Source organism: Ensifer canadensis (assembly GCF_017488845.2).
Classification (GTDB): domain Bacteria; phylum Pseudomonadota; class Alphaproteobacteria; order Rhizobiales; family Rhizobiaceae; genus Ensifer; species Ensifer canadensis.
In genome coordinates this window covers 452,088-508,946 of record NZ_CP083370.1, presented here as the reverse complement: position 1 = coordinate 508,946, position 56,859 = coordinate 452,088, and the positions used below count along the sequence as shown (strand labels likewise).

Annotated in this window: 52 protein-coding genes (2 of these 52 running past the window's edge); 19 read left to right on the top strand and 33 right to left on the bottom strand. The window is 62.4% G+C overall.

The annotated features are described in order from the left end of the window. The 3 genes in view from J3R84_RS02440 to moaB are tightly spaced (at most 7 nt apart) and all read left to right on the top strand, a layout consistent with a single transcriptional unit that may run on beyond the window. Positions 1 to 39 carry the 3' end of a tetratricopeptide repeat protein gene (locus J3R84_RS02440; protein WP_203527635.1) on the top strand. Its footprint begins 1,794 nt before the window's first position, so the window shows 39 of its 1,833 coding nt (coding positions 1,795-1,833); the start codon falls outside the window, past its left edge; the stop codon is at positions 37 to 39. 7 nt (positions 40 to 46) lie between these two features. Beyond that, positions 47 to 958 carry a 4-(cytidine 5'-diphospho)-2-C-methyl-D-erythritol kinase gene (locus J3R84_RS02435; protein WP_025426107.1) on the top strand — a complete coding sequence of 304 codons (912 nt, stop codon included), beginning with the start codon at positions 47 to 49 and terminating at the stop codon, positions 956 to 958. A 1-nt stretch (position 959) separates the two neighbouring features. Beyond that, positions 960 to 1,502, top strand: coding sequence for a molybdenum cofactor biosynthesis protein B (gene moaB, locus J3R84_RS02430; protein WP_025426106.1), 543 nt, complete (start codon positions 960 to 962; stop codon positions 1,500 to 1,502). Between the two features lie 308 nt (positions 1,503 to 1,810). Here the strand turns inward: moaB and J3R84_RS02425 are convergent, their stop codons facing one another. Beyond that, positions 1,811 to 2,338, bottom strand: coding sequence for a glycosyltransferase family protein (locus tag J3R84_RS02425; protein WP_203527637.1), 528 nt, complete (start codon positions 2,336 to 2,338; stop codon positions 1,811 to 1,813). A 199-nt stretch (positions 2,339 to 2,537) separates the two neighbouring features. Here J3R84_RS02425 and J3R84_RS02420 point away from each other — a divergent pair, with 199 nt between their 5' ends. After that, positions 2,538 to 3,695: a PA0069 family radical SAM protein gene (locus J3R84_RS02420; RefSeq protein ID WP_025426104.1), complete on the top strand. Its 1,158-nt coding sequence runs from the start codon at positions 2,538 to 2,540 to the stop codon at positions 3,693 to 3,695. 450 nt (positions 3,696 to 4,145) lie between these two features. Next, entirely contained in the window at positions 4,146 to 4,796 is a 651-nt protein-coding gene (gene rnhB / locus J3R84_RS02415) for a ribonuclease HII (protein WP_025426103.1), read from the top strand. 375 nt (positions 4,797 to 5,171) lie between these two features. Here rnhB and J3R84_RS02410 read toward each other — a convergent pair whose 3' ends face one another. From J3R84_RS02410 to J3R84_RS02355, 12 genes are all read right to left on the bottom strand, one after another. Further along, positions 5,172 to 5,657, bottom strand: coding sequence for a F0F1 ATP synthase subunit B (locus J3R84_RS02410; protein ID WP_025426102.1), 486 nt, complete (start codon positions 5,655 to 5,657; stop codon positions 5,172 to 5,174). A 13-nt stretch (positions 5,658 to 5,670) separates the two neighbouring features. Further along, positions 5,671 to 6,288, bottom strand: coding sequence for a F0F1 ATP synthase subunit B (locus tag J3R84_RS02405; RefSeq protein ID WP_025426101.1), 618 nt, complete (start codon positions 6,286 to 6,288; stop codon positions 5,671 to 5,673). 76 nt (positions 6,289 to 6,364) lie between these two features. Next, positions 6,365 to 6,592 (bottom strand): F0F1 ATP synthase subunit C, encoded by a 228-nt coding sequence (locus J3R84_RS02400; RefSeq protein WP_025426100.1) that lies wholly within the window; start codon positions 6,590 to 6,592, stop codon positions 6,365 to 6,367. Between the two features lie 81 nt (positions 6,593 to 6,673). Further along, positions 6,674 to 7,426 (bottom strand): F0F1 ATP synthase subunit A, encoded by a 753-nt coding sequence (locus tag J3R84_RS02395; RefSeq protein ID WP_025426099.1) that lies wholly within the window; start codon positions 7,424 to 7,426, stop codon positions 6,674 to 6,676. Positions 7,427 to 7,486: 60 nt separating this feature from the next. Then, the gene (locus J3R84_RS02390; RefSeq protein WP_203527639.1) at positions 7,487 to 7,846 is read right to left on the bottom strand and encodes an AtpZ/AtpI family protein; all 360 of its coding nucleotides are present in this window, start codon (positions 7,844 to 7,846) and stop codon (positions 7,487 to 7,489) included. A gap of 297 nt (positions 7,847 to 8,143) precedes the next feature. Continuing rightward, positions 8,144 to 9,319, bottom strand: coding sequence for a cell wall hydrolase (locus J3R84_RS02385; RefSeq protein WP_203527641.1), 1,176 nt, complete (start codon positions 9,317 to 9,319; stop codon positions 8,144 to 8,146). A gap of 237 nt (positions 9,320 to 9,556) precedes the next feature. After that, a complete protein-coding gene (locus J3R84_RS02380; RefSeq protein WP_203527643.1) occupies positions 9,557 to 11,458 on the bottom strand; it encodes a potassium transporter Kup in 1,902 nt (633 codons plus the stop codon). 17 nt (positions 11,459 to 11,475) lie between these two features. Continuing rightward, a complete protein-coding gene (locus tag J3R84_RS02375) occupies positions 11,476 to 12,453 on the bottom strand; it encodes a magnesium transporter CorA family protein (protein ID WP_025426095.1) in 978 nt (325 codons plus the stop codon). A 423-nt stretch (positions 12,454 to 12,876) separates the two neighbouring features. Continuing rightward, positions 12,877 to 14,037, bottom strand: coding sequence for an iron-sulfur cluster carrier protein ApbC (gene apbC, locus J3R84_RS02370; protein WP_025426093.1), 1,161 nt, complete (start codon positions 14,035 to 14,037; stop codon positions 12,877 to 12,879). Positions 14,038 to 14,486: 449 nt separating this feature from the next. Beyond that, a complete protein-coding gene (locus J3R84_RS02365; RefSeq protein ID WP_025426092.1) occupies positions 14,487 to 15,242 on the bottom strand; it encodes a helix-turn-helix transcriptional regulator in 756 nt (251 codons plus the stop codon). A gap of 169 nt (positions 15,243 to 15,411) precedes the next feature. Beyond that, positions 15,412 to 16,152, bottom strand: a complete 741-nt coding sequence (locus J3R84_RS02360) for a helix-turn-helix transcriptional regulator (protein WP_025426091.1) — start codon at positions 16,150 to 16,152, stop codon at positions 15,412 to 15,414. A 193-nt stretch (positions 16,153 to 16,345) separates the two neighbouring features. After that, positions 16,346 to 17,158 (bottom strand): IclR family transcriptional regulator, encoded by an 813-nt coding sequence (locus J3R84_RS02355; RefSeq protein ID WP_203527644.1) that lies wholly within the window; start codon positions 17,156 to 17,158, stop codon positions 16,346 to 16,348. Positions 17,159 to 17,325: 167 nt separating this feature from the next. Here J3R84_RS02355 and J3R84_RS02350 point away from each other — a divergent pair, with 167 nt between their 5' ends. From J3R84_RS02350 to J3R84_RS02330, 5 genes are all read left to right on the top strand, one after another. Then, positions 17,326 to 18,096 (top strand): SDR family NAD(P)-dependent oxidoreductase, encoded by a 771-nt coding sequence (locus J3R84_RS02350; protein ID WP_057211578.1) that lies wholly within the window; start codon positions 17,326 to 17,328, stop codon positions 18,094 to 18,096. Next, positions 18,093 to 19,013, top strand: a complete 921-nt coding sequence (locus J3R84_RS02345; protein WP_025426088.1) for a 2-dehydro-3-deoxygalactonokinase — start codon at positions 18,093 to 18,095, stop codon at positions 19,011 to 19,013. Before J3R84_RS02350 ends, J3R84_RS02345 begins: the two co-directional genes overlap by 4 nt. A 16-nt stretch (positions 19,014 to 19,029) precedes the next feature. Next, entirely contained in the window at positions 19,030 to 19,665 is a 636-nt protein-coding gene (locus J3R84_RS02340) for a 2-dehydro-3-deoxy-6-phosphogalactonate aldolase (protein WP_025426087.1), read from the top strand. Further along, positions 19,665 to 20,549 (top strand): SMP-30/gluconolactonase/LRE family protein, encoded by an 885-nt coding sequence (locus tag J3R84_RS02335; RefSeq protein ID WP_025426086.1) that lies wholly within the window; start codon positions 19,665 to 19,667, stop codon positions 20,547 to 20,549. The genes J3R84_RS02340 and J3R84_RS02335 overlap by 1 nt, the downstream gene beginning before the upstream one ends. 183 nt (positions 20,550 to 20,732) lie before the next feature. Beyond that, positions 20,733 to 22,457 (top strand): IlvD/Edd family dehydratase, encoded by a 1,725-nt coding sequence (locus tag J3R84_RS02330; protein ID WP_025426085.1) that lies wholly within the window; start codon positions 20,733 to 20,735, stop codon positions 22,455 to 22,457. 61 nt (positions 22,458 to 22,518) lie between these two features. On the opposite strand, the gene J3R84_RS02325 is transcribed toward J3R84_RS02330, so the two are convergent. Next, positions 22,519 to 23,616, bottom strand: a complete 1,098-nt coding sequence (locus J3R84_RS02325) for a hypothetical protein (protein ID WP_057224783.1) — start codon at positions 23,614 to 23,616, stop codon at positions 22,519 to 22,521. A gap of 365 nt (positions 23,617 to 23,981) precedes the next feature. On the opposite strand from J3R84_RS02325, the gene J3R84_RS02320 reads away from it, so the two are divergent. After that, positions 23,982 to 24,623 carry a PRC-barrel domain-containing protein gene (locus J3R84_RS02320; RefSeq protein ID WP_025426083.1) on the top strand — a complete coding sequence of 214 codons (642 nt, stop codon included), beginning with the start codon at positions 23,982 to 23,984 and terminating at the stop codon, positions 24,621 to 24,623. Positions 24,624 to 24,681: 58 nt separating this feature from the next. Here J3R84_RS02320 and J3R84_RS02315 read toward each other — a convergent pair whose 3' ends face one another. Further along, the gene (locus tag J3R84_RS02315) at positions 24,682 to 26,730 is read right to left on the bottom strand and encodes an NADH:flavin oxidoreductase (RefSeq protein ID WP_025426082.1); all 2,049 of its coding nucleotides are present in this window, start codon (positions 26,728 to 26,730) and stop codon (positions 24,682 to 24,684) included. A gap of 95 nt (positions 26,731 to 26,825) precedes the next feature. After that, on the bottom strand, positions 26,826 to 28,376 hold the full coding sequence (locus J3R84_RS02310) for a trimethylamine methyltransferase family protein (protein WP_025426081.1): 1,551 nt from the start codon (positions 28,374 to 28,376) through the stop codon (positions 26,826 to 26,828). A gap of 90 nt (positions 28,377 to 28,466) precedes the next feature. Between J3R84_RS02310 and J3R84_RS02305 the strand changes: the two genes are divergently transcribed. Further along, on the top strand, positions 28,467 to 29,399 hold the full coding sequence (locus tag J3R84_RS02305; protein WP_203527647.1) for a LysR substrate-binding domain-containing protein: 933 nt from the start codon (positions 28,467 to 28,469) through the stop codon (positions 29,397 to 29,399). 21 nt (positions 29,400 to 29,420) lie between these two features. Here the strand turns inward: J3R84_RS02305 and J3R84_RS02300 are convergent, their stop codons facing one another. After that, positions 29,421 to 30,767, bottom strand: coding sequence for a putative bifunctional diguanylate cyclase/phosphodiesterase (locus J3R84_RS02300; protein WP_225906253.1), 1,347 nt, complete (start codon positions 30,765 to 30,767; stop codon positions 29,421 to 29,423). Between the two features lie 265 nt (positions 30,768 to 31,032). Continuing rightward, positions 31,033 to 32,757, bottom strand: a complete 1,725-nt coding sequence (locus tag J3R84_RS02295; RefSeq protein ID WP_025426078.1) for a response regulator — start codon at positions 32,755 to 32,757, stop codon at positions 31,033 to 31,035. 308 nt (positions 32,758 to 33,065) lie between these two features. Between J3R84_RS02295 and mutL the strand changes: the two genes are divergently transcribed. Further along, complete coding sequence (gene mutL, locus J3R84_RS02290; protein ID WP_025426077.1) at positions 33,066 to 34,874, top strand: DNA mismatch repair endonuclease MutL; 1,809 nt, start codon at positions 33,066 to 33,068, stop codon at positions 34,872 to 34,874. 97 nt (positions 34,875 to 34,971) lie between these two features. Further along, positions 34,972 to 35,205 carry a DUF2093 domain-containing protein gene (locus tag J3R84_RS02285; protein WP_025426076.1) on the top strand — a complete coding sequence of 78 codons (234 nt, stop codon included), beginning with the start codon at positions 34,972 to 34,974 and terminating at the stop codon, positions 35,203 to 35,205. 70 nt (positions 35,206 to 35,275) lie between these two features. Here the strand turns inward: J3R84_RS02285 and lpxK are convergent, their stop codons facing one another. After that, positions 35,276 to 36,316, bottom strand: a complete 1,041-nt coding sequence (gene lpxK, locus J3R84_RS02280; protein ID WP_025426075.1) for a tetraacyldisaccharide 4'-kinase — start codon at positions 36,314 to 36,316, stop codon at positions 35,276 to 35,278. Between the two features lie 160 nt (positions 36,317 to 36,476). Then, on the bottom strand, positions 36,477 to 37,142 hold the full coding sequence (locus tag J3R84_RS02275) for an ArsR/SmtB family transcription factor (RefSeq protein ID WP_038575925.1): 666 nt from the start codon (positions 37,140 to 37,142) through the stop codon (positions 36,477 to 36,479). 143 nt (positions 37,143 to 37,285) lie between these two features. On the opposite strand from J3R84_RS02275, the gene J3R84_RS02270 reads away from it, so the two are divergent. Continuing rightward, a complete protein-coding gene (locus J3R84_RS02270; protein ID WP_025426073.1) occupies positions 37,286 to 37,783 on the top strand; it encodes a DUF2938 domain-containing protein in 498 nt (165 codons plus the stop codon). Between the two features lie 55 nt (positions 37,784 to 37,838). On the opposite strand, the gene J3R84_RS02265 is transcribed toward J3R84_RS02270, so the two are convergent. The 5 genes from J3R84_RS02265 to J3R84_RS02245 all read right to left on the bottom strand — a co-directional run bounded on the left by J3R84_RS02265 (position 37,839) and on the right by J3R84_RS02245 (position 42,491). Then, positions 37,839 to 38,543: an HAD family hydrolase gene (locus J3R84_RS02265; protein WP_025426072.1), complete on the bottom strand. Its 705-nt coding sequence runs from the start codon at positions 38,541 to 38,543 to the stop codon at positions 37,839 to 37,841. A 25-nt stretch (positions 38,544 to 38,568) separates the two neighbouring features. Then, on the bottom strand, positions 38,569 to 39,882 hold the full coding sequence (gene waaA / locus J3R84_RS02260) for a lipid IV(A) 3-deoxy-D-manno-octulosonic acid transferase (protein WP_025426071.1): 1,314 nt from the start codon (positions 39,880 to 39,882) through the stop codon (positions 38,569 to 38,571). 91 nt (positions 39,883 to 39,973) lie between these two features. Beyond that, on the bottom strand, positions 39,974 to 40,210 hold the full coding sequence (locus J3R84_RS02255; RefSeq protein WP_025426070.1) for a DUF4170 domain-containing protein: 237 nt from the start codon (positions 40,208 to 40,210) through the stop codon (positions 39,974 to 39,976). A gap of 57 nt (positions 40,211 to 40,267) precedes the next feature. Continuing rightward, entirely contained in the window at positions 40,268 to 41,083 is an 816-nt protein-coding gene (locus J3R84_RS02250; protein ID WP_025426069.1) for a 3'(2'),5'-bisphosphate nucleotidase CysQ, read from the bottom strand. 61 nt (positions 41,084 to 41,144) lie between these two features. Beyond that, entirely contained in the window at positions 41,145 to 42,491 is a 1,347-nt protein-coding gene (locus tag J3R84_RS02245; RefSeq protein ID WP_203527649.1) for a TldD/PmbA family protein, read from the bottom strand. Between the two features lie 161 nt (positions 42,492 to 42,652). Between J3R84_RS02245 and J3R84_RS02240 the strand changes: the two genes are divergently transcribed. After that, positions 42,653 to 44,488, top strand: coding sequence for a monovalent cation:proton antiporter-2 (CPA2) family protein (locus J3R84_RS02240; protein WP_025426067.1), 1,836 nt, complete (start codon positions 42,653 to 42,655; stop codon positions 44,486 to 44,488). A 114-nt stretch (positions 44,489 to 44,602) separates the two neighbouring features. On the opposite strand, the gene J3R84_RS02235 is transcribed toward J3R84_RS02240, so the two are convergent. From J3R84_RS02235 to J3R84_RS02225, 3 genes are read right to left on the bottom strand one after another with little or no spacing between them, the layout of a single operon-like run. Further along, complete coding sequence (locus tag J3R84_RS02235) at positions 44,603 to 45,487, bottom strand: patatin-like phospholipase family protein (RefSeq protein ID WP_025426066.1); 885 nt, start codon at positions 45,485 to 45,487, stop codon at positions 44,603 to 44,605. Between the two features lie 59 nt (positions 45,488 to 45,546). Continuing rightward, positions 45,547 to 46,107 carry a 16S rRNA (guanine(966)-N(2))-methyltransferase RsmD gene (rsmD, locus tag J3R84_RS02230; RefSeq protein WP_025426065.1) on the bottom strand — a complete coding sequence of 187 codons (561 nt, stop codon included), beginning with the start codon at positions 46,105 to 46,107 and terminating at the stop codon, positions 45,547 to 45,549. Positions 46,108 to 46,113: 6 nt separating this feature from the next. After that, positions 46,114 to 48,123, bottom strand: coding sequence for a pseudouridine synthase (locus J3R84_RS02225; RefSeq protein ID WP_203527651.1), 2,010 nt, complete (start codon positions 48,121 to 48,123; stop codon positions 46,114 to 46,116). A gap of 73 nt (positions 48,124 to 48,196) precedes the next feature. On the opposite strand from J3R84_RS02225, the gene J3R84_RS02220 reads away from it, so the two are divergent. After that, positions 48,197 to 48,646 (top strand): nucleoside deaminase, encoded by a 450-nt coding sequence (locus tag J3R84_RS02220; RefSeq protein ID WP_025426063.1) that lies wholly within the window; start codon positions 48,197 to 48,199, stop codon positions 48,644 to 48,646. Positions 48,647 to 48,658: 12 nt separating this feature from the next. Here J3R84_RS02220 and J3R84_RS02215 read toward each other — a convergent pair whose 3' ends face one another. From J3R84_RS02215 to J3R84_RS02195, 5 genes are all read right to left on the bottom strand, one after another. Further along, positions 48,659 to 49,138, bottom strand: coding sequence for a GNAT family N-acetyltransferase (locus J3R84_RS02215; RefSeq protein ID WP_025426062.1), 480 nt, complete (start codon positions 49,136 to 49,138; stop codon positions 48,659 to 48,661). Between the two features lie 3 nt (positions 49,139 to 49,141). Continuing rightward, a complete protein-coding gene (locus tag J3R84_RS02210) occupies positions 49,142 to 49,762 on the bottom strand; it encodes a hypothetical protein (protein WP_025426061.1) in 621 nt (206 codons plus the stop codon). A 128-nt stretch (positions 49,763 to 49,890) separates the two neighbouring features. Next, entirely contained in the window at positions 49,891 to 52,800 is a 2,910-nt protein-coding gene (gene ileS, locus J3R84_RS02205; protein ID WP_025426060.1) for an isoleucine--tRNA ligase, read from the bottom strand. Between the two features lie 345 nt (positions 52,801 to 53,145). Then, positions 53,146 to 54,129, bottom strand: a complete 984-nt coding sequence (locus J3R84_RS02200; protein WP_025426059.1) for a bifunctional riboflavin kinase/FAD synthetase — start codon at positions 54,127 to 54,129, stop codon at positions 53,146 to 53,148. A 13-nt stretch (positions 54,130 to 54,142) separates the two neighbouring features. Then, positions 54,143 to 54,991, bottom strand: a complete 849-nt coding sequence (locus J3R84_RS02195) for a TIGR01459 family HAD-type hydrolase (RefSeq protein ID WP_025426058.1) — start codon at positions 54,989 to 54,991, stop codon at positions 54,143 to 54,145. 468 nt (positions 54,992 to 55,459) lie between these two features. On the opposite strand from J3R84_RS02195, the gene groES reads away from it, so the two are divergent. Together groES and groL are read left to right on the top strand one after the other, a co-directional pair. Then, a complete protein-coding gene (groES, locus tag J3R84_RS02190; RefSeq protein WP_004675403.1) occupies positions 55,460 to 55,756 on the top strand; it encodes a co-chaperone GroES in 297 nt (98 codons plus the stop codon). Positions 55,757 to 55,818: 62 nt separating this feature from the next. Beyond that, positions 55,819 to 56,859, top strand: the 5' portion of a protein-coding gene (groL, locus tag J3R84_RS02185; RefSeq protein WP_203527653.1) for a chaperonin GroEL. 588 nt of this gene lie beyond the right edge of the window; only the first 1,041 of its 1,629 coding nucleotides appear in the window; its start codon is at positions 55,819 to 55,821; its stop codon lies beyond the right edge, outside the window.

The following is a 56,859-nucleotide window of genomic DNA, read 5'->3' as shown; positions in this document are numbered from 1 at the left end:
GTCACCCCGGAGGCGCCTGCGCCGGACAAGAAGTCCTGATCACAGCATGCTTCAAGGCGAGATTGCGGGCTTCGCGCTGACACGGGCGGCGCCCGCCAAGATCAACCTGGCACTGCATGTCGTCGGCCAACGGGCCGACGGCCACCATCTTCTCGAAAGTCTCGTCACCTTTGCCGATCGCGGCGACCGGATCGGCCTGACTCCGTCGGAGCAGGACCGTTTCACTCTGTCCGGGCCATTCGCCGCCGAATTGTCGACGACGGGTGACGACCAGGATGGCAATCTCGTGCTCAAGGCGCGGGACCTGCTGCGCCAGGCTCTGGCATCGCAGGGCGTCGACACCGGCCCGGTCCACATTCATCTCGAAAAGAACCTGCCCATCGCCTCGGGCATCGGCGGCGGGTCCGCCGATGCGGCCGCAACGCTTCGCGGCCTTCTCGACCTCTGGAAGACCGGCATCGAACCGGCGTTGCTCGCCGCCTTGGCGCTGAAACTCGGCGCCGACGTGCCAATGTGCCTAGACGGCAGGTCGCTTATTGCCAGTGGCATCGGCGAAGAGATCACCCCTGCCATTGAGCTTCCCTCCTTCCCGATCGTGCTGGTCAATCCTCTGGTCGCGGTCTCGACGCCGGTGATCTTCCGGACGCTGGAAAAGAAGAACAACCCACCGCTTGTGATCCCGGATGGCCTCGGCTCCCCTGCGGCCTGGCTTTCGGCCATGGCGGCGATGCGCAACGACCTGGAGCCGCCGGCGCGCCGGCTGCAGCCGGTAATCGCCGACGTCTCCGGCGCGCTGGCAACAACCGGAGCCGCGCTGGTGCGGATGTCCGGTTCAGGCGCCACCTGCTTCGGCCTGTTCGACAGCGACGAAAGCGCGCAGCGCGCCGCCTACACTCTTTCTGCCGCCCATCCTGAATGGTACGTTCTCGCCGGCAGAACCGTGGGCAGAGGGAAATAGAATGGCCGGGATCAATGACAATCGCCCTTTCGTCCCCGTCGGCATCGCCATACTGACAGTGTCCGACACGCGCACGCTGGCCGACGACAAATCCGGCGACACGCTTGAGGCGCGGGTGCGCGACGCCGGTCATCGTCTGGAGGCACGCGCAATCGTGCCGGACGATCGGCAAAGGATCCGCGATCAGGTGGAGGCCTGGACGCTCGACGAGACAATCGACGTGGTGATCACCACCGGCGGAACAGGCTTCACCGGCCGCGACGTCACGCCGGAGGCGCTCGAACCGCTGTTCGAGAAACGCATGGATGGCTTCTCCGAAGTTTTTCACCGGATTTCCTACGAGAAGATCGGCACCTCGACGATTCAGTCGCGCGCGACAGGCGGTGTCGCCAACGCCACCTTCATCTTCGTCCTGCCGGGGTCCCCCGGGGCCTGCAAGGATGCCTGGGACGGCATTCTCAAGCAACAACTCGACTACCGGCACATGCCGTGCAACTTCGTCGAGATCATGCCGCGGCTCGACGAGCATCTGAAACGGGGCTGACGCCTCAATCGGCGACCCAATTGTGCCGCGAGACAAGCCTGTTCCCTGGGGAACTGCGAAACCCGCAACCGCCTGCTACAGCTTCCAACGTCAGCTCGCATTGAGGGATCGCAACGAGATCCGAGCAAATCCTTCGACCGGAGCAAAGACGGCCCATCGCCGATGTCCCCCCAAGCGATGGGAACAAAAACATACGACGCGCGGCTCGCCCGGTCGCTCGGACAAGACTTTGCTAGCAAGGAAATTTGGTAGCCGCTTGGAGGTGCCGTCCGCAGGACAGGCACCTTTTTTGTTGGAGCGAATTTACTCTAGGCGCTCTGCCTGCTGTCAACGGCGACCCAGGCGGGGACAAGCTCCGTCGCAAGCTTTCGAACGGCGCGGATATTCGTCATTTCGCCCAGCGGCATCTTCCCGCGCGCGATCGCCAAGGCGTCGCGCTTGTGCACGAGGAAGCCCGCCTCCAGCGGCTTTACGCGCCGCGCGAGACGATGCAGCAACGGCTTGCGGTGCATTCGCGATGGCGAGAAACGGGCCGGCCCCTTGTGAAGCGACACATACTCGACGAGCTCATCCACCCAGCGCCCTATCGGCCGAGCACCGGGCTCAAGCAGCATCAGCCACTCGCCGCGCGCGGAGCACACGATTTCGCCCAGATCCCAATCGACGCAGAAACGGCAGCCGGCGGCATCTGCCACGCGCACCGACCCGTCCTTCGAGCCATGATCGAGGATGATGACATCGCTGACCAAACCTTCGACGGCGCCTGCCACGAGCACGGACAGCGTCTGTGCCAGTTCCGCCTCGTTGTCACGTGTTTCCATGATGATCGTCAGCATAGCTGTTCCTACCGCATTGCAGCGTAAAATGCTACATCCGCGTGGCATGACCGCGCCCGCGATTTGTCCGATCGCCAAGTCATGCCGGTCGCTCTCGTTTCAGCACGCGCGATTTTTGTTCTTGAATTGTTCTTGTTTTCGCGATAGGAAAATAATCAGAACAAAACGGGATCAAACGGGTGATCCCTCGGAGATTCCGATGAAAGAGCTGTCTCAGATCAGGCAGGGTGCGCTTGCACCCGCCAACACGGCAGAGGTTGCCGAAGCATTGATGAGCGGGACCGGTCTCAGGATCGAGAATGACCGTCGCCGCGGGCGGGGTGCCGGACTGAACATGTCGGGCCGCTTTGAGCCGCAGGCGCGCGAGGTCTTCGACGACGGTTGGGAGAGCCTTGAGGACCTGCCTCCCTTCAAGACCGAGGTGCAGGTGGAAAAGCCGCGCTCGGTGATCAGCCGCAACGATTCTCCCGACATTTCCTTCGATCGCTCGATCAACCCTTATCGCGGCTGCGAGCATGGATGCATTTATTGTTTTGCCCGTCCGACACATGCCTATATGGGGCTTTCGGCCGGCCTCGATTTCGAGGCGAAGCTCTTTGCCAAGCCCGACGCCCCACGCCTGCTGGAGCGCGAGCTCGCCCGCACGGACTACAAGGTGAGGCCGATTGCGATCGGCACCAACACCGATCCCTACCAGCCGATTGAGAAGGAATGGCGGATCATGCGCCAGATCCTCGAAGTGCTGCAGGCCGCCAACCATCCTGTCATGATCGTGACGAAGTCGGCGATGGTGACGCGCGACATCGATCTGCTTGCACCGATGGCAGAAAAGGGACTTGCACGGGTCGGCATTTCGGTGACGACGCTCGACCGAAAGCTGGCGCGTACGATGGAGCCACGTGCTTCGACCCCTTCCAAACGACTGGAAGCGATGCGCGCCCTCACCGAAGCCGGCATTCCGACCGGCGTGCTGGTGTCGCCGATCATCCCGGCCCTCAACGATCATGAGATCGAACGGGTTTTGGAAGCCTCCCGATCGGCAGGAGCGCTGGAAGCGACCTATGTGCTGCTGCGCCTGCCGCTGGAGGTCAGCCCGCTCTTTCGCGACTGGCTGCTGCGGAACTATCCGGACCGCTATCGGCACGTCATGTCGCTTATCCGCTCGATGCGTGGCGGCAAGGATTATGACGCCGAGTTCGGCAAGCGCATGAAGGGCGCCGGTCCCTATGCCTGGCAGATCGGCCGCCGGTTTGAACTTGCGGCCAAACGCCTCGGTCTCAACCTCAATCGTCGACAGTTGCGCGACGACATTTTCGTGCCGCCACTCGGAACCGGCGTCCAGCTATCGCTGCTCTAGAGCATTTCCAGGAAAAGTGCGAAGCGGTTTTCCGTCAGGAAATGCGTAAAAACAAGGAGATAGAGCGTTCCGCGATTCCGTCTAAATCGGAACGCCCTAGCGGCAATCGGTATTGCGTATGTCGCTGGAGAAGTGGAGTTTTCGACCGCTCAGGTCAGGAATGCGAGGTGTGGCCTGAAGGCAAAATAACCTCAATGGTTGGCCGGAATGGGCAGGCATCGGTCTTGAGACGCCCGGTTCCCTGGATCGGCTGCGATTTGGGAAGCAGGTCACGGCGCAAGTTCATGCGAGCAGCGTCCCTCGCGCGTCATATCTGGCGCGCGGCGACAGAATTGAATTCCGGCGTCTCCTCCGTGCCTCATCAGGATGACGCTGGCATACCCCCCGGCTGCCGCCGCACTCAGATCGGGGGACTTGAAGAGAATCGGTCGATCATGCGAGTTTCGCCGCATGTCACATCGCAGATCGACCGATTCTCCCCTTTTCCCGGATATTATCCTTGCGCCCGATTTCAGCTTTGAACTGGCTGCCAGAAGGGACGGCGCCTGGCCGGTCGCTGGCGCCGACGAGGCCGGCCGAGGGCCGCTTGCCGGACCCGTCGTTGCCGCCGCGGTCATCCTCGACCCGGATGCCATCCCCGAAGGCCTGAACGACAGCAAAAAATTGAGCGCCGCTGAGCGCGAACGGCTGTTCGATGAGATCCTGGCAACCGCCACCGTTTCCATCGCCTCTTCCTCGGCCACCACGATCGATACCATCGATATCCGCAAGGCAAGCCTCGAGGCGATGCGACGGGCCGTCGACGGCCTGTCCCTGACCGCGCGTTTCGTGCTGGTCGATGGCCGCGATGTTCCGCCCGGTCTTGGCTGTCACGCCAAGGCGGTGGTCAAGGGCGACGCCCGCTCGCTCTCGATCGCCGCGGCATCGATCGTTGCCAAGGTGACGCGCGACCGGATGATGGAACGGGCCGATGTCGCTCACCCCGGCTACGGCTTTGCGGCTCATGCCGGCTACGCGACAGTGGTGCATCGCAAGGCAATCGATGCCAAGGGCCCCTGCCCGCTGCATCGCATGAGCTTCCGTCCGCTGCGCAAGGATTGACGTTCGGCATCGTTGAAACCTCGCCGTCTGGATCGACACAAACCGATGCCGATGGCGGCCCCCCCGGAAGGTGCGCTTGACGGCGCAGCGCGTCATAGACGGAGACAGACGAGCGGTGACGCGGCAGGCTTTGCTGTAGCCATGTCTCCGCCCCCTGCCGAGCCGCTCCGGTCACCGCATCTGCGGTAATCCGCCGCCCGCCCCTGACCATCGGCCGGCGTTCCGCGGGGTTTCCCCCCTTATCGAGCCCAAACAGGTTCCGGACGTCACGGAAGACATCCCGAACTGGCGCTCGCACGCATCACCCAAGGCTATCCCAAAAACAAAAAGCCCCGCACGTGGCGGGGCCTTTAAATCGTATCTTGCAGCCGAGGCTTAGTTCAGGCGCGACTTGACTTCGCCAAGTGCCTTCTTGAACAGCTCGCTCTGGGCGCCGGCGTCAGCCTTGGCAGCAACAATCTTTTCGGCAGCGCTGATGGCCAGATCGACGGCAGCCGAACGAACGGCGTTGATCGCGTCGCTTTCGGCCTGCTTGATCTTCTGTTCCGACAGCGCGGTCCGGCGGGTGACGAATTCTTCCGTCTTCTGCTTGGCTTCGGCGGTCAGCATTTCTGCTTCGCGCTGGGCAGCGGCAACGATACCGGCAGCTTCCGCTTCGGCATCCTTGCGCTTGCGCTGGTATTCGGCAACGAGGGCCTGGGCTTCTTCGCGCAGGCGCTTGGCTTCCGCCAGTTCGTTGCCGATCTTGTCGGCGCGTCCGTCGAGCGCCTTGCCGATCATGCCCGGAACCTTGAGGTAGGCAATCAGGACGAAGAACAGGATCAAGCCGACGAGGGCATAGAAGGTCGCATCAAGATGCATGGTTCAGTGCTCCTCAGTTAACGGCCGATGCCTTGACGGCAGCGACGATCTCAGCCTTGGTGACGGTGCCACCAATGAGCTGCTTGACGACGGCCGTTGCAGTTTCCTCGGCGATAGCGCCGACGTCTGCGAGTGCCTTGGCCTTGATGTCGGCGATGCGGTCTTCCGCAGCGGCGATCTTCTTGGAAAGATCGGCTTCGACAGCGTTGCGGTCGGCGACAGCCTTGGACTTGGCAGCTTCGCGCGCGCCGTCTGCAATCTGATGACCCTTGGCCTTGGCAGTTGCCAAATCCTGCTCATAGGATGCGATGGCAGCGTCAGCTTCGCCCTTCAGGCGCGACGCTTCGTCGAGATCCTGAGCGATGCGGTCGTGACGGGTTTCAAGAATTCCGCCGATGCGCGGAATGATGACCTTCGACATCAAGAGATAGAAGAGGCCAAACGTGATCGCGAGCCAGAGCAGCTGCGATGCGAAATGGGTCGAATCAAAGGGCGGGAACACGCCGGAGCCAGCCTCGCCTTCGTGGGCCACACCCGTTTCGGTGTGCACCTCACCGGCCGCAGCGGCATCGTGTGCTTCGGCGCCTTCAGTGGTGGTTGACTGCTGGGCATAGGCCGCGGTCACAAACATGCTCACCTCCAGGTGCACTCAAGAATATGCGCGGCCGCGACCCTTTGACAGGTCGCGGCCGAAACTCCAGCCGTTATTAGACGGCGAAGAGGAGGAGCAGGGCTACGAGCAGCGAGAAGATGCCCAGAGCTTCCGTAACGGCGAAGCCGAATACGAGGCGGCCGAACTGGCCGTCAGCAGCCGACGGGTTGCGCAGCGCGCCAGAGAGGTAGCTGCCGAAGATGTTGCCGAGGCCGAGAGCCGTGCCGGCCATACCGAGGCAAGCCAGACCTGCGCCGATGTACTTTGCTGCTTCCGCTTCCATGATTGAACTCCTTCGAATGGTGTTGCGGCTTAGGATTGCGCTTCCGACGGAGGACCGGCCGGAAGCAAGCGACTGTATTCCTTAGTGGCTTCCGGGATGGACAGCGTCGTTGAGGTACATGCAGGTCAGTACCGCGAAGACATAGGCCTGGAGGAAGCAGACGAGGAATTCAAGACCGGTGATAGCGACGGTCATGATGAGCGGCAGGATCGCACCACCGATGCCGAGCGCGCCAAGGGCGCTCAGGGAGGTGACGAAGCCAGCGAAAACCTTCAGCGTGATGTGGCCGGCCAACATGTTGGCGAAGAGACGGACCGAAAGGCTGATGGGACGGGAAAGGAACGAGATGATTTCGATCGACACGACCAGCGGCAACAGGATGCCCGGCACGCCGTGAGGCACGAAGAGCTTCAGGAAGCCGAAGCCATGCTTGTAGAAACCATAAAACAGCACCGTGCCGATGACGAACAGCGCCAAGGCGAAGGTGACGATGATCTGGCTGGTGATGGTGAAGAAGTAAGGGAACATGCCGAGCAGGTTCGCCGTCAGGATGAACATGAACAGCGAGAAAACCATCGGGAAGAACTTCATGCCGCCGCTGCCAGCGCCTTCGCGCAGCATCGAAGCGATGAATTCATAGGACATTTCCGAAACCGACTGCATGCGCGTCGGGATCAGCCCGCGCTGCGATGTGGTCAGATAAAGGAAACCGGCAGCGGCACCCACGGTCGCAACCATGAACAGCGACGCATTGGTGAAGGAAAAGTCAATTCCGCCAATTTCGATCGGGACAATCTTGTTGACCAGGAACTGGTGGGTCGGATCGTTTGACACCGCGCTTCTCTTTCGTTCTGCCCGCCTTTAGAGCGGATACCGTGTTTTCCGGGCGACGCCTCAGGCGTCATCTCCGTCCGTCTTGTCATTCCCAGAACTGCGCTTGACCGAGTCGAGTGTCGCCACCATCCCCGCCGAACGCAGTACATTCAACACACCGGCGCAAAAGCCAAGGAGCAGGAAAATGATCATGCCCCACGGCCCTGTACCCGCAAAGTGGTCCAAAAGATAGCCCAGAAACGCCCCAACCACGTTGCCAGCGATGAACTCGCTGGAGAGCTTCATTGCCGCCGCATAGCCTTTGCGGCTTTCAGCGGCTCGGGCTTCAGCACCATCCGGCTCACTGGGTCGCTTGGACTCAATCTTTTCGCCGAGCTGCTTCAGCCTTGCTTCCAGACTTTCTTCGGGTTTCTCCGTCACGTGGCTCTCCCCTTGTTGTCCCACACGGTCACGACCATGATTTCGGCCACACAAAAGGCTGCTGTTCAAGCCACGTTTCAGCCCCATTTGAAGTCGCGCGCAACATAGTTTTAGGCTTCCGCATAGTCAAGGCGTGCAAAGCGCTTCGGCGTGGACAATATTTTTCAATGATTTCATCCACTTGATAGCATTCGACGCCATCATACTGACAGACAAGGCCGGGAATCGGCAGATCGCGAGCCAGAATCTCCGGCCCGCGATCGGTGCTTGTGCGCAAGGGGTCGGCAGCTGAACTGGTCAGCTCCAGCCGCCGCCGTAGGTCCGGTAGAAGACGTGCAGGCCGATCTTGCCGACACGCTTCATCGTCTTTGCCCAGGCCGGGTTTACATAGGTTGCGTGATAATGTGTTGCTGAGCCGACTTCGGGCAGCCAGATCTTGCCGGCGGTGACCGCCATGGCAACTTCCTTTGCTTCCTTCCAGTGCGAGCGGGAATAGATCAAATCGCGGATCATGTCGCAGGCGAATGAGAACTGGCAGCGATTGCGCCATGCCTTGTTCTGATAGACGACGCCGCAGATCGTCTTCGGATAGGTCGGATTGCGCACCCGGTTGAGAATCACCTGTGCGACGGCCGCCTGGCCTTTCAGCGGTTCGCTGCGCGCTTCGAAGTAGATGCCTTCGGCGAGGCATGTCTGCTCTTCCTTGCTGAAGACGCCCGCCGGTAGCGGGGTCGCGGCCCAGGCGTGGTCCTCGGGAGAGATATCGGGAATGAAACGTCCGGCATTCTTGTCCTCGCGCAGGATCGAATCGAAGGGCGATTCACGCGCATAGTCCGGCTCGGGCCGGACATAGGCAGTCGCAAGAATGTCGGGCTTGTCGTTGGTGACAAGCTTGGCCAGCATCGGCGAGACGCCGGGATCCGTCTTCGGCGGCTTCTTCTTGTAGAAGGCCGTGGCGATCTCGATCTCCTTGCCTTTGATCTTCGGATTGGCGAAGACCATTTTTTCGGCGCCCTCGAAGCCGGGCTCCGTCAGCGAACTCGTGCGCTGCAGGATCGAACCGGCGGTAAAATCCTTGGGTGGGGTGACAGGGGTGACGGCGACGATACGGCCCTTCTTGCCCTTGCGGTTGACGCGGTCTTCATCCGGCGTGCCGGCGTGCTTGCTTTCTGCGGTCAGAGCGACGCGGCTGCCATCGGGAAGATCGATACCGGCGCCGCCATCGAGCGCGCCCGTCGTGATCGGATCGGCAAAGACCATCTCGACTTCGTGGATCGATCCCGCTGGCGACGGCGTCATGTACATCCGCCAGCGCTCACCGCCACGATTGATACCGGACAGGAAGGTCGCAAGGTCGGAATAGGCTGCGACCGTGGGGAAACCGATATACACCGCAAGGCCAATGAGTGCCGGAGCCAGCCAGGCGGAGAAGTTAACACGAGATTCGCGACGCAGTTTGCTACTCTTACGCACCAACCGACTCCACGCAACGCTGATCGAAGGCACGGCTCTGCCCTCGCCGGCGATGAGCCAGCGGACAGGTTCCGCGCAGGACGCTAGGACAATGAAGCCGCCGGACGCTGTGCCGACGATGCTTCGTTCGAGCCTTGAAAATGAAGCATTAACCTTGATGTTTGGTTAATGCGTCTTCACTGAAAGGCCGGAAGAGCGGGCCTTGCGGCCCGCCGGCCGTCTTTGCAGCCGGTATCGTCAGATGATGACGTGCGAGCCGAGTTCGACGACGCGGTTGGTCGGCAGGCGGAAGTAGTCGGAAGGGTCGATCGCGGCATTGGCGAGCGCGATGAACAGGCGGTCCTGCCAATGCGGCATGCCGGACTGGGCGTCCGGTACCAGCTTGCGCCGTCCGAGATAGAACGACGTCGACATGATGTCGAACTTCAGCCCCGACTTGCGGAAGAGCCCCAGCGCCTGCGAGACGTTTTGCGTCTCCATGAAACCGAAGCGCATTTCGAGCAGGGTGAAGCGTTCGGAAAGCGGCTGCACGCTGACGCGTTCGGCCTTTGGCACTTTCGGCGTATTGGCGGTGCGGATCGTCAGGATGAAATTCTGCTGATGCAGCACGTGATTGTGCTTGATGTTGTGCAGCAGGGCCGCGGGCGTCGATTCCGGGTCGCTCGTCAGGAACACCGCTGTGCCGGGCACCGAAACCGGCGCATGTTCGCTCTTGCGCTCGATCGACTTGACGAAGCTTGCCAGCGGAATGTCGATATGGCGGGTCTTGGCATGGAGAATTTCCGTGCCGCGTTTCCAGGTCCACATGATCACGATGAAGGTCGCGGCGATCAGCACCGGCACGTAGCCGCCGTCATGGATCTTCAGCATGTTGGCGCCGAGGAAGACGAATTCCAGCGCGAACAGCGGCAGCAGCACGGCGCCGGCCCAGAGCGCCGACCAGTTCCAGCGCGCACGCAGGAACTCGAAGGAGAGAACTGTCGTGACCACTATCGCGCCGGTGACCGAGATGCCATAGGCGGTGGCGAGCGATTCCGACGAGCCGAAGACGAAGACCAGCGCCATGACGCCGAACATCAGCAGCGTGTTGACGTTGGGCAGATAGATCTGCCCCGTGTGTGTCTCCGACGTGTGGAAGATCGCCATGCGCGGCAGGAAGCCGAGGTGGATCGCCTGCCGCGTCAATGAGAATGCGCCCGTTATCACCGCCTGGCTGGCAATGATCGTCGCGAACGTCGCCAGGATGACCACCGGCAGCAGCGCCCATTTCGGGAACATCAGGAAGAACGGGTCCGACATCGCCTCGGGGTTCTTCAGGATGAACGCGCCCTGGCCGAGATAGTTGAGCGTCAGCGCCGGAAAGACGACCAGGAACCATGCCCACTGGATGGGCCGGCGGCCGAAATGGCCAAGGTCCGCATAGAGCGCCTCTGCGCCGGTCACCGTCAGGAACACGGCGCCGAGCACGATGATGCCGACATAGCCCTCATTGAACATGAAGCTGACGGCATAATAAGGATTGAAAGCCTTGAAGATCGACAGGTCGTCGGAAATGTGGACAAGGCCGATGCCACCCATGACCAGGAACCAGACGAGCGTGATCGGGCCGAAGAAGTTGGAGACCGCGGCCGTGCCCTTGGACTGCACGGCAAACATCAAGAGCAGGATGACCACGGCAATGGGAACGACATAGTCCGACAGCGCCGGGGTCACGAGTTTCAAGCCCTCGACGGCCGAAAGCACTGACAGAGCCGGCGTGATCATCGCATCGCCGATGAACAGCGCGGCACCGGCAATGCCCATGAAGAACAGGATGGCCGTGTGGCCATTCCCCGTTTTCATCAGCAGCGCCAGCAGCGAGAGCGTGCCGCCCTCCCCCTGGTTGTCGGCGCGCAGCAGAAACAGCACATATTTGATCGTGACGATGATCGTCAGCGTCCAGATCATCAGCGAGATCAGGCCGATGATTTCGACATCGGTGACGCCGTCGTGGGACACCGGGCGCAGCGCTTCGCGAAACGCGTAGAGCGGGCTGGTGCCGATATCGCCATAGACGACGCCGATGGAGCCGAGGCCGAGGACGAGCAGCCGGCGCAGGTCTTTCGACCCTTGTGTGGAAGGGGCATGCGATTGGGTCATGCGTGTCCTACAGGCTGTTACAGCCAGCCTTTCCAGCGAAAGAAGAAAAACGGTATCACGGCGGATATCACCATGGCAGCCAGCGCCCAGGGATAGCCGAGCGGCCATTCGAGTTCCGGCATGACGCGAAAGTTCATGCCGTAGACGGAAGCGACCAGCGTCGGCGGCAACAATACCACCGAAGCGATCGAGAAAATCTTGATGATGGCATTCTGCTCGACATTGATGAGGCCGAGAGAGGCGTCGAGCAGGAAGGTGATGTTGCCGGAGATGAACGACGCATGTTCCGACAATGTCTGGATGTCGCGCGAGATCGAGCGGCAAAGTTCGCGGCTGTCCTTGTCCGCCTGGACCTCGGGAACGGTGTAGACGAAGGTCAACAGGCGCGAGAGCGACGCGAGGCTATCGCGGGTCTTGGCGACCAGCCGGTGATGGCCGGCGACATCGCGCAGGCGCGCTTCCAGAAAATGCGGCGGACGACGTTTGACGACTGCCTTGTCGCCAAAGACCTGCAGCGACAGATCGTCGATCTTGCCCACGGCCTGCTCGAGAATTTCGGCAGTGCGGTCGGCAATCGTTTCGAGCAACCGGGTCAGCATCACCACACCGTTCGGACAGCCGCCCGGAATCCGATGCATTGCCGCCTTGAAGAGGGCGAAGGCACGCGGTTCGGCGTAGCGAATGGTCACAAGACGCCCGCCATGCAGGATGAAGGCAACGTCGGTGAGATCGGGAATATCGGTTTCCGAACGATAGACCAGCGACGCCGTCATGAACACGGCATCGGCCTCGGTATAGAGCCGGCTCGACGGCTCGATGTCCTTCAGGTCGTCGCGTGTCGGGATCGAGATGCCCAGAAGCTTCTCCATCATCAGATCCTCGGCCTTGCTCGGCTCGACGAGGTCGACCCAAACGATATCTGGCCGCAGGGCAACGAGCTCATCCGCCACCGACAGGGTGACAGTCTCACCGTTGGAGCAATAGCCCGTGATCATTCAGGCGCCCTTCCCGCAGCTGCGGCCCTGGGCAGAGGTGCGAACCCGAGCGAAAGTGAGCAACCGCATCGGCGCCACAGTATTCCCACAATCGAATTCCATCGGATGAAGCGTTCCGCCAGTCAGGACAAAATCCTCAACTCGGTCGTCGCGGGAGGACAAGATCTCCAGCGAGAGGGCGCTAAGTTGGGCACCTTCGCAAGTGCGGCACGGCATATGGCGCAATACAGACGCAAAATCAATGCCCCCTCGATACATGACACAGGCGCCGTCTACTGTTCCGGCGTCACCCTACTGCATGTTTCGCCGAATCGAAATCGGGGCGCGGACAAAATTGTGCCGCTATTCCAGGGGGCTGCAGCAGGCGACCGCCAAGTCGGGCTGCCACCGCAACGATGGCGTCCGACGAAGCTGGATGAAGGCCTATTCGAAGACGATGCTCGGCATTGCACGGCTCTTGTCGTCGCGGGCAGCCAAAACCTCAGCCCAGACCTTGGTCGCGATGTCGCGATAGATGCGGGCGATCTCGCCGTCTGCATCGGAAACGACCAGAGGCGTGCCCGCATCGGATGTTTCGCGGATGCCCATGGTCAACGGCACTTCGCCGAGGAAGGGTACGCCGATGCGCTCGGCCTCCTTGCGCGCGCCGCCATGGCCGAAAATGTCGTAGCGCTTGCCGGTGTCCGGCGCGACGAAATAGCTCATGTTCTCGATGATGCCGAGCACCGGCACTTCAACCTTGCGGAACATCGCCAGCCCTTTTCGGGCATCGATGAGCGCCAGGTCCTGCGGCGTCGAGACGATCACCGCGCCGGCGAGTGGAACTTGCTGTGCCATGGTCAATTGCGCGTCGCCGGTGCCTGGCGGCATATCGACAACCAGCACATCGAGATCACCCCAGGCGACTTCGCGCAGCATCTGCAACAGCGCCGACTGGATCATCGGGCCGCGCCAGATCATCGCCACTTCCTCGTCAACGAGGAAGCCCATGGACATGACCTTGAGGCCGTAGTTTTCCATCGGGCGGATCATCCGGCCCTCGATCTGCTGCGGCCGGCCGGAAATCTTCAGGAGGCGCGGCATCGACGGGCCATAGATGTCGGCGTCGAGCAGGCCGACTTTCAGGCCGTTGGCCTTCAGCGCCAGCGCCAGATTGACCGATGTGGTGGATTTGCCGACGCCGCCCTTGCCGGAGGCGACGGCGATGATTGCGCCAACGCCGGGAATGCCTGCCTTGGCGGGCGCGCCGCCGGCCGGACGCTGGCCATGGGCATGACCGGCATGGGCGCCGGCCGGTTGCGGACGCTGTACCGGGGCTGCCGCTGGTGCTGCCTTGCGGTCGGCCGTCAGAGCGACCATCGCCGCGCTGATTCCCGGGATTTCCCGCACCACGCGCTCTGCGGCTGCGCGCATCGGCTCCAGTTCCTTGGCCCGATCGGCCGGAACGGTGATCGAGAAATAGGCCTTGCCATCCGAAATGAAGACATCCGACACGAGCCCAAGCTCGACGATGTTGCCTTCCATGTCCGGTCCGCGGACCGTTCGCAGCTTATCAAGAACCACGTCTCTGGTGACTTCCGGCATCGCGCCCTCTCATTCTCTGCTATCTCTTGGATAACGTTTGTTATCCCTTAGATAATCGAGGCAGGGCGCTTCGCCAATGCGACATAACGGAAAAAGCAGGGCCGCCACTCACCCTGGTGTCCGTACATCCGGAATCACAAGCGTGATCCAGGGATCACACGGGGTTGGGTGGCGGCCCTTTTTGTCGCGACCTTCTTGGGCGCTGTCTTGTTTTTAGTCCCCTCTGGACATGCATCTAGCAATGCAGGATGCGTGCCAGATTCGAGGAAGAACAAAAAAGCGAATATTTTCAGTGGATTAGATGCGGCGTTGGTTGCCCGAGACCCCGAGAGCATCTGCCCAGTTTATGGGCAATGGTCTCAAATCCGCACAGGATCGGTGCATCTTTCAGCTGTGACCCACGCGGAAGACGGGGCGAAAGGCTTCGGGCCCGTCGCGCCGAACGACGGCTAGCTGATGTAGCCCTTCTTCATCGCCTTGACGACGGCCTGCGTCCGGTTCACCGCGTCGAGCTTCTTGGTGACGTGGTTGAGGTAGTGGTTCACCGTGTGCTCGGAGAGGCCGAGAATGCCGGCAATCTCGGCGCTGGTCTTTCCCGCCGCCGTCCAGCTCAGGCACTGGATCTCGCGCTCGGACAGCGACGCACTGCTGTTCTTCCACACGGAACCGATCTCGGCCAACCGGTTGTAGACATGGATCGCGATCATCTGCAGTTCCATGATCACCGTCATCGGCAGTTCGGCTTCCGGCCCCATCAGGATGACGGCGCCACGGCCGCCTTCGGCGTCATGCACCGGGAAGTAGCTGGCCTGGAAGATGGCGTTCTCGCGCAGCATCGCAATGTATTCCCGGGCTGAATCGGGCTTGCCGCCCTCGCCTTCCCAGGCATCGAGCGTCACCTGGAACGGCGTCGTCGTTTCCCGCAGCCGCTTGACGCCGGTGCTGAAGCGCAGCATCGACAGGCTGTCATATTTGTTGAGCAGCTCTGCCGGCATATTGGAAATGACCGTGGTTGCCGCCAGGCGCTCGACATCAATGGAAGGGATCGAACAGATGAGAAAGGTTTTGAAGCCGAACATCTGCGTGATCCGCCGCATATAGCGGATGATGTCGAACTGGGTCTCCAGTTTTGCGATCTCGGACGCGAAATCACCGCCCCGGGGCAGATCTGCGTCAGTCGTCCCGGTGGTCATCGTATCCTGCATTCGCGCGTTCCATGGCATTCATCAACTATCAAATAGACCGACCTGCAGGCCAATGCCAACAGATGATCGAGATTCCCTGCCCTACGCGCCCAAAAGCCTGTGTATTTCCCTACAAGCGACCTGCGCCATGCCGCAGCATCCAGCTTTGATGTGCAGGATGTGCCAATTCTCAGTTGATCAAACCGGCACGCATGGCCTTGACGACCGTTTGCACGCGATTGACCGAATCCAGCTTTCGCGTCGCCCGGTTGAGATAGTGGTTCACCGTATACTCCGATAGCGCCAGGATGCGCGCCATCTCGCTCGTGGTCTTGCCGGCGGCGGCCCAGCGCAGGCATTCGACCTCGCGGCGCGACAGGCTTCCCGAGCCGCGTCGCCCGCGCTCACGCACCTCGGCCAGCTTGCTGAACAGAATACCGGCCCACAGATTGAGTTCCTGCATCTCGTCGTTCGACACCACAGGGCGGTCGCCGCCAAAGGCAATCGCAGCCCGGTGGCCGCCAGCGTCGTGCACCGGCAGATAGATGCCGCGCGGCATGCCCGCCTGCTCAAAGACGCAGATGGCCGCGTCGCCCTTGCCATCGGCGCGGCGGCGCGCCAGTTGATGGGCATCATAGGTAAACGGTATGGTGCTGCGGCGCAGACGCTGGATCACAGGGCTGCCATTGATCAGGCCAGCGCTGTCGTAGCCTTTCAGGAACTCGACCGGATAGGTCGTCATGATGGCGTTGTCCTCAAGGCTGTTACAGCCGGTATCCGGAACGGCGAGCACAAGGAAACCACGGAAGCCGTAGGCCTCCGCAACCTGGCCGATCACCCGTCTGATATCGTCCTCGCAACAAATCGGCCCCCTCACGGACCGTCCGTCAGGAAGCATCAATGACGCCATATTCGCGCTGAAATCTATCATCTTCCGCCCTTCTCCACATCCAGCTCCGGGGAGGAGCACGGCCGCTGACGCCGCATGAAGATCACGTCAAAATTTCTATCAATGTCATAATCAACTCTGTCCGCGGGAACCGCGAAGCGAGTCTGATATATTAACGTTATCGAGCTTGGAACACTACGTCCAGTCGAAGTTTCTAATTTACCGTAAAGTGAACTCAAGGTCCACCGCGGCCCGGACCGAGGCGAATCGCGGCCTCCTCCCCGATCGCCGCCGCCGCCGTCCGTACCGCCCCCGACCAGGCGGCCAGTTGCTCCATGCTCACCCGATAGGCCGGTCCCGTAACCGAGATTCCAGCCGTCAGATCGCTACCCGAAACACGGATCGGCGCAGCCACGCAACGGATCTCTATCTCATGTTCTTCCCGATCGAAAGCGCGTCCGTCGCGGCGAATGTCCGCAATCTCCGCCAGCAACGTTTCGGCCGAGCGATGCGTATGCGGGGTGAACGCGTGGAACGCCATTTTTGCAACAAGCCGCTCCAGTTCCGGTTGCGGCAACAGCGACAGCGCCGCCTTGCCGATGCCGGTGCAATAGACGGGAGAGGCCTTGCCGATCTGCGAACTCATGCGCACCGTCTGCCGGCTTTCGACCTTGTCGACATAGACGATCTCGGTTTCCCTGAGGATGCCGAGATGCACAGTCTCACCCGTCAACTCGTGCAGGCTGCGAAGATGCGGTTCAGCAACGTCGCGGAAGCGATTGCTGGACCAGGAGCGATAGGCAAGTGTGAGCAGGCGCAGGCCCGGCTCGTAGCAGAGATCGCGCCGCTGCACGAGCAGCCCTTCCTCGACGAGATGGCTGAGCAGCCGATGCAAGGTTCCGCGCGGCTGGCCGGATCGGGCAAGGATGTCGGTGAAACGCTGCGGCCCATCCGCCATCACAACGGCCTCAAGAACGGCCATGGCCTTGCCGAGCGTGCCGGTACCCGCCACCTCACCATCCTCAAACACTGCCAGGTCTTCGCTCATGTCGCTCGCATCATTCCGGTCCCATCAAGGTCCAAGGTCCGCCATCCTATCTTGACAAGATAACCGCCGTCGCCCGATAATTCCATATAATAAAATCACGTTCCACATATTGGAACAAAGAAACCTGCAAGCGTGCCGGGACGGCGCGAATGGGGAGTGCCCGACCGATGCCGTTGCCTGCGGCCCAATTTCACGACCTGAGGGATCGCTGTATCCTTGTCACCGGCGGTGGCGCCGGCATCGGTGCGGCACTCGTCGAAGGTTTCGTTCGTCAAGGGGCGCACGTCGCCTTCGTCGACATCGACGAGGCGGCAAGCCGGGAGCTCGCCGACAGGCTTTCTGTCGAGGCCGGATATAGGCCGCTCTTCATTCATGCCGACCTGCGCGATATCGAGGCATTGAGGACAGCCGCCGAAACGGCCGCGGCGACACTTGGCGCGATCCACGTGCTCGTCAACAATGCCGCACGCGACGACCGGCAGCCGCTCGAAAGCGTCACCGAAGAGAGCTGGGACGAAAGCCAGGCCGTCAATCTCAGGCACCTGTTCTTCATGAGCCAGGCGATAGCGCCGCATATGCGCCGGGCCGGCGGCGGATCGATCGTCAACTTCTCGTCGATCGCCTTCCTGCTCAACATGGCGGAAATCCCCGCCTATGCGACGGCCAAGGCGGGCATCATCGGATTGACGAAGTCGCTTGCCGGCAAGCTTGGCCCCGACAATATCCGCGTCAATGCGATCCTACCCGGCATGATCGTTACCGAGCGCCAAAAGAAACTCTGGCTCGACGAAACGGCGATTGCAGCGATGCTGGAGAAACAATGCCTGAAGCGAAGCCTGACCGCCGAGGACCTCGTCGGCCCATGCCTTTACCTGGCGTCCAACAGTTCCATGGGCATGACGGCCCAAACGATGATCATTGACGGAGGCGCACTTTGATGACCGCAGCCTATTATGCCGCAGTCGACTGGGGAACCACGAGCTTTCGGCTCTGGATCATTGCCGAAGACGGCGCGGTGCTTGCAGAGCGGCGCAGCGGCGAAGGCATGACCACGGCCGCCAAGACCGGCTTTTCAACCGTGCTGGAAGCACATCTGGCGGCGGTGGCCGCACCGACGCACCTGCCCGTCATCATCTGCGGCATGGCGGGCGCCAAGCAGGGCTGGCTGGAGGCCGGCTACCTCGATACGCCCGCCGTCCTCTCGAGAATTGCGGCAAGCGCCGTCGCGGTGCCCGATGTCGGCCGCGACATCCGCATTCTGCCGGGTCTTGCCCAGCGCGATCAGCAGCATCCCGACGTCATGCGTGGCGAAGAGACCCAGCTGCTCGGCGCTGCAGCCAGGCTTGGCGACGGCCGGCACCTCGTCTGCATGCCCGGAACCCACAGCAAATGGGTGCGGCTCGACGGCGGCAAGGTCACCGGTTTCTCGACCTTCATGACCGGCGAATTGTTCGACGTGATCGCCAGGCATTCCATTCTCAGCCATTCGGTCGCGGATGCGCAGGTTTTTTCCCGCGACCATCCCGCGTTCCTCGCCGCCGTCGCGGCGGCCTACGCCGACCCGGCGCTCGCCACCAACCTGCCGTTCGGCGTGCGGGCCGGGCAATTGCTGCACGGCACGACGGCGACGGACGCCAAGGCGACGCTGTCGGGTACGCTGATCGGGCTTGAGATCGCCGGCGCCCTGGCAGCGGCCGGAACCGTCGATAGCGTCTGCCTCGTCGCCTCCGGCTCTCTCGGTGCGCTCTATCGCGAAGCACTTGCAAGCCTCAATCTTAGCCCCCGGATCGTCGACGCCGACGAGGCCGTGCGCGCCGGCCTTTCGACTGCCGCACAGGCAATCTGGCCCCTCTGACCGAAAGACTGCTGATATGAACCGTATCCCCTTTCCGCCGATGAAATACCCGCTGGTCGCCATCCTGCGCGGCCTCAAGCCCGAGGAAACCGAAGGCGTCGTCGGCACGCTGATCGAGGCGGGCTTCACCGCGATCGAGATCCCGCTCAATTCGCCGGACCCGTTCCGGTCGATCGAAACCGCGGTAAAGATGGCGCCGCAGGGCTGCCTGATCGGCGCCGGCACGGTGCTGACGACCGCGCAGGTCGAACAGCTTGCCGATGTCGGCGGACGGCTGATGGTCAGCCCCAATGTCGAGCCGGCAGTGATCCGGCTGGCGGCGCAAAAGGGCATGGTGACCATGCCCGGCGTCTTCACCCCGACGGAGGCGCTCGCGGCCGCTGCGGCAGGCGCAACCGGCCTCAAATTCTTCCCGGCAAGCGTGCTCGGCCCTTCCGGGATCGCCGCGATCCGCACCGTGCTGCCGACCGATGTCGAAGTGGCAGCCGTCGGCGGCGTGTCGGAGGAGAATTTCGCCGACTATGCCAAGATCGGCATCAGAAGCTTCGGGCTCGGATCGAGCCTCTACAAGCCCGGAATGAGTGCCTCCGACGTCGGCAAGCGCGCCGTCGCGACAGTCAAGGCCTACGACGCCGTCTACGGAGCACGATGATGAGCGATAGTATTCCTTTTGCCGGCAGCATCCTTTGCGGAGCGACCTCGATCCTCGGGGAAGGCCCAACCTACGACCCCGGCAGCGGCACCGCCTGGTGGTTCAACATCAAGGGCCAGGAACTGCACGAACTGCACCTCGAAACCGGCCGCAAGGCCGTGCATGCGCTTCCGTTCCTCGGCAGCGTCCTTGCCGTCATCGATCCGCTCCGGCAACTGATCGTTTCCGACCAGGGGCTGTTCCTGAGAGATACGCAGACGGGCGCGTTCAGCCTCGTGACGACGCTGGAGGACAAGCCCGGCAACCGCTCGAACGACGGCCGCGTTCATGCGTCCGGTTCGCTGTGGATCGGCACCATGGGGCGCAGCGCCGAAAAGGGAGCGGGCGCGATCTATCACGTCGCCGGCACGCAGGTGACTAGGCTCTATGACCGGATCACCATTCCCAACAGCATCTGCTTTTCGCCTGACGGAACCGTTGCCTATTTCGTCGACACCGATGTCAACCACCTGATGCGCGTCGACATCGATGCCGAGACGGGATTGCCAACGGGCGAGCCCAGCCTGCTCGTCGACAGCAGCGGCGAGGCCGGCGGCATCGATGGCTCGGTCTGCGACGCCGACGGCTTGATCTGGAATGCCCGCTGGGGCAGCGGCACGGTCGACGTCTATAGGCCCGACGGCGTGCGTCTCACGCGCTATGCGATGCCGACGACGCAGCCGAGCTGCACGGCCTTCATCGGGGCGAAGGCCGACCGCATGCTGGTGACGTCGGCCTGGCAGGATCTGGACGAAGCGGCGCGCGCAGCTGATCCGCATGCCGGCAAGACCTTCGAACTCGGCGTCAGCGTCAACGGCCGGTTCGAGCCGTCCTTCCGCCTCTGATCGGAAACCCTACAGCACCGCGCGTCTTATTAGACGCGCAAAGGTCGCTGTAGCACTTTGAAGTGCTGCATGTTTTTTCCTTAAATCGAATGGGATTTTAAAGAAACATGCAGTAGCGAAGCGCCAATAAAAAGTCATACAATTCATCCACGCGATCAATCGCATGGTGAGGAGGAAGCTTGAATGAGCGACAAGAAGAAAGAACTGCGCAGTCGGCACTGGTATGGCGGCACCCACAAGGATGGTTTCATCCATCGCTCCTGGATGAAGAACCAGGGATTTCCGGACCATGTCTTCGACGGGCGCCCGATCATCGGCATCTGCAACACCTGGTCGGAACTGACCCCATGCAACAGCCACCTGCGCATTCTGGCTGAGGGCGTCAAGCGCGGCGTCTGGGAGGCCGGCGGCTTTCCGGTCGAGTTTCCGGTGTCCTCGCTTGGCGAAACGCAGATGCGGCCGACGGCGATGTTGTTTCGCAACCTGCTCGCCATGGACGTCGAGGAGGCAATCCGCGCCTATGGCATCGACGGCGTCGTGCTGCTTGGCGGCTGCGACAAGACGACACCCGGCCAGCTGATGGGCGCGGCTTCGGTGGACCTGCCGACGATCGTCGTTTCCTCCGGGCCGATGCTGAACGGCAAATGGAAGGGCAAGGACATCGGCTCCGGCACCGACGTCTGGAAATTTTCAGAAGCGGTGCGCGCCGGCGAGATGAGCGTTCAGGAGTTCATGGCGGCCGAGAGCGGCATGTCGCGTTCGCCCGGCGTCTGCATGACCATGGGCACGGCCACCACCATGGCGTCGATCGTCGAGGCGATGGGCCTGTCGCTGCCGATGAATGCCGCACTCCCCGCCGTCGATGCGCGCCGAATGGCGCTGTCGCACATGACGGGCAAGCGCATCGTCGAGATGGTGCATGAGGATCTGCGCCTGTCGAAGATCCTGACCAAGAAGAATTTCGAAAACGGGATCATTGCCAACGCCGCCGTCGGCGGATCGACCAATGCGGTCGTGCATATGCTGGCGATCGCCGGCCGTGCCGGCGTCGATCTCTGTCTCGAGGACTTCGACCGCGTCGGCGGTCAGGTGCCGTGCATCGTCAACTGCATGCCTTCAGGCAAGTATCTGATCGAGGATCTCGCCTATGCCGGCGGCCTGCCAGCCGTCATGAACCGCATCCAGCATCTGCTGCATGCGGATGCGCCAACGGTCTTCGGCATGCCGATCAGCCGATATTGGGAAGACGCCGAGGTCTTCAACGACGACGTCATCCGCCCACTCGACAATCCGCTGCGTGCGGCAGCCGGCATTCGCGTGCTCAAAGGCAACCTTGCGCCGAACGGCGCGGTCATCAAGCCGTCTGCCGCCAGCGAACATCTGCTGGCGCATGAGGGCCCGGCCTATGTCTTCGAGACGATCGAGGACCTGAAGGCCAAGATCGACGATCCGGATCTGCCGGTGACCGAAGACACCATCCTGGTGCTCAAGGGCTGCGGTCCCAAGGGGTATCCCGGCATGGCGGAAGTCGGCAACATGCCGATCCCGCGCCGGCTGGTCGAAAAGGGCGTGCGCGACATGGTGCGCGTTTCGGACGCCCGCATGTCGGGTACGGCGTTTGGAACCGTCGTGCTGCATGTCAGCCCGGAATCGAACGCCGGCGGGCCGTTGGCGATCGTCAGAACCGGTGACCGCATCCGGCTCGACGCGATGAAGGGCGAACTCAACCTGATGATCAGCGAGGAAGAGTTTGCAGCCCGCATGGCCGCCTGGCAGCCGCCGGAGCAGAAATGGACACGCGGCTACTACAAGCTCTATCAGGATACGGTGCTGCAGGCGGACAAGGGCGCCGACCTGGATTTCCTCGTTGGCGGAAGCGGCAGCGAGGTTCTGCGCGAAAGCCATTGAGGATAGCTGTTGCGCCAAGCGACACGGCAGTGGAACCCCGCCCCTTCGGCGGGGTTTTCGTTTATCCGGCCGTCGATCGGCGACCGACCAGCAACTCGGTGGCCGGCGCCAACGAGCGCAGCCGCGACCAGGTCTCATAGCCATAGATGGCGAGACCAACCGCAATGAAGAGTTCCTTGTATTCGGTCGGATCCCAGATGCGCACGAGTTCCTGCGCCTGCAGCACGAACAGTTCCTGGATCGCGACGATCAGGATCGCGCCGGCGGTGAGCACTGTGAATTCCCGCCATAAGCCGCCCCGCAGTGCGAGATCGGCGATCACCAGCAGGATGATTATCGTCATCATCACCATCATCTGGGTCGGCAGCATGCTCCAGTTGTCGCTGTTGAACGCCGCCATCGGTGCGCTTGCCGCCAACACCAAAACGCTCGGCGTGAATGCTTCGAACCGCCCGAGCGCGAAACCCTTGCGAAGGTAGAGCCAGACAAAGGGCGCTAACGTCAAAAGCACGAAGCTGCCGGTATAATAGAGCAGCTCGGTGAAACCGGTTGAGATGTTGTGCAGGTTCAGTTCCTGCTGCTTGTTGAGGCCCAGCAACGCGTCGGGCGTGGAAATGCCGAACACGCGTTGCATCCAGGATATCTCTTCCATGCCGACGATGAACAGAACAAGGCTGAAGGATGCCGCGGCACCGGCCGCCAGCCATGCGACGCGATCGGCCTCACCCCGCGCCGCGCGCAATTGACCCATGGCCGCCAGCGCGAAGAACACGCTTGAGGCAAAGATCAACAGGGCGGAAAGCCACTCGAAGATGTTGTCCTCGCGGGCCAGGGCGCTGAAGATCGCGGCATCGACGCTGAAAAGAAGGGCCGCCGCGGCTGCAAAGACCGGCATTGCGATGCAGATCCACAGTTCGCGGCGTGAGGCCATCCGAAGCGCGGGTGCGCCGAGCCAGGACGCATCGCGCGTGAACCCCTGAATAGCCGCAAGCGACAGACTGAGCGACACCCATGCATGCCAAAGATTGTAGGGTTCGATCTCAGGCATCCGCTCCGAAAAATAGCGCACGCCGAACAGGCTGCGCTCGATCCCGACAAGGCAGACCATCACCAAAACGGAAAGCAGGGAAACGGAGAGAAATCGCCGTGGCAGAAACATGGGGAACCGTCCAGATCAACAGGATGGAATATCCACGAAGAATGCTCCATCCCGTCTTCAGCAAGTATAGGCAAGAACACTCAATATTGTATGAATGTAAAGCAGAACTCAATAAACCACTAAAATACATAGCCGGAGTGATGACGCTCCGATATCTGCCGAAAGGTGAGCGACGACCACCGGCGATATTGATCTGCGACCATAGAAGTTTGGCGCATGACTGCCAGAATTCCGGCGCGATCAGTCGAATTTTTCTGGAACCGTTTCTGCCGCCAGGCGTTGCTTTGGTATCACCGGTGCGGTGGAAACCTGGCGACGATCAGGACCGCGCCTTGATCGACAACGTCAAGGAAAGGCAGTTTGAGATGACCAAGAAACTTGTATCTTCCGTTGCGGCCGGTGCGCTTATCGCGAGTGTTGCGTTCGCGCCGATGACCTTCGCTCAGGACGCCACCCAGCCTAAGCCGGCCGAGCCGCAGACGATGGAAATTCAGCCGGCTCCGGGTGCCGAAGCACCTGCAGACCAGGCGCAGACGACACCGCCGGCAACCACCGAAGCACCTGCTGTCACGGCCCAGTCTGACGGAACGTACCTGACCGAACAGGCCAGTGACCAGATCGCGACCAGCACCTATGTCGGCCAGACCGTCTATAATGCCGGCGACGAAAATGTCGGTGAGATTAACGACCTGATCATCAAGAAGGATGGCGGCGTTGTAGCTGCTGTGATCGGTGTCGGCGGCTTCCTGGGCCTCGGTGAGAAGAACGTTGCGGTCCCGTTCGATCGCATTCAGATCTCCGAACAGGCCAATACGGATGCCTTGAAGCTGACGACGACGGAAACCGCCGAAACCTTGAAGGCGGCTCCCGAGTTCAAGACCAAGGCGCAGCAGGTCGCCGAACAGCTCGCCAACCAGCCGGTTGACACGTCGACGACCTCCTCGACCACCGGAACGGCACCGGCTACCCCGATGCAGCCGGCACCGGCTGAGGGTACCCAGCAGTAAGCTGGATCGTTAGACGACCAGAAGATGGAGCGGCGGTGCTTTCACCGCCGCTCGTTTTTCAGAAAAGCACGCCGTAGCGCAGCGCATCATAGATGCCGGCATGGATGTTGCGGCTGGCGACGGCATCGCCGATGCGGAACATGTCGAAGCCGGCGCCCGGGTTGCGCAGTGGGATCGGGTTTTCGCCGCGAAGCAGCGCCTTGTAGTCGACGGCGCCCAGATTGCGAGAAATCGGCTTCAATTCGCGGTAGAGATCGTCCATCGGCACGGTGCCGTGCTCGACCACCACCTGCGCCACCCGGCGTTCGCTCGATGCCGTGTCAGAAAAATCGGAACCGAGCGTCGCCACCAGCCCATTGCCTTCCCGCCGAACCGACCGGAGGCGGGTGTTGATCGTCACACGCACATTGTGATCTGCAAACGCCCTGGCGTAAGGCACATGGTTCATGCCGCCGACTTCGGGCGCGAACATGCGCTCGGGCGAGATGATCTCGAGCTCGACGCCAGCGCGCGCAATCAATTCGGCCGCAGTCATGCCGCTATGGGCGCCGTTGTCGTCATAGAGCAGCACGGGTCCCTCCGGCTTCACCGCACCGGCGATGATATCCCAGCTTGAGACAACCAGTTCGTCCCCCGCCTCCAGAGCCGGGTTTTGGGCGATGCCGCCGGTAGCAACGACGACAAGATCGGGCGACCGCTCCAGAACATCGTCGACGCCGGCAAAGACGTTGTAGTGGATCGGCACGCCAAGCCTCTCCAGCTCCGACAGCCGCCAGTCGACGATGCCGATCAGTTCCTTGCGCCGCGGATTGCGCTGGGCAAGCAGAATCTGCCCGCCCGCCTCGCCGGTAGCCTCGATGATCTCGACCACATGGCCGCGCTCGGCAAGCACACGCGCCGCCTCAAGGCCGGCCGGACCGGCACCGACGACGACGGCCTTTCGCTTCGGCCCTTCGCTTCTGGAGATGACGTGTGGCACGATCGCCTCGCGCCCAGTCGCCGCATTGTGAATGCAGAGTGCGCCGCCACCCTCGTAGATACGATCGAGACAGTAGGTCGCGCCGACGCAGGGGCGTATCTGGGCTTCCCGGCCCTCTTCGATTTTCCGGACGATATGCGGGTCGGCGATATGGGCACGGGTCATGCCGACCATGTCGAGTTTGCCCTCGGCTATCGCGTGGCGTGCGGTGGCGACATCGGCGATGCGGGCCGCATGGAAAACCGGAAATTTGGTCGCCGCCCTGATTTCGCCGGCAAAATCGAGATGCGGCGAGGCGGCCATGCCCTGGATCGGGATGACCTTGGTCAACGGCGCATCATGGTCGATGTGTCCGCGGATGATGTTGAGGAAATCGACCTTGCCGGAGTTTGCCAGGCGGCGGGCGATCTCGATGCCTTCTTCCTTCGAAAGCCCCTTCTCCCAATCCTCGTCTGCCACCATGCGCATGCCGACGATGAAATCCGGCCCGACGGACTTGCGGATGGCGTCGAGCACCATGTGGGTAAAGCGCAGGCGGTTGTCGAGCGAGCCGCCGAAGTCGTCGTCGCGCTGGTTGGTGGCAGGCGACCAGAAGCCGTCCATCAGATGGCCGTAGGCCTCAAGCTCTATACCATCAAGGCCGGCGGCCTGCATGCGGGCGGCGGCTGTCGCATAGTCGCCGACGATGCGCTCGATATCCCAGTCTTCGATCTCCTTTGGAAACGACCGATGCGCGGCCTCGCGCACCGGCGAGGCTGAGAGAACCGGCAGCCAGTCGCCCTTGTTCCAGCCGGTGCGGCGGCCGAGATGGGTGAGCTGGATCATCACCGCGGTGTCGTGCTCATGACAGTCGTCGGCGATCTTCTTCAGCCAGGGCACGATCTCGTCGGAATAGGCGTGGAGATTGCCGAAGGCAGGCGGAGAATCCTCCGAAACGATGGCGGAACCCGCCGTCATGGTCAGCGCCATGCCGCCCTTGGCCTTCTCAAGATGATAGAGGCGGTAGCGATCCTTCGGCATGCCGTCTTCGGAATAGGCCGGCTCATGGGACGTCGACATGATCCGGTTCTTGAGCGTCAGATGCTTGAGGCGGTAAGGCTGGAGCAGTGGGTCTTTCGGCAGCGTCATTTCTGTTCCCTTGAGCACCGCCTGTCCGCTGAGCTGGACCGGTGGCACGGCATCATTCTTGTTATGCGCATTCTCAAAGAAGGCTCGGCGTCGGCTCAGTACCAGGCGTCCGCCATGCCGTTCTTGCGGCGAGAAACATAGTCCGTCAAAGCGTCGTCGATCACCACGTCCAGCGGCGGCGCTTCGTATTCGGCCAGCGTCTTCTTCCAACTCCTGTTGGCGCGCGCCGCCATGTCGGTTCCGCCCTCCTCTGTCCATTTTTCAAAAGGCTCGTTGTCGGACAGGGCCGAATCCCAGAAGGCGGTCTGGTAATTGCGCATGGTGTGATCGCATCCGAGGAAATGGCTGCCTGGCCCAACCTGCAGAAAGGCGTCCATGGCCAGCGTGTTGTCATCGACGACAACGCCGGCGAGGTAGGAATGCAGCGCGCCGCAGAAATCCGTGTCCATGACGAACTTTTCGTAGGACATCGCGAGCAGCCCATCGACGAAGCCGGCCGAGTGCAGGATGAAATTGGCGCCGCAATGCACCGCCGACAGCATCGACATGACGCCCTCCTGCATCGCTTGCGCGTCTGGCAGCTTGGAATTGGAAAAATTGCCGGCGCAGCGCAGCGGCAGGCCGAGGCGCCGTGCCAGTTGGCCGATCACCATGCTGCCGATCGCCGGCTCCGGCGTGCCGAAGGTCGGCGACCCCGAACGCAGCGACATGGACGACAGGAAGTTGCCGAAGATAACAGGCGCGCCCTTGCGCTCCAGCTGGGTCAAGGCGCAGCCGGCCAGCGTCTCGGCATAGGATTGCGCGATCGCTCCGGCATTGGTGACCGGACCCATGGCGCCGCCGAGAATGAAGGGCACGATGACAGCCGCCTGGTTTGCCCGCGCATAGGCGCGCAATGACTTCGTCATCGTTCCGTCCCAGACGAGCGGTGAATTGACGTTGACGTTGCCAAGAATGACGCAGTTGGCGTCGACGAAATCGTGCCCGAAGACAATGCGCGCCATCTCGATCGAGTCTTCGGCGCGATCCTCGGCGGTGATCGAGCCCATGAAGGCTCGGTCGGAATATTTGATGTGGCAATAGACCATGTCGAGATGGCGCTTGTTCACCGGAACATCGACCGGCTCACAGATGGTGCCGCCGGAATGGTGCAGCCAGGGGCTCGACTGCGCCAGCTTTATCAGATTGCGGAAGTCTTCGATCGTGCCGTAACGCCGGCCGTTGTCGAGATCGGTGACGAAAGGAGAGCCGTAGGCTGGCGAGAACACGACATTGTTGCCGCCGATTTCGACGCTGCGGACGGGGTTGCGGGCATGCTGGGTAAACTGGCGCGGCGCCGAGCGCACGATCTCCTTCAGCATGCCGGGCTCGAACGTCACCCGCACGCCGTCCAGCTTGGCGCCAGCGCGTTTCCAATGATCAAGGGATGCCGGGTCATCGCGAAACTCGATGCCGACTTCGGCAAGAATACGGTCGGCGACCTTCTCGATTCGGAGCAGGTTTTCTTCGCTCAGGATATCGTAGGTCGGAATATTGCGGACGATGTAGGGGACGCCAAGGCTCTTGGCGCTGACACCGCCGCGTTGCGGCCTTGATCCTCGTGTCCGTCTCGGTGCTTCGCCCGCTTCCACAGCCACCATTTCCATCGCCGTCCTCCCATCATTTGAGGTGATGGTATTGACGAAAAATCACGTTGTAACGCTGGAAAAAATTGAGCCATGCGATAAGCCTAAGTTATGGAAAATCTACGCCGCCTGCTCCCGTCTGCAACCAGCCTCATCGTGTTCGAGGCTGCCGGCCGTCATCAGAATTTCACCCGAGCCGCCAACGAGCTCGGCATGACGCAGGCGGCCGTCTCCTACGCCATTCGCGGGCTGGAAGAGCAGCTGGGTGTACCGCTCTTCCACCGCGTGCATCGCGCCGTCGAATTGACGGAGGCTGGTGAGAAATTCCACGCCGACGTATCCGTCGGTCTGTCACGGATCCAGAAGTCGGCGGAAGACATTCGCTCCAAGGGGCGCGAGACTAATGTGACGCTTGCGGCATCGACCGCTTTTGCCTCGATGTGGATGCTGCCGCGCCTCAACCGCATGCGCGAGGATCTGCCGGAGATCGATCTGAGGATCCAGACGAGCGTGCGCGATCTCGACCTCGACGAGGAGCCGATCCCGCTCGGCATCCGCGGCGGCGATCCGAGCCATTGGCCGCGCTACCATGCAGCACTTCTGGCCGAGGAAGTCGTCAATGCGGTGGCGACGCCCGCCTATATCGAGCAGCATGGACTGCCAAGCAAACCTGCCGATTTGCTGCGCCACAACCTCATTCATCTGGAAGAACCGGTCCGGCGCGCCTGCGACTGGACCGAATGGTTCGCCAGCGCCGGCCTTCCCTACCCGCCTCAGGCGCGTCGTCTCGCCATCAACGACTATGTCCTGGTGATCCAGGCGGTGCTACCAGGCGAAGGGGTGGCGCTTGGCTGGGAGCACCTGACCGATCCGCAGGTTCGCTCCGGTGCACTGGTGCCGGTCTGCGGTCACGTGCTGAAGACCGGACTGGCGTTTTACGTCGTCTGGCCGCGCTCACGCGAGCTGAACAGTCAGGCGCGACGGGTCAGGGATTGGCTGCTGGCGGAAGGTACGCGAAACCGGGCCGAGAGCGCCAAGGACTGAAACCCACTATTGCGGCAGGGTCTAAAGCTGAGCTGCAACGCCGCGATAGCGGTCCGAGAGGTAGCGCATCGTCGCGACAGCGTCGGCCGGCTTGCCGTAGAAGTAGCCCTGGCCCATGCCGCAGCCGAGCGCCTTCAGCTTCAACGCTTCGGAAAAATCCTCGATGCCTTCGGCGACGACCTCAAGTTCCAGGCCTTCGCACATCGACACGATCGCCTTGATGATATGCTCGGAGGCCCGGTCGGCGGAAATCCGCGACACGAAGGCACGGTCGATCTTGACCTTGTCGAAGGAGAAGTCGCGAAGGCGCCCAAGGCTCGACTGACCCGTGCCGAAATCGTCGAGCGAGACGCGCACGCCGGCTGCCCGAAGCTCAGTCACGATCTTCTGGGCAGTCTCCGCGTCAGCCATGACGGCCGTCTCGGTGATCTCCAGTTCCAACCGTCGCGGGTCGAGACCGATCTGGTTGATGATCGTCAGGAGACGCGTGCTGGTCGCCGGGTCCATCAACTGTGCCGACGACAGGTTGAACGACAGGAACAGCTCCTTCGGCCAGGCGAGTGCCGCATGGGCGGCCTTGCGCAACAGCGTCTCGGCCAGCGATTCGATGAAGCCGCGCTCTTCTGCCAAAGGTACGAACACGGCTGGAGAGACATAGCCGAGGTCGGCGTCGCACCATCTGGCCAGGGCTTCGAAACCGACGACCGCGTCGTTGCGCAGATCGACGATCGGCTGGAAGTGCACGTCGACCTCGTTGGCGATGATCGCGTTGCGCAGCGCCTGTTCGAGCTGCGTCGCGCGCTTCATCTCTTGGGCGATTTCCTGGGAATAGACGGTGATCTGGCCGCGGCCGCGGCGCTTGGAACGATAAAGCGCCGTATCGGCGCTCTTCAGCAGGTCTTCAAAGACCTCGCCGGCAAAAGGATAGACGGCAAAGCCGAACGAAGCGGAAAGGCGGACGTTGCGATCGCCGAGATCGAAGGGCGCCGACAGCACCTCTTTCAACATCTGCCCGACTTTCTCCGCACCCTTGCGCTCGAAGACGAGCGGCAGGACGAAAGCGAATTCGTCGTTCTCGGAGCGAATGATTGTCGCGCCTTCAGGTGCACAGGCTTGCAGCCGATGGGCAACCTGGCAGAGGATCTCGTCGCCGGCTCGCGGGCCGAACAGATCGTTGATCGGTTTGAACCCATCGATATTGGCAAGACCGATGGTAAAGGGAGCGGGATCGCTGGCGCGCTCTTCAGCCAGATCGCAAACGGTCTTGCGGAGTTGGCGCGCGTTGCCGAGCCCGGTCAACAGATCGACCGAGCCGCCGATAGCCGGAGCCTCCCTGCCGATGCGATGATAGGGAGTTTCGCCCGACATCATCGGCCAAGCCCCTGGATCTCAAAAGAACCCGCCCGTCCGTGCCGGTCGGCCGACAAGGCAAGCCGGTCCGCGAAGCGGCGGTGCGCTTCCGGCGAAGTTCCGACGTTGACGGCTGTGGGGCTGCGATGCATTCCGGAGGGGCTCTACACTTTTTGGCAATACGGTGCAGAAGATCGCAATCGGGGGTTAACAATCCGATATCGCCTCGCTCCAAGATCTGCCATCGACATCCCCAATTCTAGCGAGTTGACACGAATTCCGTTCAACCTGCCGTTCGCATGGCCATTACCGGCATGAATTTTCGCAGCACGGCCTCGATCATGTCGGGGCTAACCGGCTTCATGATGTGATCATCCATGCCCGACCTCTTGCACTGCTCCAGATCGATATCGAGGGCCTGAGCGGTCACGGCGATGATTGGCGTTCTGTCGTTTCTCGCCTTTTCCGCTGTTCGAATGGCAACGGTCGCATCGAAGCCGTTCATGACAGGCATGGACACATCCATGAGGACCAGTGCCGGCTGAAGCTCATGCCAGAGTTCGACGGCCTCGCGACCGTTGGCAGCAATGCGATGGGAGACGCCGAGCCCTTCCAGGATCTGCGTGAAGACGAACTGGTTGATCTGGTTGTCTTCGGCAACGAGGACGTCGACCTGTGAAACCGGCACGGACGCTGTGCCCTCGTCCTCAAACGAGATCGACCAGTCCGATTGTAGGAGCGGCGAGGCCTGCGGGCGCTCGGCACAAACACGGAAAACCTCGGTCAGAACAGCGGCAGCATCCTGATCGGATTCGACGGTAACGACCGGGCAATTGCGCCAGGCCCCCGGAATATGCTGCCCATCCGGAAAAGCACCATCCAGCAGCAGAATGTCGAGCTTCACGCCGGCGCTTTCGGCGGCCATGCCGAAGGCGGTCAACTCATCGAGGTTGCGCACCGCACAGGCTTCAAGGCCCGAGCCGCGCAGACGCGCAACCAGCCGATCTTCCGTCAGCCGATCGGCAGAGGCAAGCAGAACGCGCAAACCGCGCGCCGGAAGGGTCTCGATCATCGAGCCCGCCTCGACCAGTTGCTGTACGTTCAGCGCGCGGAACGGATCGTAGAAATTCTGGGCCGGCGCAAAAATGCTGTAGTCGTTGATCTGGAGACCGCCGGAGGGAGCGGAACCATCCTCGGAGCCATTGTACCAGCCGGCGATATCCGTCACGTCGCTCATGCAGGTCACGACGAAATGGCGGCCTGGCATGCCAACGCGATACTTGCGGGTGAGAACCCAGAGGTCGCTGCCATCAGCGCGGACAATATGTTCCGCTTCCGAATGCGGCTTGCCGGTTTCAAGCACGCGCCGATCGGAGTGCTCGAAACGTTCGGCAAGTTCGCTGTCGACGAGATCCCAGGCCGAACGACCGAGGATCGCGTCCTGCGAGAGATCGTGAATTAGGCAGAACGCCTTGTTGACCGCGATGTAGTTGAGGTTGCGATCCTTGACGCAGATCGGATTGGGCTGGACATCCAGGATCTCTTCGGTCAGTTCGACCCGCTCGAGGTCCGTCTGCAACTGCTCGTCACGCTTCCTCTGGTCGGAGACATCGGTGATCGAAAGGATGCCGATACCGTTGGAAAGACGACGCTTGCGCATGGAAACCCAGCGCGTGCGGCCGGCGCGCTCGACATTCTCGTAGCGCTCGCGCCAGTGCAGCGCCATATGCTCGGCAATCCAGTCTTCGCGGTTCGTCCGACGACGGCTGTTTTCGGGAACTGTGCCGGGGCGAACTCCGGTGTCGTAGACGGCGCCGAGGAAATCGCGCAATCGCGTTCCCGGCAACAGCATCTCGGAGGGAACGGGGAAGTACTGCAGCATGGTGCGGCTGGCAAAGAGGATGGTGTCGTCCCGGCCGCAGACAACCATCGCTGAGCCGAGCGCATCGCAGCTCGACTCAAGAATGATCCTGTTGATGTCCGCGCCGTTCGGCGCCCCATCGTTCATTGCGCTGTCCTCACTCGCCCCCTGCGGCGGTTTCATTTCGGGACATGCTGGGATGGCCTTGGAAGGCGTCTCTTCGAGCGGGGGTGACACGACGTCCAGCAACGCCGCGGTGCTCCAAAGACAAAACCCGTGATCATTCAGGTTGTTGTGGAAAATCGCAGCAGAATATTAAGGGGCAATTAAATCTCCGTCTCATTTTTTGGTGCACCAATGGGTTGCACAACCAAAGCCCAATAATAGAAGGCACGAGGCGGGGACAGAGCTGTATTTCCACTTCCGTTCCGTCGCCGAATCCGGGAAAATAGAGCATGGCCATCAAGCAGCTCTCCGAGACCCTCATCAATCAGATCGCCGCCGGCGAAGTCATCGAACGCCCGGCCAGTGCCGCCAAGGAACTGATCGAAAACGCGCTCGATGCCGGTGCGACCCGGATCGAAATCGCCACCGCCGGTGGCGGCAAGACGTTGCTGCGCGTCACCGACAACGGCGCGGGCATGCAGCCGGCCGATCTGGAGCTGGCGGTCAGGCGGCACTGCACGTCGAAGCTCGACGACAACCTGTTCGATATCCGCACACTCGGCTTTCGCGGCGAGGCTCTGCCGTCGATCGGATCGGTCTCCCGGCTTTCGATCACCACTCGAACGGCAGGCGCTAGCGAGGGTGCCGTCATTTCCATTGCCGGCGGCAGGACGGACCCCGTCCGCCCGTCGCCCGCCAATACCGGCACGGTCGTCGAAGTCCGCGACCTGTTCTTTGCGACCCCCGCCCGGCTCAAATTCATGAAGTCGGAAAAGGCCGAGGCCTCGGCGATCTCGGATGTGGTGCGTCGCATGGCGATCGCCTTTCCGAAGGTGCGTTTCGTGCTGTCGGGATCTGACCGGACGACGCTGGAGTTTCCGGCGACGGGCGACGACCGGCTCGCCCGCATGGCGCAGGTGCTCGGCAAGGATTTCCGCGACAACGCCATCGAGATCGATGCCGAGCGCGAGGACATTCAGCTGACCGGCTTTGCCGGGGTGCCGACCTACAACCGCGGCAACTCGCTGCAGCAATATGTTTTCGTCAACGGCCGTCCGGTTCAGGACAAGCAACTGCTTTCCGCCATTCGGGCAGCCTATTCCGAAACGATCCCGCATGGCCGCTATCCCGTGGCGGTGCTGTCGATCGCGCTCGACCCGGCACTCGTCGACGTCAACGTGCATCCGGCGAAATCGGATGTTCGCTTCCGCGATCCGGGCCTCATCCGCGGGTTGATCATCGGTGCCATCCGCGAGGCCCTGGCCCGCGAGGGTGACCGGGCATCGACGACCGGAGCGAGCGGAATGATGCAGGCGTTCCGCGCCGAGCAGTTCCGGCCGCGTCAGCCCTGGAGCGCGGAAACCTCGCCCTACCGGCCGACGCATTTCGAGACCATCGTGCGCGGCCTGTCCGAGACGCCGCAGGCAAGCTTTTCTGCCTTCTCCGCACCCTCGGCCCGCACGGCGTCGCCTTTGGCAGAGCCTGACCGGACCGTTGCGGACGCGCTGGCGCCGCAATCGTTTCCACTCGGCGCCGTGCGCGCCCAGCTTCACGAAAACTATATCGTCGCGCAGACGCAGGACGGCCTTGTCATCGTCGACCAGCACGCCGCCCACGAACGTCTCGTCTTCGAAACCATGCGAACGGCGCTGCATTCGAAGCCTGTCGCCGCCCAGGCGCTGCTGATCCCGGAAATCGTCGATCTTTCCGAAGACGATTGCGACCGGCTGATGACGCATGCGGAAGAACTGGGTCGCCTCGGCCTCGGCATCGAGCGCTTCGGACCTGGCGCCATCGCAGTGCGGGAAACGCCGGCCATGCTGGGCGAGATGGATGCCGCCGGCCTCGTGCGCCAGCTCGCCGACGAGATTGCCGAATGGGACACGGCCAACGGGCTCGCCAGCCGGCTTGAATATCTCGCCGCGACCATGGCCTGCCATGGATCCGTCCGCTCCGGCCGCCGCATGCGGACTGAGGAAATGAACGCACTGTTGCGCCAGATGGAAGCAACGCCGGGCTCTGGCCAATGCAATCACGGCCGGCCGACCTATATCGAGCTGAAGCTCTCCGACATCGAGCGACTGTTCGGCAGGAGCTGATGCCGGGAGCGGTCCGGCGCGGCGAAATGCACTGGCATTTTACCGGGCGTCGGGCTAGATCAGACAGCAGACCACGAAGACGGAACAGGCCCAGAAAATGATGAACCGGTTTGAAGGAAGCGCCTCGCGCGAAGCGAAGGTCCGTTATCTCGACGGCGACTTTCAGATCGTCCTTGCTGGCTCGCATGTCATCTGCGCGATGACGGGCAAGACCATTCCCGTGGACGAACTGCGCTACTGGAGCGTTGCCCGTCAGCAGCCCTATGTCGACGCGGAAGCCTCGCTCGAAGCGGAAAAGCGCGCAGGCGCCCTGCCGAACCAGCGCCGCTAACGTTTTCCGTCAGGAGGGCCTTCCCATGGCTCCGCTGGCGACAAAAACGCTCTAACGGCCAAATCCAGCCTTACTTCTGTTCCGCTTCCCGCAGCTTGCGGGTGCGCGCGGCCGACAGCGCGGTTGTCACGATCTTTGCCGGTGCCGACGGATCGTCGAAGTGCACGTCGATTTCGATCACCCGGCTTGCCCGAGCCAGTTCCGCTGCCCGGCCGTGGCCGGGCTCCAGGCGAACCATGTCCTTGGCCGTGGTCACGAGCGTGCAGCCGAGTGCTGCGGCCCGGTCGAGAAGGTCCGATATCTCGTCCTCTGAGAAATGATGATGGTCGGGGAAGCTGCGGGTTTCCTCGATGACGGCGCCGGTTTCCCGTACGGTGCGATAGAATTTTTCCGGGTCGGCGATACCGGCCCAGGCCAACACTCTCACGCCGTTCAGCGAGCCGTCGTCGAGCCGCACGACCTCCGCCTGGTAGACCTGCTTGCCGGCCCGGGCGGCGCGACGGATCAAGGCATCCGCCTCGGCGCCGTTGCCGATCTTCAACAGCGCGGTCGCATGGCGCAACTGATTGGAAATCGGCGCGCGCACCGGGCCTGACGGCACGAGGTAACCGTTGCCGATGCCGCGGCGGGAATCGATGACGAGCAGCGCAAAATCGAAGGCCAGCCGCGCGCTCTGGAAACCATCGTCCATGATGATGATATCGACGCCTTCGGCCACCAGCCGGCGGGCACCATCGACGCGGCGACGGCACACAACCGTCAGCGCCTCGCGCGCCAGCAACAACGGCTCGTCGCCAACATCGCGTGCCCTGTGGTGTTCAGGCTCGACGATCGTCGTCACATCAAGCGAACCGCCATAGCCGCGGCTGAGGAAACCCGGCTTCAGGCCTTTGGCCCTGACGGCGCGCGCAAGCGCGATCGCCGTCGGCGTCTTGCCGGCGCCGCCGACCGTGAAATTGCCGATGCAGATGATCGGGACCGGAACGGACGCTCGGCGAGCGCGGTCCATGCGCAGGCCGGCGATACGTCCATAGATCCAGGAAAACGGCCACAAAGCCCGCGCACGCCAATCCGCCTTTGTCCACCAGAACGGCGGCGCTTCCGATACCATCTTTGTTTCCGTGGCCCCGTCTGGTCCTTCCGGGAAGGACGATGCACATCTTGGCTGCCGCTGGCCAAAACCGGCGACGGCGTAACTGCCGACAAAAAACGTCAGAACGCGGAAAAAGGCAAGCGGCACAAGACAATGCCTGTTGCGTCAGACTTGTCGTCTAGCTGAGGTCCCGGCTTTCCACAGCAAGGCCGGCTGCTTTCCAATCCGGGAACCCGCTCTCAAGCCGGCGGACGGTAAAGCCGTTGCCTTGCAGAACCCTCACCGCGTCAAACGACAAGGCGCAGTAAGGCCCGCGGCAATAGGCGACGATCTCGCCTCCTTCAGGCAGTTCGGCAAGGCGTCGTTCGAGTTCCGCAATCGGAATATTGATCGCACCGGGAAGATGACCCGACAAAAATTCGTCCTGCGGCCGCACATCCAGCAGCGTGACGTCCCCTCCCCGCATCCGCAGCAGCAACTCTTCGCGCGAAATCGCCTCGAGGCGGTCCGGTCGGTCGAGGCGATCGGCGACGAGTTCGCGGATCTGAGCGCGATTGTGCTCGGCATATTGACGCAGGGCCGAGAGCAGGCCGATCACCGGGCCGGCACCCAGCCGATAAAGCACGCGCTTGCCATCCCGCCGGGTCTCGACAAAACCGGCGCGGCGCAACTGCTGCAGATGCTGCGACGCGTTGGCGATGCTCAGGCCGGCGAGCTCAGCAAGACGCTCCACCGAGCGCTCGCCCTGGGCGATATGCTCGAGCAGGAGCAGGCGCTGGGGGCTCGCAAGCGTGCGGGCAAGCTCGGCAAATTCCTCGAAGATATGGAGTTGAAGGTCGGTCATTGACAGAAGCCTAGCATTTCTCCATGACTCATTCAATTACTCAATTGAATGATGCTTTGACTTGTCAGATGACAGATCGAACGCCCGCATGTGCGCGATCTGTCGATGCAGCGGCCATGAAGATGATGTGAGAGGATACGAATATGGAAAAGGATCTGGTGTTGCAGGCCATCCTGATCGGGATCGGTGCGACTGCGGTCATGGATCTCTGGGCGGTGGCGGTGAAACGTTTGCTCGGCATACCTTCCCTGGACTACGGCATGGTGGGCCGCTGGATCGGACATTTTCCGCAGGGCCGCTTCCTGCACCAGCGTATCGCAGCAGCGGCACCCGTCCGTAGCGAGCGGCTGATCGGCTGGACTGCACATTATGCGATCGGCGTAGTCTTCGCCGGACTTCTGTTGCTGATCTGGGGGACTGACTGGGCGGAGCGGCCGACGCTTGTCCCGGCACTCATTGTCGGCCTCGCGACCGTGGTCGCACCGTTCTTCCTGATGCAGCCGGGTATGGGCGCGGGCATCGCGGCCTCGAAAACGCCGAGCCCCAACATTGCCCGCCTGCGCAGCCTGCTCGCACATGCGGCATTCGGCTTCGGGCTCTATCTCTCGGCGTTGGCTTTATCGGTCCTCTGGCGATCATAGGACCATGCTTGAAACTCGTGAGAGCGGCAACGAAGGAAATACAGCTCGGCAAAACCTAGAGAACGGCTTCAAGCTCGGTGATATCAGCCAGGCAATGGTCAGAGGCATCGGCGAGCGATTGGCGCGAGCCGGTGCCCGTCAGCACTGCGACGGTCATGCCGACGCCGGCGTTGCGGCCCATGTGCATGTCGTGATTGTTGTCGCCGACGACCACGACCTGCTGCGGATCAAGCCCCGTCGCGGCACAGAAGCCGAGCACCATGCCGGGCTCGGGCTTGACACCGTAGCCGCTGTCGTAGCCGGCGACGTAATGCAGATAGCCGTCGAAACCAAAGCGTCTGGCGGTTTCGCGGATCGAGCGCTCGTTGTCGCTGGATGCGACACCCAGGCGATAGCCCTTGGCATGCAGACCGGCGAAGAACGACCCGAGGTCGGTGACCGGTACCGCGTACTCGGCAGAACGGGCAAACAACCCGTCAAGCAGCGTCGTCAACGCTTCCACGGTAAACGGCGCACCGGCGGTGACGAACCCGGTCGAGATCTCGACGGTGTTGCCGGCGGCAAGCAGGCTGTCGGGCAACACATGGCCGGTGTCCGGATCCATGCCGCCGGCCTTGAGCAGGGTGCGGGCCAGGCCCTCGTCGCCCTTGGCTGCGATCTTCGCCAGTTCGTAGTTCACCGGCACCCAGCTCTTGGCGTAGTCGAGCAGCGTTCCGTCCTTGTCGAACAGGATACCGGCGATGGCTGTCGGTGCGCTCATGGTGATCTTGCGTCTCCCGGTGTGGTCAGATGTCGTTGCGCGGTTCGAGCCGCGCCTTGACGACGAGCGGATTGATATAGGGCTCGAGCCCCTTCATCGTCGCCGACAGCGCTCCGCGCATCTCTTGCACGGTTTCGAGGCCGGCATCGATCATCGAACGACGCATGTCGTCGTTGGCGAGCAGGTAGTTGACGCCCTTTGCCAGCATCTCGGTATCGCGGACGATCTTGGCGCTGCCGTTCTTGGCGAGCATCTGGTAGGTCTCGCGGAAATTCTGGACGTTGCCACCCGAAAGAACGGCGCAGCCGAGCATTGCCGGCTCCAGCGGATTCTGCCCGCCTTCGGCAAACAGCGAGCGTCCGACAAAGGCCACCTCGGTCAGGCGCAGATAGAGCCCCATCTCGCCGATCGTGTCGCCAAGGAAAATATCGACGTCTGATGTCAGCGGATCGCGACGGGTGCGACGCGCAACTTTCAGCCCCTTGGCCGTTAGCGCCGCCTCGATCGCATCGCTGCGCTCGGGGTGCCGCGGCACGACGATGGTCAACAGACCGGTGCGCTCCTTGAGGGCACGATGCACGACGCCGGCAGCATTTTCCTCGCCGTCGAAGGTCGAGATCGCCGCCCAGGTTTTGCGCGTGCCGATCTGCTGGCGATATTCCTTCAACGCCTGCGGGTCGTGCGGCGGCGCGTCGGTATCGACCTTCAGGTTACCCGATACCATTACCGGCAGAGCACCGAGCGTGCGAAACCGCTCGGCATCGACATCCGATTGGGCGATGACGAGCGCGAGGTTCTCAAACAGTGCATCGGCGAGCGCCGGCCGTTTCTTCCAGCGGGCGAATGTGCGGTCGGACAGGCGGCCGTTGACCAGAACCTGCGGGATATGGCGTCGCCCAAGTTCCAGGATGGTCATCGGCCAGATCTCGGATTCGGCGATGATGGCCAGATCCGGCTGCCAGTATTCGAGGAAACGATTGACCGCCGGCTTGAAATCGAGCGGCACGTATTGGTGAATGACCGCCTCGCCCAGACGCCCAGCCGCGACCCGCGCCGACGTCTTCGTGCCGGTCGTCAGCACGACATTGATACCGCGGCGATGGATTTCCTTGATCAGCGGGATGACCGCATTGGTCTCTCCGACGCTTGCAGCGTGGAACCAGACGAGCGGACCTTGCGGACGCGGCACGCTGGCATGGCCGTAACGCTCGCGGCGGCGCGCCGGGTCCTCCTTGCCCTTCGCAGCGCGCAGGGCAAGATAGGACCACACGAACGGATAGATCGCCGAACCAATCCAGCGATAGCTGGAGAGCGCCAGCCGGGCGCGAAAGCTGCTCATGGCCTCAATCCCCAGCCCAATGGAAAGCTCGGGCGAAGGTCAGACGCAGCGCGCGCGCGGGAACGCGCCACGCATGCCCAAGGCATCGGCATCAATCGTTTTCCGGATCGAGCAGGCGATGCATGTGAACGATGAAATAACGCATATGGGCGTTGTCGACGGTCATATGGGCCTTCGACTTCCAGGCAATGTGGGCGCTTTCGTAGTCAGGATAAATGCCGACGATATCGAGCTTGTCCAGGTCACGGAAATGAACATCGGTGAGTGTGGTCAGTTCACCACCAAAGACCAAATGCAGACGTTGTTTCTTCTCGGAGTCGTGAGCCATTGGAGTTCCATTTTTTTTAGGGTATGGGCGTTGGTTTGCGGCATTCGGCCAGAAAGGTCAATGGCCCTCAAGGGTCCTTGAGGCAGCAAGCAATCCCGGCAACGTCGCCTTCGACGCCGCGCAAAGAAGCCCATGAACGACATTGGGGCGATTGTAGGACAGGGCCCGAGATTCAAGCGTATTGAGCGCCCCGCCCGCCCTTTCGAGGATGAGGTCGGCGGCGGCGAGATCCCAGTCATGTGAGTTCTTCTTGACCACCGTGCCGTCGATCCGCCCGTCCGCAACCATTGCCAGCCTGTAGGCGAGCGAAGGCACATGCGGTACCCGCACGATGCCGTTGCGATAGGACGGTGCTAGGGCCGAGACGACGTCTTCGGCGACCGCCACATGCAGCGCTTCGCCATCGTGGACGTCGCGCACGCGAATGCCCGCACCGTTCTTCAGCGCCGGACCATCCACGGTTGCCTGAAACAGCTCGTCGAGCGCCGGCGCATAGAGCACACCGGCAACCGGCAGGCCACGGTGGACGACAGCGACGCTGACGCACCAGAGATCCTTGCCGGCGATGAAGGCGCGGGTACCGTCGATCGGGTCGATGACGAAGACCGTTTCGCGGGTGAGACGGCTCTCATCGTCGTCCGTCTCTTCCGACAGCCAGCCGTAGTGCGGCCGGGCGCCCAGCAGGCGGTCCCTAAGGATGTCGTTGGCGGCGATATCGGCCTCGCTGACCGGCGAACGCCCCTCGTTTTTCCAGCGCACATCGGGCTCGTTCCGAAAGTAAGTCAAAGCCGTTTCGCCGGCGGCGATCGCGGCGGAAAGGATCAGATCCAGATCCTCCTTCCACGTCGCGATCGATGGTGCTTTGTCTGACATTCAAATCCTTATGCGTCGGCATACGGCCGAACGTTTTTGTCATGGCATCGACGTCAGCAGCTCAGAGGCCGGCGAGCGTCATGCCTTCGATGGCGAGTGTCGGTGCGGCAACGCCGAACTTCCTGTCGATGTCGTCGGCCGGCGTGATCGCCATGAACATCTGCTTGAGGTTGGACGCGATCGTGACCTCGGACACGGCAAAAGTCAGCTCACCGTTCTCGATCCAGAAGCCTGAGGCGCCGCGGCTATATTCGCCGGTCACCATATTGACGCCCTGGCCGATCAGCTCGGTCACGTAGAAGCCGGTTCCGACACTGCGGATCAGGTCTTCGCGTGAAACCGAACCCGGTTCGAGCGCCAGGTTGGTGGAAGCCGGATTGACCGTCGGGCCGCCGCGCACGCCGCGGCCGTTGGTCTCAAGACCGAGTTCGCGCGCCGCGGAGGTCGACAGAAACCAATGGTTCAGCGCGCCATCCTCGACCATCGTCAGCTTGGAGCCGCTGACGCCTTCGCCGTCGAACGGACGCGAAGAGGAGCCACGGACGATCAAGGGGTCGTCCGTCACCGACAGGCCGGCCTTCATGACCTGCTTGCCCATCATATCGCGCAGGAAACTGGTCTTGCGCGCGACGGATGCGCCGTTGATGGCGCCGGCGATATGCCCGACGAAGCCGCGCGCCATGCGCGGATCGAAAACAACAGTGACATTCCTGGCAGTCGGCACCTGGCGGGGGTTGATCCGCGCGACGGCACGCTCGCCCGCAAGCCGGCCGATTTCTTCGGCAGCACGCAATTCGTCGAAGTAGATGCGGCTGTCGTAGTCGTAGTCGCGCTCCATCTTCGTGCCTTCGCCGGCAATCGCGCTCACCGAACGGCCGAAGCGGGTCGCCATGTAGGAGCCGGAGAAACCATGCGAGGTCACGAGCACGAGCCCGCCCATGCCGGCGGAGGCACCTGCGCCGCTGGAGTTGGTGACACCAGACACCGCAAGGGCAGCCTCTTCCGCGGCGAGTGCCGCCTCGGTCAGGGCGTCCGTCGAAACTTCGCGATCGTCGAAAAGCTCGAGATCCGGGTAGCATTTCGCCAGCCGGTCCGGATCGGCAAGCGAAGCGAAGGGATCTTCGGGCGATGCCTTGGCCATCGCCACGGCCCGCTCGGCGAGCACCTTCAGGTCGAACCCGGGATTGGCCGAAACGCTGGCGACGCGGTTGCCGACAAAGACGCGCAGCGAGAAGTCGTCGCTTTCGGATGCTTCGGTTGCTTCGACCTTGCCGAGGCGAACCGAGACGGAACGGGAGCGCCCGCGAACGACGACGGCGTCAGCGGCGTCGGCACCTGCCTTGCGGGCAAGATCCACCAGTTCGGCGGCGCGTTTTTCGAGGGAGGCGGAATCGATCGTTTCTGACATGATGTGGCCTTTCATTCCTGCCCCATTTATTGTGCACTGAAGCATGCATCAAGGGCATTGGCATGATTCCCGCCCATACACTGCCCCATACACTGCAATGACACTCCCGCCGAAACCTCTGCCTGCCTGGGCAGGACGAGGCCATATCGAAAGCAATCAGCATGACGACGACCCCGATCATCTACTCCCAGGCGTTGATATTGCTCGGGGGCGCAGTCATCGCGGCGCCACTGTTCAAGCGTCTCGGGCTTGGCACGATCCTCGGCTATCTCGCGGCCGGGATCCTGATCGGCCCGGTTGCCCAGAGCATCACCGATGGCGAAGAGATCCTGCACGGTTCCGAACTCGGCGTCGTCTTCCTGCTCTTCATCATCGGGCTGGAACTGAAGCCGTCGCGGCTTTGGCAGCTGCGGCGCGACATCTTCGGTCTCGGCACGGCGCAAGTCCTCATCACCGGTGTGGTCCTGTCCTACGGGATCGCCCTGACCGGACTGCTCGATCATGCCGGAAGCATCGTCGCCGGCTTCGGCTTAGCGCTGTCGTCCACGGCCTTTGCCATGCAGATTCTCGATGAGGGCAACGACCGCAATACGCGCTTCGGCCAACGCGCCTTCTCGATCCTTCTGCTGCAGGATCTGGCGATTGTCCCGCTGCTTGCGCTGATCCCGCTTCTGGCGGCGCAAGCGCCGGAGGATACGACGCCGCCACTCGAAGACTTTGCCATCGCCATCACAGCGGTTGCGGTCCTTGTGGCCGCAGGCCGCTATCTACTCAACCCACTGTTCCAGATCATCGCCCGAACCGGCGCGCGCGACGTGATGATTGCCGCCGCCCTGCTGGTGGTCATGGGAGCGGCAACGCTGATGCAGATGGCCGGCCTTTCCATGGCCATGGGCGCCTTCCTTGCCGGCGTGCTCCTGGCAGAATCCTCCTATCGCCATGAACTTGAGGCCGATATCGAGCCCTTTCGCGGCATCCTGCAAGCCCTGTTCTTCATGGCCGTGGGCCTGTCGCTGCAACTTGACGTGATCATCGACAATTACCTGGTGATCATTGTTGCCGTACCTCTGCTGATGCTGGTGAAGAGCTTCATCCTCTACTGGCTCTGCCGCCTGGCCGCCTCGCATCACAACGATGCGGTGCGCGTCAGCTTGCTCTTGCCGCAAGGCGGCGAATTCGGCTTCGTCCTGTTTACTGCTGGAGCGGTCGCTGGCGTCTTCTCGCCGGGCAGCGCATCGCTGCTCGTCGCCATCGTTACGCTTTCGATGGCGCTGACCCCGATCGCCTCCATGCTCGCCCCGCGCCTCATGCGCGAACAGGACGAGATGGCCGACGAAATGGAGGAGGACTTCGAAGGTGCTGATGCCGACGTGCTGATGATCGGCTTTTCGCGTTTCGGCCAGATCGCCGCGCAGATCCTGCTTGCCGGCGGTCGCGACGTGACGATCATCGACCACTCGGCCGCGCGTGTTCGCCAGGCGGCGACCTTCGGCTTCCGGATCTACTTCGGCGACGGCAACCGGCTCGACGTGCTGCGTGCCGCCGGCATCGAGCGGGCGAAGCTCATCGCCATCTGCACGCAAAAGAAGGAAACGACCGACCGGATCGTCGATCTGGTTCAGGCCGAATATCCGGACGCCCGTATCTTCGCGCGATCCTACGACCGGCTGCATACGCTCGAACTGAGGGCGAAGGGCGTCGACTACGAGCTGCGCGAAACCTTCGAGTCCGGCCTGCTCTTCGGTCGAAAGACGCTGGAGGCGCTGGGCGTCGGCAACGAAGAGGCGCTCGCCATCATGGACGATATCCGCAAGCGCGACGAGGCCCGCCTGGTGCTGCAGGAGGCAGAGGGCATCACCGCCGGGCGCGACATGCTGCATTCGCAGCCCGTGCGTCCCGAGCCGCTGGTCAAGCCCAAGCGCGACGTCGATCATTCCTCGGAAACGGGCGAGAGCATCCTGCCGGGATTGCCGGCTGACGAGCGGGAAAGCGCCTAGAACATTTCCAGGAAAAGGCGAAGCGGTTTTCCGTCAGGCAATGTTTTAAAATAGGGAGATAGAGCGTTTCTGCGGCTCTGTCGCTCTAACAGAAACGGCGACCGGCCGACAGCCTTATCCGGAGACGCCGGCCACCTTCATTCGCTCCTCAAGCGTCCGCTTGAACTGATCCTTGATGCCGGCGGTCGCCGCCAGGACTTCCTTTGCGCGCAGAAAATCCATCACCCGATAGCGGCCGACATCCGGCCGCAGCAGGATATCCGGCGCACCTTCCTTCAGTTTCATGGCGATGATCGACTGCATCATCAGCTGGCTGGCGCCGAACAGGCTGTCGATGCGGCTGGGGATCGTCTCGCCATCACCGTCCGGGCCGCCGACGACATCGACGCCGACGACGATCTCAGCAAGGCCGCGAAGATGATCGAAGGGGATGGGATTGTAGATGCCGCCATCGATCATCACCCGGCCGTCGATCTTGACCGGCATGAAGACCGCAGGCAGGGCTGCGGACGCCGCCAGCGCCTTCTGCAGGTCGCCTGTCGCGCAGATGTGCTCGGTCTGGCCATAGTAGTCGGTAACGACAACTTTGAGCGGAATATCCAGTTCTGAAAACGTCGCGGGGATGGCTTCGGGCAGGAACGCCTTCAAGACGCGCTCGATGTTGAACTGACCGAAACGAAAGCCGTTGGTCATCGCTTCCGACCAGCTAGCCGGTCGCAACTGCCACAGGCGATTGACGACCTCGCGGCGGTGGCCAACCGTCGCAAGCGTGTGTTCCCGGATTTCCTTGCCGCTGAGGCCCGCCGCCATACCGGCGCCCATGATGGCGCCGATCGACGAGCCGGCGATGACAACAGGGCGAATGCCCAACTCGTCGAAAGCCTCGATGACATGGATATGGGCGAGCCCGCGGGCACCGCCGCCGCCAAGCGCCAGCGCGACCGACGGTTCGCTCGCGCTGACCGGCGAAATATCCGCGGTGGAAACGTCCTGCTTCATCGACCTGCACCTCAGTTCAGCCGGCAGTCTAACTTTGCAAGCGAATCAAAAGTGTGACGTCAGACGCCACGGAAGCGGTAGAAATGCATGCGTGTATCGCCGAACACCCTGACGTCCAGCCGCTCGAAAACGGCTGTTGGCGCAGGCTGAACGTCGGCACGCTCCTCCAGCACGACAAGGGCATTCGGAACCAGCCAATTGCCGAGAGCCGCCGACGCCAACGCCTTCTCTCCCAATCCCATCGCGTAGGGTGGATCTGCAAAGACCAGGTGGAACGGCTCCATCGTGCCGACGGAACCGAGGCTGGTCGCATCCCTGCGGAAGACCTTGGCGCGACCTTGCAGGCCGAACGCCTCGATATTGTTCTGCAGGAGACCCCTGCCCTCGACGCCCTGTTCGACGAAGAGTGCCTGACGGCACCCCCGCGACAGGGCCTCGAGGCCCACGGCTCCGGTGCCGGCAAAAAGATCCAGCACCCGGGTGCCATCGAGAGCCTCCGGATACGAATGGCTCAGGATGTTGAACAGGCTTTCGCGCGTCCGGTCGGTGGTCGGACGGATATCATTCGACTTGGGCGTAGCCAGACTGCGGCCACGGAACTCTCCGCCGACAATGCGCACGACCGCTTAGTTTCCTCTGCCGCGCGGCTTGCCGCCGGCCGGGCGCCCACCGCCACCGGGACGGCCGCCACCACCGGGCCTGCCGCCGCCGCCAGCCGGTTTTCCGCCACCGGGCTTGCCGCCACGCGGACCACCCGAGCGTTCACCAAAGGATTTGCCGCCGGATGGCTTGCCACCGAAGGACTTACCGCGAGGCTTATCGCCGAACGGGCGGTCACCGCCTTCGCGGCGTGGCGGACGATCGCCCTCGGCGCGCGGGGTTCTCGGCTTGTCGGAATAGCTGCGCGGACCACCTTCGGCGCGGGCAGGCCGATCGCCACGTGGGCGGTCGCCATCTTCGCGACGTGCAGGCCGGTCGCCTTCAGCGCGCGGGAACCGCGGCTTGTCGGAGAAGCTGCGCGGTCCTCCTTCTGAACGGGCCGGCCGATCGCCGCCTTCGCGACGCGGGGGACGATCACCGTGATCGCGCGACCTGCGGTCTCCGGCATCGCCCGACTTGCGCCGGCCGAAGCCGCCATCACGGCCTTCATCCTTGCCGCGGCGTGCGGGTTCGCTGGCGCTGATCCATTCGCCCTCTTCATCCCGGCGCTTGACCGGTGCGGCGGAAGCCGGACGGTCGAAGTCCCTGGGCGCACCGCCCTTGCGGTCGGGATCGAACTTGCCGGATGACTTCGTCGCAAATCCATCCTTCGTGCGGCCGTAGCGTTTGGTCTTCGGAGCGCCATCCGGGCGCTCGCGACGGGCCGGCGTTGCCGAGGCATCGCCTTCAGCGGACTTCGGCTTCTTCTCGGCCAGCGGACGCGCACCGGGCGCCATCCACACATTGGCCGTGCGGGCGCGTTGCGCCGGCGTGCGCTTCGGCCGATCCTCGAACTTGGCGTCGCCGCGCTCTTCGCGGGGGCCACCCTTGCCGCGGGGACCATCCTTACCACGCGGCCCATCCTTGCGACGGCCACCGTCGCGGCGGTCGTCACGACGGGTATCAAGACGGGAAAGCGCGCGCTCGCGCTTGTCTTCCGGCTTTTCCCAGCGGTTGGCACGCTCGGGCTTGCGGGTGTCGGAGGCTTCGCCTTCCGGCGCTTCGCCAGGAAGGGTTGCCGACTGATCGTTGTAGAGCGGCGCGTCGAAGTTCGCCTTGGCGTCTTCGATCAGGCGCGGGCCGAGCTGGTCGCGCAGCGTCCGGCCACGGATTTCCTGCACATGGCCTTCCGGCAATTCGCCGAGCTGGAACGGGCCGTAGGAGATACGGATAAGGCGGTTGACGTCGAGCCCGAGCGCGCCGAGCACGTTCTTGATCTCACGGTTCTTGCCTTCGCGCAGACCCATCGTGATCCAGACGTTCGAACCCTGCACACGGTCGAGCGTCGCTTCGATGCCGCCGTAAAGCACGCCGTCGACGGCAATGCCGTCCTTCAGCTTGTCCAGTTCGTCCTGGTCGATTTCGCCATGGGCGCGCACGCGGTAGCGGCGCAGCCAGCCGGTCGACGGAAGTTCGAGCACGCGGGCAAGCCCGCCGTCGTTGGTCAAAAGCAGCAGGCCTTCGGTGTTGATGTCGAGGCGGCCGATCGATAGAACGCGCGGCAGCTCGTCCGGCAGGTTGTCAAAGACCGTCGGGCGGCCCTCCGGGTCGGCATTGGTGGTCACCAGTCCGGCCGGCTTGTGGTAGAGCCACAGACGGGTGCGCTCGATGCCGCGGATCGGATTTCCGTCGACTTCGATGCTGTCGGCCAGTGTCGCGTTGACAACAGGCGTGTCGAGAATGACGCCGTTGAGCTTCACCCGACCTTCCATGATCATGCGTTCGATATCGCGGCGCGAGGCAACGCCGGCGCGCGCCAGGATTTTGGAGATGCGCTGCGGCTCGTCGCTGCTTGCGGCGGCGGGCTTCGGGCCTGCCTTGGGCGGCCGCGAGGCACCGGCTTCAGGCGCTGCCGCCTTCTTGCCAGCGAATTGAGGTTTCTTGTCCCGGCCAGCGGGCTTGCCGCCAGGCCGCGTGGGCTTGTCTTTGGATGTCATTTGTGTTGCCTGCCTTTTGCGGCTGTCCTATCAGGTCGGAGCCCGTGGGTTAAGAGAAATTATTGTTTGAGCGATGGCTGATACGACACGCTTCATGGATGCGGCCCTCGAAGAGGCCAAAAAGGCGGGCCAACGTGGCGAGGTGCCGATCGGCGCCGTCGTCGTTTTCAACGGCGAGATCATCGCGCGCGCCGGAAACCGAACCCGCGAACTCAACGATATCACCGCCCATGCCGAGGTCGTTGCGATCCGCGAAGCGTCCATGGTGCTCAACGACGAACGGCTGACGGGCGCCGACCTCTATGTCACCCTGGAGCCCTGCACCATGTGCGCGGCAGCGATTTCCTTTGCCCGCATCCGTCGCCTCTACTACGGCGCCGAAGACCCCAAGGGTGGCGCGGTCGATAGCGGCGTGCGCTTTTACGGCTCGCCGACATGCCACCACGTGCCCGATGTCTATTCCGGGCTTGCCGAGCGCGAAGCCGCTGACATTCTCAGGGATTTTTTTGCCGGGAAACGCTAAGTGAGCGAACTCTCAGCCGGCTGCGAAAGACTCTAGCGCCGCACCCGCAAGCCGGTAGCGCGTCCACTCCGACATCGGTTCGGCGCCGACGGCTTCGTAAACGCGGATTGCCGGCTCGTTCCAATCGAGCACGCTCCATTCGAAACGACCACAGCCTTCCTCGACGGCGATCTTGGCGAGATGCTTCAACAGCATCTTGCCCGCGCCGGAGCCGCGGCAATCCGGCGTTACGTAGAGGTCTTCGAGATAAAGCCCCTTGCGCGCCTGCCAGGTGGAGTAGTTGTAGAACCACATGGCAAAGCCAGCCGGCTTTCCGTCCTTCTCGCAGATCACCGCACGGGTGAGCGCATCCGGGCCAAAGAGCGAGGCCTGCAACTGCTCGACCGTCGCCTCGACTTCGTCGGGCGCCTTCTCGTAGGTGGCCAGTTCTGTGATGAAGCGCAGGATGGTTTCCGCGTCTTCCGGTCGCGCGTCGCGAATGCTGATCGTCATGGTTTAAAAGGGCCAGTACCACTTGCTGCCGGAATTCTTGATCTGCGCTTCCTTCTTGCGGCGGCGCTCCTTGAGCTTTTCCGGCTCACCAAGGTCGGCTTCCGAAGCTTCCGGAAGGCGGCGGTATTCGAGCGGCGGATCGCTCAGGAAGCGGCGCTTGTCGGCGTAGGCACCCATCTCGATCTTGCGCGCGTCGCGATAGGCTTGCTGCTGCTCCTTGGCCGAAAGGCGGCGGCCATTGGCGCTGGCCTTTGCGAGTGGCGAGACGTAGTTTGGGTTGTCCTTGTTGGCGTCGGCTTCTTCGCGCAGACGGTTGCGCGCCTCTTCCGGAGATTCGACCCACTCCGGATTGGCTTCGCGACTGGCGAGCGACTTCTGCGGCTCCACGAGGGCGGTCTGCTGGCCGGTAGGCGGCAGCACCAGGCCGGGGCGCGGCTGGTACTTGACCGGATCACGCTTCGTCGGGGTAAAGCTCACAGCGCTTCCGAGATCGTCGATCAACTGCTCGCCAGCCGATTTGTCGGTGCCGTAGGTCGGACCGCCGATGCAGCCGGAAAGTACCAGGCCGCTCGTCATAATGGCGGCAACGCTAGCAAACAGTCGCAACTCTCGCGTCATTTCCATGAAATTCCTTCTAGCCGGCCACCGTCACGTGCGCGGCCACTCAGCGCCATGGCGGATAAATCCGCCAAATTTCGGGCAGGTTTTACCGGATGAATGCGGTAAGCGCAATTCATCCGGTAAATGATCCCTTAAGCCTTGAAGCCAAGTTCCCGCAGGGCGGCGGCATCGCGGGCAGACACCTCAGGGTAGAGTGCATCCGAACCGACATCGGTCGTGATCCGCCAGGAGCGGGCGCACTTGCGGCCAACGGCGGCCTCCGGAACGACGCCAACCTTGGCGACCTCAGGCAGACGGAAGGCGTCGGCAGGGCCCTCGCCCGCCTCGACGGTGATCGCCGACGTGATGCAGATCTCGGCGAAGTCTTCGCCTTCGAGCGCCTTCAACAGCTCCGGATCGGCGATGTAGACGACGGGAGCCGCCTCCAGCGACGAGCCGATACGCTTCTCGCGACGCTCGATTTCAAGCGCCCCGGTCACGACCGTGCGCACCGCGCGGATCTTTTCCCACTTCGCCTCGAGGGCGTCGTTCTTCCATTCCGCCGGGATCGCCGGGAACTGCTCGAGATGGACCGAGACAGCGTCAGGCTTGCGCGACAGCCATGCTTCTTCGCAGGTGAAGGGCAGCATCGGCGCGAGCCACAGCACCAGGCAATCGAACAGCTTGCGGATCACCGCAAGCGCCGACCGGCGACGAAGGCTCGACGGTGCGTCGCAATAGAGCGCATCCTTGCGCACGTCGAAATAGAACGCGGAGAGTTCGACGTTCGAGAAATCGATCAGAGCGCGGGCGATCCTCTTGAAGTCGAACGCGTCATAACCTTCACGAACGACCTGGTCGAGTTCGGCCAGGCGATGCAGCATCAGTTTTTCCAGCTCGGGCAGCTCGGCGTGGGCGACTTCCTCGCCCTTGTCGTGCGCCAGCGTGCCCAGCATCCAGCGGATGGTATTGCGCAGCTTGCGATAGGCGTCGATGTTGGTCTGGATGATCGTCTTGCCGAGGCGCTGATCTTCCCAATAGTCCGTCGTCATCACCCAGAGGCGCAGGATGTCGGCGCCGGCATCCTTCATCACTTCCTGCGGCGTGACGGTGTTGCCCTTCGACTTCGACATCTTCTCGCCCTTCTCATCCATGGTGAAACCATGAGTGACAACGGCGTTGTAGGGCGCACGGCCGCGCGTTGCGCAGGATTCGAGCAGCGACGAATGGAACCAGCCGCGGTGCTGGTCGGAGCCTTCGAGATAGACGTCAGCCGGCCACTTCAGATCCGGACGATCTTCGAGCGTGAAGGTATGCGTCGAGCCTGAATCGAACCAGACGTCGAGAATGTCCATGACCTGGTGCCACTTCTCGTGGTCGTGGTCATTACCGAGGAAGCGATCCTTGGCACCTTCGGCGAACCAGGCATCGGCGCCTTCCTGCTCGAAGGCTTCGAGAATGCGGGCGTTGACGGCCTCATCGACAAGGATCTCGCCCTGCTCGTCGGCAAAGATCGCGATCGGAACGCCCCAGGCACGCTGGCGCGAGAGCACCCAGTCCGGACGTCCCTCGATCATCGCACGCAGGCGGTTCTGGCCGGCGCCGGGGACGAAGCGGGTATCGTCGATGGCCGACAGGGCGCGCGAGCGCAGCGTCGTGCCGTCGCCGAAGCCCTTGTCCATGTAGACGAACCACTGCGGCGTGTTGCGGAAGATCACCGGCTTCTTGGAACGCCAGGAATGCGGATAGGAATGCTTCAGACGGCCGCGGGCAAACAGCGCGTGACGGGCGATCAGCGCCTTGATGACGCGATCATTGGCATCGCCCTTCTTGCCCTTGTCGTCGAGCACGCGGCCGGCGCCACCTTCGGCGTCCGGGCCGAAGCCATGGGCGTCGGCGGTGAAATAACCGGCGTCGTCGACGGTGAACGGAATTGCCGAGGAGATGCCGCGGGCTTCAAGCGCGCGGGCATTGTCCATCCAGGCGTCAAAGTCCTCGCGGCCGTGGCTCGGCGCCGTGTGCACGAAGCCGGTGCCGGCGTCGTCGGTGACATGGTCGCCATCGAGCAACGGCACCTTGAACGCGTAACCGCCACCCAGCCCATGCAGCGGATGGGCGCAGGTGACGGCGGCCAGTTCAGCGCCCTCGATGTCGCGGACGAAATTGAAGGTGAGCTTCGCCTTGGCGGCGGACTCGTCTGCCAGACGTTTGGCGAAGATCAGCTTTTCGCCGGGCTGCGGACCGAAATCGTTCTCTGCAGTCGCAACCTCGTAGAGACCATAGGCGTAACGCGAGGAGAAGGCGATGGCGCGGTTGCCGGGGATCGTCCAGGGTGTGGTCGTCCAGATCACGACGAAGGTGCCTGCAAGATCTGCCGAGCCTTCGGTGACCGGGAACTTCACCCAGATCATGTCGCTTTCGACGTCGGCATATTCGACTTCGGCTTCGGCCAGCGCCGTGCGCTCGACGACCGACCACATCACCGGCTTGGAGCCGCGATAGAGCTGCCCCATCTTGGCGATTTTCATCAGTTCGCCGGCGATGCGGGCTTCGGCGTGGAAGTTCATCGTCGTATAGGGGTTGTCGAAGTCGCCCTCAATGCCGAGGCGCTTGAACTCTTCCGCCTGGATCTGGATCCAGCCCGCAGCGAAGTCGCGGCATTCCTTGCGGAACTCGTTAACCGGGACCTCGTCCTTGTTCTGGCCCTTCTCGCGATACTTCTCCTCGATCTTCCATTCGATCGGCAGGCCGTGGCAATCCCAGCCCGGCACGTAGTTGGCGTCGAAGCCGCGCATCTGGAACGAGCGGTTGATGACGTCCTTGAGGATCTTGTTCAGCGCATGGCCGATATGGATGTTGCCGTTGGCGTAGGGAGGGCCGTCATGCAGCACGAATTTCTCGCGACCGGCGGCCGAGGCACGCAGCTTCTTGTAGAGACCCATCTTCTGCCAGCGGGAAACCGTTTCGGGCTCCTTCTGCGGCAGGCCGGCACGCATCGGAAACTCCGTCTGCGGCAGATAGAGGGTGGAGGAATAGTCGATCTTCTCAGCGGTATCTGTCATGGTCTTTGCAATCGTCTTTTCCGCGCGGATCATCGCGCATGCGAAAGGGTTCGGTATCCGGCGCATAACCCTGAAATCGGGATCGATTTTCGGAAAAGGATCATGCGCAGCTTCAAAGTGTTCGAGCTACCTTAGCGTGTCCAAGAGACGCGCGGCGCTCCAGAGATGACTGAGGCGTTGGAAACGCCGAAATCCCGGACCTTCCGGCGGCCTAGTGCGCGCGGAAAGCCGGGCCAATAATTCGCTGATCGATGGTCAGTCGACGGTGCCGGGTCATGGTGGCCGGTTGTTTAAGGCGTTTTCGGCCTTTTGAAAAGGTCCGCCGCTTCGGCGCGACGGATTTCTTTAGGCGAAGTTGATCCGGCGATCGATATCGCTCAAGGGCGTGACGCCGGAGAGCAACGCCCTCGCCTCGTCTTCGTCCTTTCGGATCTGCGCCACCAGCGGGTCGAGCCCGTCGAACTTCAGCTCGTCGCGCAGGTGGCCGAAGAACGAAACCGAACAGACCTCGCCGTAGAGATCGCCGGAAAAATCGAAGACGAAGGTTTCAAGCAACGCCTCGCCGTCGCTGTCGACGGTCGGACGCCGGCCAAAGCTGGCAACGCCATCATAGAGCGAGCCGTCAGCCCGGCGGAAGCGCACGGCATAGATGCCGGTTCTAAGTTCGACCTCGGGCGGTAGACGCATGTTGGCCGTGGGATAGCCGAGGGTCCGCCCGAGTTTTTTGCCGTCGATTACTTCGGCCTCGACCGTGTAGCGATAGCCGAGCAAGCCGGCCGCGTGAGAAACGTCGCCCTGGCCGAGCAGCGAGCGAATGAAGCTCGAGGAGATCACCGAGGCATTCTCATCGCGGAAGGCGTCGACCAGGGTGACGCCGAAGCCGTTTTCGCCGCCCGCCGCCATCAGAAAGGCGGGACCGCCTTCGCGCCCCTTGCCGAAATGGAAATCGAACCCGGTGACCACATGCGAGGCATGCAGCCACTCCAGGAGCACCCGATGGATGAAATCGGACGCGGAAAGTTCGGAGAAGGTGCGATCGAACGGGTATTCGATGACGGCGCCAAACCCCATGCCTTCGAGGATACGGGCTTTCAGCGGTGCGGGCGTCAGCCGGAAGACCGGCGTGTCTGGCCGAAAGACCGTGCGCGGATGCGGCTCGAAGGTCAACACCAGTGCGGGAACGCCGCGTGCCGCGGCTTCTTCCAGCGCTCGCTCCAGCACGGATTGGTGGCCGCGGTGAACACCGTCGAAATTGCCGATGGCGACAACGCCGCCACGCAGACGCTCGGGCAGCGGGTCGCGGGTTTCGTTGCGATGAAAAACCGTCATCTCGATCTTCCCGTCAGGCGAGCCTGGGCATCCACCACTTCGGCGAAGCACCTTCCTTCCTCAGGAAGGCAGTAAGCTTCGCCTCGTCGGTGCGGCTTTCGTTCATGTATTCTTGCGCGTGAATACCGGCACTGATGTAAAGCAGATCGAAGCCGGCATCCTGGGCGCCCTTGACATCGGTCGGCATACCGTCGCCGACGGCGATGACACGCGACAGATCGAGTGGACCGCGAACGGCCTTGGCTTCCGTCAGCGCGGCACGGTAGATGGAGATATAGGGCTTTCCGGCGATCCGGGCTTCGCCGCCGAGCTCCTCGTAAAGCTTGGCGATGGCGCCGGCACAGGGGATCAGCCGGTGGCCGCGCTCGACCACCAGGTCCGGATTGGCGCAGATGAACGGGATCTTGCGCTTGGCAAGTCCGGTCAGCGTCGCGCGATAGTGCTCCGGCGTTTCGGTTTCATCGTCGTAGAAGCCGGCGCAGACGACGGTCTCTGCATCTTCCGACGAGACGATCTCGGTGCCGAGCCCTTCGAGCAACGGCAGATCGCGTTCGGCGCCGATGAAGAAAATCTTCTTGTCGGCTGCGGCGATCAAGGTGCGGGTCACATCGCCCGACGTGACGATGCGATCATAGGCTTCATCGGGAACGCCCAGCCCGCGGATCTGTACCTTGACGCTGGGGCTTGGCCGGGGAGAATTGGTGATGAGGACAACCGTAAGCCCTGCTGCACGCGCTTCCGCCAGGGCCTCGCAGGCCGACGCAAACGCCTGAACGCCGTTGTGGAGAACACCCCAGACGTCACAGAGCACGACGTCATAGCGCCCTGCGATTTCCCGAAAACTGTTGATCCTTGCGGCCATGCGGGCTTCCTGCAAACTCGGTTTCCGGCTTGCATGGCAAGGAAGGGCCGAGAATACAAGCCTCGCGCCTAGAAAATCGCCGCCATTCCCAAGGATTCGGCGCCCGCCCCTCCCTCATGCCGAGGAGACGGTCCACGGGACATCAGCGTCAGGGCCTGCCGACCCCGAGGCTCATGATAACAACCGGATCGGGCAGCGAGACCAGGCAAATCCTCGATATCGGATCTGCCCAAATTCCGACCGCTTCATGCAATAGGCAGGCAAACGTTCCGGCCCGGCCGCCGTTCGTTGCCTGTCATCAGCCGCCGATAATCATGTCGCCTGAAATTTTTTGAACGGCCAATCCTTGACTCGTCCCGGACCCAGCCTTATCTCGGCCTCGCTAGCACTCGACAAAAGAGAGTGCTAACACCCATCCATCGGGTCGTTGAGCGATCCGTAGTGTCATTTGATCGAGGGATTAGACTAATGGCAAGCACCAATTTCCGCCCGCTGCACGACCGCGTTGTCGTCCGCCGCGTCGAGTCTGAGGAAAAGACCAAGGGCGGCATCATCATTCCGGACACCGCTAAGGAAAAGCCGCAGGAAGGCGAAATCGTCGCTGTTGGCTCGGGCGCCCGTGACGAAAGCGGCAAGGTTGTTGCTCTCGACGTCAAGGCTGGCGACCGCGTTCTGTTCGGCAAGTGGTCGGGCACCGAAGTCAAGATCAACGGCGAAGACCTTCTCATCATGAAGGAAGCCGACATCATGGGCATCATCGGCTGATCTGCCGTCGTCCACACCTTTTCATGACAACCAATGGGCAATGAGCCCGGGAGTTTTCTCAAATGGCTGCAAAAGAAATCAAATTCGGCCGCACCGCGCGCGAAAAGATGCTGCGTGGCGTCGATATCCTCGCTGACGCCGTAAAGGTCACGCTCGGCCCGAAGGGCCGTAACGTCATCATCGACAAGTCCTTCGGCGCTCCGCGCATCACCAAGGACGGCGTATCAGTTGCCAAGGAAATCGAACTTGAAGACAAGTTCGAAAACATGGGCGCCCAGATGGTCCGCGAAGTTGCTTCGAAGACCAACGACATCGCCGGCGACGGCACCACGACTGCAACCGTTCTGGCCCAGGCGATCGTTCGCGAAGGCGCCAAGGCTGTTGCTGCCGGCATGAACCCGATGGACCTGAAGCGCGGCATCGACCTCGCTGTCACCGAAGTCGTCAAGGATCTCCAGGCCAAGGCCAAGAAGATCAACACTTCGGAAGAAGTCGCACAGGTCGGCACGATCTCGGCAAACGGCGAGCGTCAGATCGGCCTCGACATCGCAGAAGCGATGCAGAAGGTCGGCAACGAAGGCGTCATCACGGTTGAAGAAGCCAAGACCGCCGAAACCGAACTCGAAGTCGTCGAAGGCATGCAGTTCGACCGTGGCTACCTCAGCCCCTACTTCGTCACCAACCCGGAAAAGATGGTCGCTGACCTCGACGACGTCTTCGTTCTCCTCCACGAGAAGAAGCTCTCGAACCTCCAGGCCATGCTCCCGGTTCTCGAAGCTGTCGTTCAGACCGGCAAGCCGCTCCTCATCATCGCTGAAGACGTCGAAGGCGAAGCTCTTGCTACGCTCGTCGTCAACAAGCTGCGTGGCGGCCTGAAGATCGCTGCCGTCAAGGCTCCGGGCTTCGGCGATCGCCGCAAGGCCATGCTCGAAGACATCGCCATCCTGACCGGTGGTACCGTGATCTCCGAAGACCTCGGCATCAAGCTCGAAAACGTCACGCTCGACATGCTCGGCCGTGCGAAGAAGGTTTCGATCTCCAAGGAAAACACCACGATCGTCGACGGTGCTGGCCAGAAGAGCGACATCGAAGGCCGCGTTTCG

Excerpts from the sequence above, each read along its gene's own strand:
- J3R84_RS02435 (WP_025426107.1), top strand. The coding sequence starts at position 47 with ATGCTTCAAGGCGAGATTGCGGGCTTCGCGCTGACACGGGCGGCGCCC.
- moaB (WP_025426106.1), top strand. The coding sequence starts at position 960 with ATGGCCGGGATCAATGACAATCGCCCTTTCGTCCCCGTCGGCATCGCC.
- J3R84_RS02425 (WP_203527637.1), bottom strand. The coding sequence starts at position 2,338 with ATGCTGACGATCATCATGGAAACACGTGACAACGAGGCGGAACTGGCA.
- J3R84_RS02420 (WP_025426104.1), top strand. The coding sequence starts at position 2,538 with ATGAAAGAGCTGTCTCAGATCAGGCAGGGTGCGCTTGCACCCGCCAAC.
- rnhB (WP_025426103.1), top strand. The coding sequence starts at position 4,146 with ATGTCACATCGCAGATCGACCGATTCTCCCCTTTTCCCGGATATTATC.
- J3R84_RS02410 (WP_025426102.1), bottom strand. The coding sequence starts at position 5,657 with ATGCATCTTGATGCGACCTTCTATGCCCTCGTCGGCTTGATCCTGTTC.
- J3R84_RS02405 (WP_025426101.1), bottom strand. The coding sequence starts at position 6,288 with ATGTTTGTGACCGCGGCCTATGCCCAGCAGTCAACCACCACTGAAGGC.
- J3R84_RS02400 (WP_025426100.1), bottom strand. The coding sequence starts at position 6,592 with ATGGAAGCGGAAGCAGCAAAGTACATCGGCGCAGGTCTGGCTTGCCTC.
- J3R84_RS02380 (WP_203527643.1), bottom strand. The coding sequence starts at position 11,458 with ATGACCCAATCGCATGCCCCTTCCACACAAGGGTCGAAAGACCTGCGC.
- J3R84_RS02375 (WP_025426095.1), bottom strand. The coding sequence starts at position 12,453 with ATGATCACGGGCTATTGCTCCAACGGTGAGACTGTCACCCTGTCGGTG.
- apbC (WP_025426093.1), bottom strand. The coding sequence starts at position 14,037 with ATGCCGGAAGTCACCAGAGACGTGGTTCTTGATAAGCTGCGAACGGTC.
- J3R84_RS02365 (WP_025426092.1), bottom strand. The coding sequence starts at position 15,242 with ATGCAGGATACGATGACCACCGGGACGACTGACGCAGATCTGCCCCGG.
- J3R84_RS02360 (WP_025426091.1), bottom strand. The coding sequence starts at position 16,152 with ATGATAGATTTCAGCGCGAATATGGCGTCATTGATGCTTCCTGACGGA.
- J3R84_RS02355 (WP_203527644.1), bottom strand. The coding sequence starts at position 17,158 with ATGAGCGAAGACCTGGCAGTGTTTGAGGATGGTGAGGTGGCGGGTACC.
- J3R84_RS02350 (WP_057211578.1), top strand. The coding sequence starts at position 17,326 with ATGCCGTTGCCTGCGGCCCAATTTCACGACCTGAGGGATCGCTGTATC.
- J3R84_RS02340 (WP_025426087.1), top strand. The coding sequence starts at position 19,030 with ATGAACCGTATCCCCTTTCCGCCGATGAAATACCCGCTGGTCGCCATC.
- J3R84_RS02335 (WP_025426086.1), top strand. The coding sequence starts at position 19,665 with ATGAGCGATAGTATTCCTTTTGCCGGCAGCATCCTTTGCGGAGCGACC.
- J3R84_RS02330 (WP_025426085.1), top strand. The coding sequence starts at position 20,733 with ATGAGCGACAAGAAGAAAGAACTGCGCAGTCGGCACTGGTATGGCGGC.
- J3R84_RS02325 (WP_057224783.1), bottom strand. The coding sequence starts at position 23,616 with ATGTTTCTGCCACGGCGATTTCTCTCCGTTTCCCTGCTTTCCGTTTTG.
- J3R84_RS02320 (WP_025426083.1), top strand. The coding sequence starts at position 23,982 with ATGACCAAGAAACTTGTATCTTCCGTTGCGGCCGGTGCGCTTATCGCG.
- J3R84_RS02315 (WP_025426082.1), bottom strand. The coding sequence starts at position 26,730 with ATGACGCTGCCGAAAGACCCACTGCTCCAGCCTTACCGCCTCAAGCAT.
- J3R84_RS02310 (WP_025426081.1), bottom strand. The coding sequence starts at position 28,376 with ATGGAAATGGTGGCTGTGGAAGCGGGCGAAGCACCGAGACGGACACGA.
- J3R84_RS02305 (WP_203527647.1), top strand. The coding sequence starts at position 28,467 with ATGGAAAATCTACGCCGCCTGCTCCCGTCTGCAACCAGCCTCATCGTG.
- J3R84_RS02300 (WP_225906253.1), bottom strand. The coding sequence starts at position 30,767 with ATGTCGGGCGAAACTCCCTATCATCGCATCGGCAGGGAGGCTCCGGCT.
- J3R84_RS02295 (WP_025426078.1), bottom strand. The coding sequence starts at position 32,757 with ATGAACGATGGGGCGCCGAACGGCGCGGACATCAACAGGATCATTCTT.
- mutL (WP_025426077.1), top strand. The coding sequence starts at position 33,066 with ATGGCCATCAAGCAGCTCTCCGAGACCCTCATCAATCAGATCGCCGCC.
- J3R84_RS02285 (WP_025426076.1), top strand. The coding sequence starts at position 34,972 with ATGATGAACCGGTTTGAAGGAAGCGCCTCGCGCGAAGCGAAGGTCCGT.
- lpxK (WP_025426075.1), bottom strand. The coding sequence starts at position 36,316 with ATGGTATCGGAAGCGCCGCCGTTCTGGTGGACAAAGGCGGATTGGCGT.
- J3R84_RS02275 (WP_038575925.1), bottom strand. The coding sequence starts at position 37,142 with ATGACCGACCTTCAACTCCATATCTTCGAGGAATTTGCCGAGCTTGCC.
- J3R84_RS02270 (WP_025426073.1), top strand. The coding sequence starts at position 37,286 with ATGGAAAAGGATCTGGTGTTGCAGGCCATCCTGATCGGGATCGGTGCG.
- J3R84_RS02265 (WP_025426072.1), bottom strand. The coding sequence starts at position 38,543 with ATGAGCGCACCGACAGCCATCGCCGGTATCCTGTTCGACAAGGACGGA.
- waaA (WP_025426071.1), bottom strand. The coding sequence starts at position 39,882 with ATGAGCAGCTTTCGCGCCCGGCTGGCGCTCTCCAGCTATCGCTGGATT.
- J3R84_RS02255 (WP_025426070.1), bottom strand. The coding sequence starts at position 40,210 with ATGGCTCACGACTCCGAGAAGAAACAACGTCTGCATTTGGTCTTTGGT.
- J3R84_RS02250 (WP_025426069.1), bottom strand. The coding sequence starts at position 41,083 with ATGTCAGACAAAGCACCATCGATCGCGACGTGGAAGGAGGATCTGGAT.
- J3R84_RS02245 (WP_203527649.1), bottom strand. The coding sequence starts at position 42,491 with ATGTCAGAAACGATCGATTCCGCCTCCCTCGAAAAACGCGCCGCCGAA.
- J3R84_RS02240 (WP_025426067.1), top strand. The coding sequence starts at position 42,653 with ATGACGACGACCCCGATCATCTACTCCCAGGCGTTGATATTGCTCGGG.
- J3R84_RS02235 (WP_025426066.1), bottom strand. The coding sequence starts at position 45,487 with ATGAAGCAGGACGTTTCCACCGCGGATATTTCGCCGGTCAGCGCGAGC.
- J3R84_RS02225 (WP_203527651.1), bottom strand. The coding sequence starts at position 48,123 with ATGACATCCAAAGACAAGCCCACGCGGCCTGGCGGCAAGCCCGCTGGC.
- J3R84_RS02220 (WP_025426063.1), top strand. The coding sequence starts at position 48,197 with ATGGCTGATACGACACGCTTCATGGATGCGGCCCTCGAAGAGGCCAAA.
- J3R84_RS02215 (WP_025426062.1), bottom strand. The coding sequence starts at position 49,138 with ATGACGATCAGCATTCGCGACGCGCGACCGGAAGACGCGGAAACCATC.
- J3R84_RS02210 (WP_025426061.1), bottom strand. The coding sequence starts at position 49,762 with ATGGAAATGACGCGAGAGTTGCGACTGTTTGCTAGCGTTGCCGCCATT.
- ileS (WP_025426060.1), bottom strand. The coding sequence starts at position 52,800 with ATGACAGATACCGCTGAGAAGATCGACTATTCCTCCACCCTCTATCTG.
- J3R84_RS02200 (WP_025426059.1), bottom strand. The coding sequence starts at position 54,129 with ATGACGGTTTTTCATCGCAACGAAACCCGCGACCCGCTGCCCGAGCGT.
- J3R84_RS02195 (WP_025426058.1), bottom strand. The coding sequence starts at position 54,991 with ATGGCCGCAAGGATCAACAGTTTTCGGGAAATCGCAGGGCGCTATGAC.
- groES (WP_004675403.1), top strand. The coding sequence starts at position 55,460 with ATGGCAAGCACCAATTTCCGCCCGCTGCACGACCGCGTTGTCGTCCGC.